The sequence below is a fragment of the Pseudomonas sp. JS3066 genome (assembly GCF_036328175.1).
In the GTDB taxonomy this organism is placed as follows: domain Bacteria; phylum Pseudomonadota; class Gammaproteobacteria; order Pseudomonadales; family Pseudomonadaceae; genus Metapseudomonas.
Genome location: NZ_CP143312.1, coordinates 5555274 through 5609695, shown reverse-complemented (window position 1 = coordinate 5609695; position 54422 = coordinate 5555274). Strand labels below are relative to the sequence as shown.

The 54422-nt window shown below is 63.8% G+C and carries 58 protein-coding genes (2 of these 58 cut by a window edge); 22 read left to right on the top strand and 36 right to left on the bottom strand.

Annotated elements, in window-relative coordinates; translation table 11 throughout:
* A protein-coding gene (locus SA496_RS26365) for a KinB sensor domain-containing domain (RefSeq protein ID WP_330114712.1) crosses the window boundary here: on the top strand, positions 1-92 show its 3' end. It extends 1684 nt beyond the left edge of the window; only the last 92 of its 1776 coding nucleotides appear in the window; its start codon lies off the left edge, out of view; the stop codon is at positions 90-92.
* Positions 93-255: 163 nt separating this feature from the next.
* On the opposite strand, the gene SA496_RS26360 is transcribed toward SA496_RS26365, so the two are convergent.
* Together SA496_RS26360 and SA496_RS26355 are read right to left on the bottom strand one after the other, a co-directional pair.
* On the bottom strand, positions 256-1035 hold the full coding sequence (locus SA496_RS26360; protein WP_120653757.1) for an N-acetylmuramoyl-L-alanine amidase: 780 nt from the start codon (positions 1033-1035) through the stop codon (positions 256-258).
* Positions 1032-1625 (bottom strand): MarC family protein, encoded by a 594-nt coding sequence (locus SA496_RS26355; protein ID WP_120653758.1) that lies wholly within the window; start codon positions 1623-1625, stop codon positions 1032-1034. The genes SA496_RS26360 and SA496_RS26355 overlap by 4 nt, the downstream gene beginning before the upstream one ends.
* A 262-nt stretch (positions 1626-1887) precedes the next feature.
* Here SA496_RS26355 and SA496_RS26350 point away from each other — a divergent pair, with 262 nt between their 5' ends.
* On the top strand, positions 1888-3306 hold the full coding sequence (locus SA496_RS26350) for a DASH family cryptochrome (protein WP_330114711.1): 1419 nt from the start codon (positions 1888-1890) through the stop codon (positions 3304-3306).
* 5 nt (positions 3307-3311) lie between these two features.
* Here the strand turns inward: SA496_RS26350 and SA496_RS26345 are convergent, their stop codons facing one another.
* The 5 genes from SA496_RS26345 to SA496_RS26325 form a co-directional block, all read right to left on the bottom strand.
* Positions 3312-5264 (bottom strand): diguanylate cyclase, encoded by a 1953-nt coding sequence (locus SA496_RS26345; protein ID WP_330114710.1) that lies wholly within the window; start codon positions 5262-5264, stop codon positions 3312-3314.
* A 20-nt stretch (positions 5265-5284) separates the two neighbouring features.
* Positions 5285-6139, bottom strand: a complete 855-nt coding sequence (locus tag SA496_RS26340; protein ID WP_120653761.1) for an endonuclease/exonuclease/phosphatase family protein — start codon at positions 6137-6139, stop codon at positions 5285-5287.
* A gap of 16 nt (positions 6140-6155) precedes the next feature.
* Positions 6156-6788: a thiol:disulfide interchange protein DsbA/DsbL gene (locus tag SA496_RS26335; protein WP_120653762.1), complete on the bottom strand. Its 633-nt coding sequence runs from the start codon at positions 6786-6788 to the stop codon at positions 6156-6158.
* Between the two features lie 142 nt (positions 6789-6930).
* Positions 6931-7536 carry a c-type cytochrome gene (locus tag SA496_RS26330; RefSeq protein WP_120653763.1) on the bottom strand — a complete coding sequence of 202 codons (606 nt, stop codon included), beginning with the start codon at positions 7534-7536 and terminating at the stop codon, positions 6931-6933.
* A 51-nt stretch (positions 7537-7587) separates the two neighbouring features.
* Positions 7588-7878, bottom strand: coding sequence for a c-type cytochrome (locus tag SA496_RS26325; RefSeq protein WP_077527577.1), 291 nt, complete (start codon positions 7876-7878; stop codon positions 7588-7590).
* A gap of 173 nt (positions 7879-8051) precedes the next feature.
* On the opposite strand from SA496_RS26325, the gene yihA reads away from it, so the two are divergent.
* A complete protein-coding gene (yihA, locus tag SA496_RS26320) occupies positions 8052-8693 on the top strand; it encodes a ribosome biogenesis GTP-binding protein YihA/YsxC (protein ID WP_120653764.1) in 642 nt (213 codons plus the stop codon).
* A gap of 277 nt (positions 8694-8970) precedes the next feature.
* On the opposite strand, the gene polA is transcribed toward yihA, so the two are convergent.
* Complete coding sequence (gene polA / locus SA496_RS26315) at positions 8971-11721, bottom strand: DNA polymerase I (RefSeq protein ID WP_153919376.1); 2751 nt, start codon at positions 11719-11721, stop codon at positions 8971-8973.
* 74 nt (positions 11722-11795) lie between these two features.
* Here polA and SA496_RS26310 point away from each other — a divergent pair, with 74 nt between their 5' ends.
* Both SA496_RS26310 and SA496_RS26305 read left to right on the top strand, forming a co-directional pair.
* Positions 11796-12077: a DUF2782 domain-containing protein gene (locus SA496_RS26310; protein WP_069081419.1), complete on the top strand. Its 282-nt coding sequence runs from the start codon at positions 11796-11798 to the stop codon at positions 12075-12077.
* Positions 12078-12106: 29 nt separating this feature from the next.
* A complete protein-coding gene (locus SA496_RS26305; protein WP_120653766.1) occupies positions 12107-13057 on the top strand; it encodes a homoserine kinase in 951 nt (316 codons plus the stop codon).
* Between the two features lie 59 nt (positions 13058-13116).
* Here the strand turns inward: SA496_RS26305 and SA496_RS26300 are convergent, their stop codons facing one another.
* From SA496_RS26300 to SA496_RS26290, 3 genes are all read right to left on the bottom strand, one after another.
* Positions 13117-13803, bottom strand: a complete 687-nt coding sequence (locus SA496_RS26300; protein WP_077527573.1) for a TSCPD domain-containing protein — start codon at positions 13801-13803, stop codon at positions 13117-13119.
* A 16-nt stretch (positions 13804-13819) separates the two neighbouring features.
* Positions 13820-15967: an adenosylcobalamin-dependent ribonucleoside-diphosphate reductase gene (locus SA496_RS26295; RefSeq protein WP_330114709.1), complete on the bottom strand. Its 2148-nt coding sequence runs from the start codon at positions 15965-15967 to the stop codon at positions 13820-13822.
* Between the two features lie 225 nt (positions 15968-16192).
* Positions 16193-17107: a zinc ABC transporter substrate-binding protein gene (locus tag SA496_RS26290; RefSeq protein WP_120653768.1), complete on the bottom strand. Its 915-nt coding sequence runs from the start codon at positions 17105-17107 to the stop codon at positions 16193-16195.
* A 64-nt stretch (positions 17108-17171) separates the two neighbouring features.
* Between SA496_RS26290 and SA496_RS26285 the strand changes: the two genes are divergently transcribed.
* Genes SA496_RS26285 through znuB form a run of 3 tightly spaced genes read left to right on the top strand, consistent with a single transcriptional unit; the run spans position 17172 to position 19247 of the window.
* Positions 17172-17672: a Fur family transcriptional regulator gene (locus SA496_RS26285; protein ID WP_120653769.1), complete on the top strand. Its 501-nt coding sequence runs from the start codon at positions 17172-17174 to the stop codon at positions 17670-17672.
* Positions 17669-18469 (top strand): zinc ABC transporter ATP-binding protein ZnuC, encoded by an 801-nt coding sequence (gene znuC, locus SA496_RS26280; RefSeq protein WP_120653770.1) that lies wholly within the window; start codon positions 17669-17671, stop codon positions 18467-18469. Before SA496_RS26285 ends, znuC begins: the two co-directional genes overlap by 4 nt.
* The gene (znuB, locus tag SA496_RS26275) at positions 18462-19247 is read left to right on the top strand and encodes a zinc ABC transporter permease subunit ZnuB (RefSeq protein WP_330114708.1); all 786 of its coding nucleotides are present in this window, start codon (positions 18462-18464) and stop codon (positions 19245-19247) included. The genes znuC and znuB overlap by 8 nt, the downstream gene beginning before the upstream one ends.
* Here the strand turns inward: znuB and SA496_RS26270 are convergent.
* Positions 19219-20847, bottom strand: coding sequence for a GMC family oxidoreductase (locus SA496_RS26270; protein WP_330114707.1), 1629 nt, complete (start codon positions 20845-20847; stop codon positions 19219-19221). The genes znuB and SA496_RS26270 overlap by 29 nt on opposite strands.
* Positions 20848-21048: 201 nt before the next feature.
* Here SA496_RS26270 and SA496_RS26265 point away from each other — a divergent pair, with 201 nt between their 5' ends.
* The 4 genes from SA496_RS26265 (at position 21049) to SA496_RS26250 (ending at position 24562) form a co-directional block, all read left to right on the top strand.
* Entirely contained in the window at positions 21049-21894 is an 846-nt protein-coding gene (locus SA496_RS26265; protein WP_153919366.1) for a PA5502 family lipoprotein, read from the top strand.
* A 164-nt stretch (positions 21895-22058) separates the two neighbouring features.
* Complete coding sequence (locus SA496_RS26260; protein WP_280359817.1) at positions 22059-23066, top strand: methionine ABC transporter ATP-binding protein; 1008 nt, start codon at positions 22059-22061, stop codon at positions 23064-23066.
* A complete protein-coding gene (locus tag SA496_RS26255) occupies positions 23066-23731 on the top strand; it encodes a methionine ABC transporter permease (RefSeq protein ID WP_120653775.1) in 666 nt (221 codons plus the stop codon). Before SA496_RS26260 ends, SA496_RS26255 begins: the two co-directional genes overlap by 1 nt.
* Positions 23732-23785: 54 nt before the next feature.
* Entirely contained in the window at positions 23786-24562 is a 777-nt protein-coding gene (locus SA496_RS26250; protein ID WP_330114706.1) for a MetQ/NlpA family ABC transporter substrate-binding protein, read from the top strand.
* 127 nt (positions 24563-24689) lie between these two features.
* On the opposite strand, the gene SA496_RS26245 is transcribed toward SA496_RS26250, so the two are convergent.
* From SA496_RS26245 to SA496_RS26225, 5 genes are read right to left on the bottom strand one after another with little or no spacing between them, the layout of a single operon-like run.
* Complete coding sequence (locus SA496_RS26245) at positions 24690-25325, bottom strand: SCO family protein (protein WP_280285100.1); 636 nt, start codon at positions 25323-25325, stop codon at positions 24690-24692.
* Entirely contained in the window at positions 25322-26227 is a 906-nt protein-coding gene (cyoE, locus tag SA496_RS26240; protein WP_120653778.1) for a heme o synthase, read from the bottom strand. Before cyoE ends, SA496_RS26245 begins: the two co-directional genes overlap by 4 nt.
* Before the next feature lie 12 nt (positions 26228-26239).
* Positions 26240-27325 (bottom strand): COX15/CtaA family protein, encoded by a 1086-nt coding sequence (locus tag SA496_RS26235; RefSeq protein ID WP_330114705.1) that lies wholly within the window; start codon positions 27323-27325, stop codon positions 26240-26242.
* 37 nt (positions 27326-27362) lie between these two features.
* Positions 27363-27944 carry a hypothetical protein gene (locus SA496_RS26230; protein ID WP_330114704.1) on the bottom strand — a complete coding sequence of 194 codons (582 nt, stop codon included), beginning with the start codon at positions 27942-27944 and terminating at the stop codon, positions 27363-27365.
* Positions 27919-28647: an SURF1 family protein gene (locus tag SA496_RS26225; protein WP_120653781.1), complete on the bottom strand. Its 729-nt coding sequence runs from the start codon at positions 28645-28647 to the stop codon at positions 27919-27921. Before SA496_RS26225 ends, SA496_RS26230 begins: the two co-directional genes overlap by 26 nt.
* A 69-nt stretch (positions 28648-28716) precedes the next feature.
* On the opposite strand from SA496_RS26225, the gene SA496_RS26220 reads away from it, so the two are divergent.
* Positions 28717-28920 carry a twin transmembrane helix small protein gene (locus SA496_RS26220; protein ID WP_120653782.1) on the top strand — a complete coding sequence of 68 codons (204 nt, stop codon included), beginning with the start codon at positions 28717-28719 and terminating at the stop codon, positions 28918-28920.
* A 41-nt stretch (positions 28921-28961) separates the two neighbouring features.
* Here SA496_RS26220 and SA496_RS26215 read toward each other — a convergent pair whose 3' ends face one another.
* From SA496_RS26215 to coxB, 4 genes are read right to left on the bottom strand one after another with little or no spacing between them, the layout of a single operon-like run.
* The gene (locus SA496_RS26215) at positions 28962-29849 is read right to left on the bottom strand and encodes a cytochrome c oxidase subunit 3 (RefSeq protein WP_120653783.1); all 888 of its coding nucleotides are present in this window, start codon (positions 29847-29849) and stop codon (positions 28962-28964) included.
* 25 nt (positions 29850-29874) lie between these two features.
* Entirely contained in the window at positions 29875-30426 is a 552-nt protein-coding gene (locus tag SA496_RS26210) for a cytochrome c oxidase assembly protein (RefSeq protein ID WP_330114703.1), read from the bottom strand.
* 1 nt (position 30427) lies between these two features.
* Positions 30428-32017 (bottom strand): cytochrome c oxidase subunit I, encoded by a 1590-nt coding sequence (gene ctaD / locus SA496_RS26205; RefSeq protein WP_120655313.1) that lies wholly within the window; start codon positions 32015-32017, stop codon positions 30428-30430.
* A 29-nt stretch (positions 32018-32046) separates the two neighbouring features.
* A complete protein-coding gene (coxB, locus tag SA496_RS26200; protein WP_178123487.1) occupies positions 32047-33174 on the bottom strand; it encodes a cytochrome c oxidase subunit II in 1128 nt (375 codons plus the stop codon).
* A 384-nt stretch (positions 33175-33558) separates the two neighbouring features.
* Here coxB and SA496_RS26195 point away from each other — a divergent pair, with 384 nt between their 5' ends.
* A complete protein-coding gene (locus SA496_RS26195) occupies positions 33559-34218 on the top strand; it encodes a hypothetical protein (RefSeq protein WP_120653786.1) in 660 nt (219 codons plus the stop codon).
* A 15-nt stretch (positions 34219-34233) separates the two neighbouring features.
* Here the strand turns inward: SA496_RS26195 and SA496_RS26190 are convergent, their stop codons facing one another.
* From SA496_RS26190 to prlC, 7 genes are all read right to left on the bottom strand, one after another.
* On the bottom strand, positions 34234-35751 hold the full coding sequence (locus SA496_RS26190; RefSeq protein WP_330114702.1) for a SulP family inorganic anion transporter: 1518 nt from the start codon (positions 35749-35751) through the stop codon (positions 34234-34236).
* Between the two features lie 111 nt (positions 35752-35862).
* Entirely contained in the window at positions 35863-36594 is a 732-nt protein-coding gene (locus SA496_RS26185) for a carbonic anhydrase (RefSeq protein WP_120653788.1), read from the bottom strand.
* Positions 36595-36918: 324 nt separating this feature from the next.
* A complete protein-coding gene (locus tag SA496_RS26180) occupies positions 36919-37626 on the bottom strand; it encodes a carbonic anhydrase (RefSeq protein ID WP_120655314.1) in 708 nt (235 codons plus the stop codon).
* A gap of 110 nt (positions 37627-37736) precedes the next feature.
* Positions 37737-38795 (bottom strand): PA0069 family radical SAM protein, encoded by a 1059-nt coding sequence (locus SA496_RS26175; protein WP_120653789.1) that lies wholly within the window; start codon positions 38793-38795, stop codon positions 37737-37739.
* A gap of 178 nt (positions 38796-38973) precedes the next feature.
* Positions 38974-39747 (bottom strand): DUF1835 domain-containing protein, encoded by a 774-nt coding sequence (locus tag SA496_RS26170; protein ID WP_120653790.1) that lies wholly within the window; start codon positions 39745-39747, stop codon positions 38974-38976.
* Between the two features lie 21 nt (positions 39748-39768).
* Positions 39769-40035, bottom strand: coding sequence for a YheV family putative zinc ribbon protein (locus tag SA496_RS26165; RefSeq protein ID WP_120653791.1), 267 nt, complete (start codon positions 40033-40035; stop codon positions 39769-39771).
* Entirely contained in the window at positions 40032-42080 is a 2049-nt protein-coding gene (gene prlC, locus SA496_RS26160; RefSeq protein WP_330114701.1) for an oligopeptidase A, read from the bottom strand. Before prlC ends, SA496_RS26165 begins: the two co-directional genes overlap by 4 nt.
* A gap of 112 nt (positions 42081-42192) precedes the next feature.
* Between prlC and SA496_RS26155 the strand changes: the two genes are divergently transcribed.
* Together SA496_RS26155 and SA496_RS26150 are read left to right on the top strand one after the other, a co-directional pair.
* Positions 42193-42738 (top strand): gamma carbonic anhydrase family protein, encoded by a 546-nt coding sequence (locus SA496_RS26155; protein WP_153919349.1) that lies wholly within the window; start codon positions 42193-42195, stop codon positions 42736-42738.
* A 4-nt stretch (positions 42739-42742) separates the two neighbouring features.
* Positions 42743-43387, top strand: a complete 645-nt coding sequence (locus tag SA496_RS26150) for an HAD family hydrolase (protein WP_120653793.1) — start codon at positions 42743-42745, stop codon at positions 43385-43387.
* Between the two features lie 133 nt (positions 43388-43520).
* On the opposite strand, the gene SA496_RS26145 is transcribed toward SA496_RS26150, so the two are convergent.
* Complete coding sequence (locus SA496_RS26145; protein ID WP_120653794.1) at positions 43521-43754, bottom strand: DUF1161 domain-containing protein; 234 nt, start codon at positions 43752-43754, stop codon at positions 43521-43523.
* 58 nt (positions 43755-43812) lie between these two features.
* Positions 43813-44889 (bottom strand): aminopeptidase, encoded by a 1077-nt coding sequence (locus SA496_RS26140; RefSeq protein WP_120653795.1) that lies wholly within the window; start codon positions 44887-44889, stop codon positions 43813-43815.
* A gap of 56 nt (positions 44890-44945) precedes the next feature.
* Between SA496_RS26140 and SA496_RS26135 the strand changes: the two genes are divergently transcribed.
* On the top strand, positions 44946-45362 hold the full coding sequence (locus SA496_RS26135; protein WP_120653796.1) for a PA0061/PA0062 family lipoprotein: 417 nt from the start codon (positions 44946-44948) through the stop codon (positions 45360-45362).
* A 53-nt stretch (positions 45363-45415) separates the two neighbouring features.
* Positions 45416-45841 carry a PA0061/PA0062 family lipoprotein gene (locus tag SA496_RS26130; protein WP_153919343.1) on the top strand — a complete coding sequence of 142 codons (426 nt, stop codon included), beginning with the start codon at positions 45416-45418 and terminating at the stop codon, positions 45839-45841.
* Positions 45842-45898: 57 nt separating this feature from the next.
* Here the strand turns inward: SA496_RS26130 and SA496_RS26125 are convergent, their stop codons facing one another.
* The 4 genes from SA496_RS26125 to SA496_RS26110 form a co-directional block, all read right to left on the bottom strand.
* The gene (locus SA496_RS26125) at positions 45899-46897 is read right to left on the bottom strand and encodes an LLM class flavin-dependent oxidoreductase (RefSeq protein ID WP_120653798.1); all 999 of its coding nucleotides are present in this window, start codon (positions 46895-46897) and stop codon (positions 45899-45901) included.
* Positions 46898-47066: 169 nt separating this feature from the next.
* Positions 47067-47291, bottom strand: coding sequence for a DUF1161 domain-containing protein (locus SA496_RS26120; protein WP_120653799.1), 225 nt, complete (start codon positions 47289-47291; stop codon positions 47067-47069).
* A 155-nt stretch (positions 47292-47446) separates the two neighbouring features.
* Positions 47447-47662, bottom strand: a complete 216-nt coding sequence (locus tag SA496_RS26115; protein ID WP_120653800.1) for a dodecin — start codon at positions 47660-47662, stop codon at positions 47447-47449.
* Between the two features lie 59 nt (positions 47663-47721).
* Positions 47722-48612: a LysR family transcriptional regulator gene (locus tag SA496_RS26110; protein WP_120653801.1), complete on the bottom strand. Its 891-nt coding sequence runs from the start codon at positions 48610-48612 to the stop codon at positions 47722-47724.
* Between the two features lie 107 nt (positions 48613-48719).
* Between SA496_RS26110 and trpB the strand changes: the two genes are divergently transcribed.
* Both trpB and trpA read left to right on the top strand, forming a co-directional pair.
* On the top strand, positions 48720-49928 hold the full coding sequence (gene trpB / locus SA496_RS26105) for a tryptophan synthase subunit beta (protein ID WP_153919341.1): 1209 nt from the start codon (positions 48720-48722) through the stop codon (positions 49926-49928).
* Complete coding sequence (gene trpA, locus SA496_RS26100) at positions 49925-50734, top strand: tryptophan synthase subunit alpha (protein ID WP_153919338.1); 810 nt, start codon at positions 49925-49927, stop codon at positions 50732-50734. The genes trpB and trpA overlap by 4 nt, the downstream gene beginning before the upstream one ends.
* A 120-nt stretch (positions 50735-50854) precedes the next feature.
* On the opposite strand, the gene SA496_RS26095 is transcribed toward trpA, so the two are convergent.
* Positions 50855-51223, bottom strand: a complete 369-nt coding sequence (locus SA496_RS26095; RefSeq protein WP_120653804.1) for a DOPA 4,5-dioxygenase family protein — start codon at positions 51221-51223, stop codon at positions 50855-50857.
* On the bottom strand, positions 51220-52173 hold the full coding sequence (locus SA496_RS26090; RefSeq protein WP_120653805.1) for a choline sulfate utilization transcriptional regulator: 954 nt from the start codon (positions 52171-52173) through the stop codon (positions 51220-51222). The genes SA496_RS26095 and SA496_RS26090 overlap by 4 nt, the downstream gene beginning before the upstream one ends.
* A 111-nt stretch (positions 52174-52284) precedes the next feature.
* Between SA496_RS26090 and betC the strand changes: the two genes are divergently transcribed.
* Positions 52285-53790, top strand: coding sequence for a choline-sulfatase (betC, locus tag SA496_RS26085; RefSeq protein ID WP_330114700.1), 1506 nt, complete (start codon positions 52285-52287; stop codon positions 53788-53790).
* 24 nt (positions 53791-53814) lie between these two features.
* Positions 53815-54422 carry the 5' portion of a choline ABC transporter substrate-binding protein gene (choX, locus tag SA496_RS26080; RefSeq protein ID WP_330114699.1) on the top strand. The gene runs 319 nt beyond the window's last position, so the window shows 608 of its 927 coding nt (coding positions 1-608); the start codon lies at positions 53815-53817; its stop codon lies off the right edge, out of view.

Genomic DNA, 54422 nt, shown 5'->3' with positions numbered 1-54422 from the left:
GCAAGGAGATCGTGCAACTGCACGGCGGGCGCATCGGCCTGTATTCACGCCCTGGGCATGGCGCGCAGTTCTATATGACGTTGCCGATGTAAGGGCGCGCTCGGAGCCTGCTTGCTTGTAGGGGCGAGTTCATTCGCCAAGCAGGCCGAAGGCATGCCCGCAAGGTTGAAAGGGTGCAGCTGCGCTGCCCTTGGCGAATGAATTCAACCCTACAGAAGAGAAGTCCGTGCACTGGGTAGATTCGCGGCTCGCCCCTTAACGCGGCATGCCGTTGAGCACCAGCAGCAGGGCGGCGGTCTCGGCATCGGGCTGGCCGTCGTAGAGGCGCTGGCGGTACTTCATCTGGAAGGCGGCGATGACGTTGCGGGTTTCCTTGTCCAGGACCCCGCTCTGCGGCGTGCTGTAGCCCTGGCGAATGAGCTGCTGTTGGAACCAGCCGACCGTGGGTAGAGCCGCAGCGAAACGCGCCTGTTCACGGGCCACCGCTCGCGCGTCCGGCCAGGGCAGCAGCCCGGCGTCGGCCAGGCGTTTCCAGGGGAACAGCGGGCCCGGGTCGACCTTGCGCTGGGGCGCGATATCGCTGTGGCCGATGATGCTGCCCAGTGGCAGGTTGTGGCGCTGGACGATGTCCTTGAGCAGCAGGATCAGGGCCTCGATCTGCTCCTCGCTGAACGGCTGGTAGACGCGCCCGGCTGGAGTATCGCGGTAGCCATTGTTGACCAGTTCGATGCCAAGGGTGCTGGCGTTCAACCAGGTACGCCCCTGCCACTCGCTGACGCCCGCATGCCAGGCGCGGCGATTCTCATCCACCAGGCGATAGACCTTGGCTGGATGGTCGCCAATCAGGTAATGGCTGCTGACGCCGTCACGGGTCAGCAGGCGCAGGGAGCTCTCCATGTCGGTGGAGGTGTAGTGCAACACCACGTACTGCACACGGCTGCTCTGGCTCACCGAACGGTGGCTATCGTCGATGCGCAGTCCGCCGGCGCAGCCACCGAGCAGAAGCAGGGCAAGGCTCAGGACAAGGGCTTTCATGGGGTCAGGTGAAGGATGCTTTGCAGGTTGTCGAGCAGCATGTCGACGCTGAGCATGATCAGCAACATGCCGGTCAGGCGCTCCACGGCCATCAGGCCACGGTCACCGAGGAAGCGTTGCAGGAAGGCAGCCTGCAGCAGGATCAGGGCCGTGCAGGCCCAGGCCAGCAGCACCGCGACATAGAGTTCCCAGAGCGCTCCCTGGTGGGTGTTGCGCAGGGTCATCAGTACCGCGAGGGCCGACGGACCAGCTACTGCCGGGGTGGCCAGCGGCACCAGCATCGGTTCGCCGCCGGGCAGGTCGCCGAGCACGCCTTCGGGTCGCGGGAAAATCAGACGCAGAGCGATGATGAACAGGATGATGCCGCCGGCGATGGCGATGGACTCGCGGGAGAGGCCGAGGCCGCTGAGGATCTTGTCGCCAAAGGTGAGGAACAGCATCAGCAGGGCCAGCGCGAACAACAGTTCGCGCAGGGCGACCCTCAGGCGGCGCTCGGGCGCCACGCCCTTGAGTGCGGCGATGAAAATGGCGATGTTGCCGAAGGGGTCGGTGACCAGAAAGATCAGGACGGCAATGCCTAGGATTTCCATGGGGTGTCCCCTCAAACCAATGGGCAGAAGTGTAATGGCCGGTTGCGCTGGCGTCTGCGCGCAGTCTCGGGCGCCGGGTGGCGAACCTGTTGCGAAATCTTCCCCGGACTCGTACTCCCGGAAGAAAAAGGGCGCGGATTATAGCCTGTTGCCACTGTGCTAATCGGACATGGGGCCTACAGACTGGGATGAACGGCGACGTGGAAACGGCCGCCACAGGTAATGTTGTAGGTAAGGGAAATCCCCGCCGAGGAAGACCGCCATGCGCCGCGCGCTGCTCTGGTTCAAGCAGGATCTCAGGCTCGATGACCACCCGGCGCTCCAGATCGCGCTCCAGGCTGACCGCTTGCTGCCCCTGTACGTCTTCGACCCCGCGCTGCTCGGTCCTTCTCCGTTGGGGCCGCGTCGTCTGGGTGTGCATCGGGCGCGCTTCCTCCTGGAAAGCCTGGCGGCCCTGGACTCCGGCCTGCGCCAGCACGGCTCACGGCTTCTGGTGGTACAGGGCCACGCGGAGCTGGTGATACCCACCCTGGTTGAGCACCTGGGCCTGGAGGAGGTACTGACCCTGGGTGAAATAGCGCCCTACGAGCTCGATGAGGTACGCCGTGTGCGTCATGCCTTGGGCGTGCCCCTCGTCGAGATGCCGGGTAACAACCTGTTGCGTGAAGAAGAACTGCCCCGCCCGCTGATCGAACTGCCTTCAGTCTTCAACCAGTTCCGCGACCTGATGGATGAGCGCCTCTACGTCTTCCAGCCGCGTCCTGCTCCTCCCACGCTGCCACCATTGCCCAGCGGCGCGCTGAGCCTGATGGTGCCCCTGCCAACGCTGTCCCGCCTGGGCCTGGGCGAGCCCCTGGGCACACCGGCCACCGCGTTCCCTTTCGCCGGCGGCGAGCCTGCCGCCCAGGCTCGGCTGCGCGACTATCTCTGGGAATCCCGGGGCTTGCACCAGTACCAGGAAACCCGCAACGGCATGATCGGCAGCGAGTACTCGTCCAAGCTGTCGCCCTGGCTGGCCAACGGCAGCCTGTCACCACGCCGGGTCGCCGCGGAGCTACATCGTCTGGAGGCACAGCATGGCCGCAGTGAGTCGACCCAGCAGCTGTGGATGGAGTTGCTCTGGCGCGAGTTCTTCCGCTGGACCCTGCTGCGCTTTGGTGGCGCCCTGTTCCGCTCGGATGGTCTGAAAGCCACCGCGCGGGCGCCGAACAATCTCGACGAGCGCTACCTGCGTTGGTGCAACGGCCGTACCGGTATGCCGCTGGTGGACGCCAACATGCGCGAGCTGATGATGACAGGCTGGATGTCCAGTCGTGGCCGCCAGGTGGTGGCAGCTTACCTGGTCAACGACTTGCAGCAGGATTGGCGCTATGGCGCGGCATGGTTCGAGGAGCACCTGCTGGACTACGACCCGGCAAGCAACTGGGGCAACTGGGCCTACCTCGCCGGGGTGGCCAGCGACCCGCGTCGCGCGCGGGCCTTCAATGCGCTGCGCCAGGCCCGGCAATACGACCCGGACGCCTCCTACGTCAGTCTCTGGCTACCGGAACTGCGCGGCCTGCCGATCGAGCAGCGCCACACTCCATTCATGCTCAGCGAGCTGCAGTTCGCCGGGCTGGATTACCCGCGCCTGGAGCACATTCCGGACAATTGGAAACCTTATATCTCCAGTGCCGCCTGACAGGTTCAGCCTGGTTGCGGGAGGCCTTGGGGGTCGGGCTCGCTGCGCCCAGCCGAAGGTTTCGGCAGGGCCAGCTCGATGCGGTTGCGCCCCTGGTGCTTGGCCCGGTAGAGCGCCTCGTCCGCTCGCTGAAACGCGATGTCGCTCGGCTCACCGGCAATCAGCGGTGTCAGGCCGCCCGAGAGGGTGATGGAAACCCGCTCCCCCTTGAAGTGGAACGGGCAGGCTTCGATGGCCAGTCGCAGGCATTCCATCAATTGCGCGCCGCCTTCCACCGGAGTCGCAGGCAACAGGACGGCGAACTCCTCACCGCCGAAACGTGCGATGAAGTCGGTCTTGCGCAGTCGCCGGTGGAGTTCGCCGGCAATAATCTTCAGTACCTTGTCGCCGGCCAGGTGGCCAAAGCCATCGTTGATGCGCTTGAAATGGTCGATGTCGATTACCGCCAGCAACAGGTCGCCACCGTAGCGCTGCTGCCGGGCCAGTTCGATTTCCAGTCGCTCGTTCCAGGCCGCACGGTTGGGTAGGCCAGTGAGCGGGTCCCGCAGGGCCTTCTGGCGCTGGACCTCGAGGTTGTTCTGGAAGGTCTTGGCTTCTTCTTCCATGGTCGCCACCCGCGTCATCAGCACCTGCAGTCGCTCACCGACTTCGTGCTCGCGGGCCGAGCGCTGCTGCTGATAGCGGTTCATGGTATCGAGCAGACCGTCCAGGCGCTGTTCCAGGCTCTCCTTGAGGTGGTTGAGGTCGGTAGCGTCCTGCACGCTGGCCTGCAAGCCGCTGACCTGTTCGCGCAGCTGGTCGTCCAGGGCGCGGGCACTGTCCAGCGACTCGGAATAACCCTCATGTGCCGCGCTCAGGTGCTCGAGGAACAGCACCAGGCGCTGGTTCAGCTGTTTGAGGTAACCGGCGAATTCGCGGTGTCCGCTGTCGGTCACTGCCAGCACCAGCACTGCGAAGTCATCCAGCACGGGCACCAGTTCGTACCAGTTCAGCCCCCCTTCCAGGCGTTGGCGCAGGGCCGCTGCCTGCGGCTGGTGGTGCTCGGGAAGGTCCAGCTCGTCCAATAGTGAGCGCAGGCTGTCCGCCACATGGGGGGCGATAGCGCTGTAGCCCGGCTCCGGCAGGCCGGGCAGAGCGTACTCGGGGTTGCCGTCGCCGGTCAGAATGGAAGCGGAAAGCGGCAAGCTGTCCAGAGCGTTGCTGCGCACGGGGGCGGCGTCGACGATTGCGTGCTCAGGTTCAACAAGGGCGTTGGCCGGCAGGGTGGCCACAGGGTCAATCGACTTCGCCGATTCCTGAGAGGCTGGAACAGGCTCGGGCGAGCTCAATTTCTGGGCGGCCTGCGCTGGCTCTGCGCGTCGATACGCTTCGGGTTTCGCGACTTCCGCCCCTGTTGCTGCCGCCGGAGTCGGATCAGCTGACGCCTCCTCTCGGTTGCTGCCGAAAAGCCGTTGCAGCAGACCAGGCTTGGCAACTGACGCGTCGTCACTGGACAGCACTTCAAGCGCCTGCCCCTGTAGCACACCGAGTTCGGCCAGCAGCGCCGGCAGCTCACGGGGTTGGCGCGCACGCTCATCGATGCGTCTGGCGAACTGCTTGATCCCCTTGCGCACTTCGCGCGGCAAATCGAGCGAGAGCAGGCGACTGGCGATCCCCGAGAGGGCGCTGACGTTCTGTTCCACGCGTTGCTGGCGACGCTGCTCGGAGTCCAGCACCGCCTTCTCAAGACGCGGGATCAGCGCCGAAAGACCGGCGTCCATCTGCTCACTGCGGATGATTTCCCGCAACTCCTGCATGCACTGGTCAACCGCCTTGTCTGAACCCTCGGCCGCCAAGGAGCTGCGCACCAGGCCACGACGCAGCAGGTCGAGGCGAGCGTCCCAGCGCTTCTCGAGCTTCTCCTGCTGTTCAAGGCTTTCCAGGTATTTGGCTTTCCAACGCTGGGCGTCGTCGCTCATGCAAGGGTTCCGCGCAAGGGTTAGCTGAGGGCAAGGGGCAGGTCGGCCTGCAGCTCAACCGGCAGGCGAATGTCCACCGCCACGGGCAGATGGTCGGATATGGGTTGGCTGAGCACCGCCACTCGCTCCAGGGTCAGGCTGGAGCTGAGCAGGATATGGTCGAGACAGCGTTGTGGCCGCCAGCTGGGGAAAGTCGCCTCGACCTGCGGCGCCAGCAAGCCGAGATCGCGCAGGGGCGAATGCTCCAGCAGGTCGTTGGCATGGGTGTTCATGTCGCCCATCAACACCAGGTGGCGAAAGCCACTTACCCGCTCGCGGATATAGGCCAGTTGGCGGGTACGGGTACGGGCGCCGAGCGACAGGTGCATCATCACCACGGCGAGTGCATTCTTGCCTGAACCGAAGCGCAGCAGGATCGCACCGCGGCCGGGCGGGCCGGGCAGGGGGTGGTCTTCCAGGAGACTGGGCTGCAGACGGCTGAGCAGGCCGTTGCTGTGCTGGGCGATGCGCCCGAGATTGCGGTTGAGCTGTTGATACCAGTACGGGAAGGCGCCGAGCTGGGCGAGGTGCTCGACCTGATTGATGTAGCCGGAGCGGATGCTGCCGCCGTCGACCTCCTGCAGCGCGACCAGATCGTAGTCGCCAAGCAGGTCGCCAATGCGCTGGAGGTTTCCAGCGCGGCCTGTGTGCGGCAACAGATGCTGCCAGCCGCGGGTCAGGTAATGGCGGTAACGCTCGGTGCTGATGCCGACCTGGATGTTGAAGCTGAGCAGGCGCAAGCGGCCGTCGGCAGGCAACCCGCCCCTGTCGCAGTGGGGGTTGACCCGTGCATCGCACGGGCCTGCCTCCCGCTCACCCACCCAGCGTCGAAGCATCGGGCGAATGCGCCGCTTACTTCGCGGCGCGCTCCTTCTCGATCAGGTGCTCGGCGACCTTGAGGGTCTGCTCCGGGCCACCCGAGGAGCTGATATCGAAGCGGTACTTGCCGTTGACCACCAGGGTCGGTACGCCGGTGATCTGGTAGGCCATGGCCAACTTCTTGGCTTTCTCCATCTGGCCCTTCACCGCAAAGGAGTTGTAGGCCTTGAGGAAGGCGTCCTTGTCCACGCCCTGACCAGCGAGGAATTCAGCCATTTCCTCGGGGGTCGCGAGTTTCTTGCCTTCCTTGTGGATGGCATCGAACACGGCTTTGTGGACCTGATGCTCGACTTTCATGCTTTCGAGGGTGATGAACAGCTGGCCGTGGACATTCCAAAGGCCGCCGAACATGGCAGGAATGCGGACGAAGTTGACGTCTTCCGGCAGTTTCTCGGCCCAGGGATTGAGGGTCGGTTCGAACTGGTAGCAGTGCGGGCAGCCATACCAGAACAGCTCCACCACTTCGATCTTGCCGGGAACCGACACCGGAACCGGGCTGCTCAGCTCGACATACTGCTTGCCGGCTTCGATGTCCTCAGCCTGGACGGCGCTCATGCCCAGCAGGCTTGCGCCGGCAAGAACGGCGGAAAGAATCAGGTTACGCATGCTTCACTCCTTGAGGGGTAATAGGGCCGCGAAGGCCATGTTTCGACCTGCGGCGACACAGCGGGTTCCGGCCATTGTAGCGGGCCGAAGAATGAAAAAGGGTGGCCTAAGCCACCCTCTTTCACATTCCAGACAACGGGTCTCAGTGCAGGCCCTGGATGTAGCTGGATACCGCTTCGATGTCCTTGTTGCTCAGCTTGGCGGCGATGCCACGCATGATCATGCTGTCGCCATCGTTGGTGCGGTTGCCTTCGCGGAAATCAGTCAGCTGCTTGGCCACGTACTGGGCATGCTGGCCACCCAGGTGCGGGAAGCCGGCTGCCGCGTTACCGGAACCATCGGGAGCGTGGCAACCCGTGCAAGCGGGCATGCCCTGTTCCAGTTTGCCGCCGCGGAAGAGCGCTTCGCCGCGTGCCACGACTTTCGGATCGGCTGCGCCGACGCTGCCCTTCTGACTAGAGAAGTAGGCGGCGATGTCAGCCAGATCCTGATCGCTGAGGTTGTTCAGCAGGCCGGTCATTTCCAGCACGGTACGGTTACCGGCCTTGATGTCCTTCATCTGCTTGAGCAGGTAGCGTTCGCCCTGACCAGCCAGTTTCGGGAAATTCGGGGCGGCGCTGTTGCCGTCCGGACCATGGCAGGCGCCACAAACTGCGGCCTTGGCCTGACCAGCCTTGGCGTCGCCAGCGGCGTGGGCCATGCCGGTGATGCCCAAGGTCAACAGCAGACTCACGATTACTTTGTTCATCAGCTAATCCAACTACGGCTAAAGGGTAAAGGTGTTATGCACCGGGCTACTTTATTGGCTCATCCACTGGATGACGGCCTTGTAGTCCTCGGCACTGCAATCCATGCACAGACCTTTCGGCGGCATGGCGTTCAAACCGTTGGTGACGCTCTGTACCAGAGTGTCCATGCCCTTGGCCAGGCGCGGTTCCCAGGCAGCCTTGTCGCCCTTCTTCGGCGCCATCGGCAGCTGACCAGTATGACAGGCGCCGCAGGCCCGGTTGAAAACCGCTTCAGGATCCTGGGCCGCTTGCGCGACGAAGGACAGCGCCGCAAGGCTAGCAGCGAGCAGTACTTTCTTCATGATCAACCTCATCGGGGGGCTTCGCCGCGCATTCTGTCGTGCGTCGGTCATGCCGTGGACACCAGACCCTGGGGGATAAAGCGCACACTAAATCTGCGGCATTATATACTGGCGATGCATAAACGGAAACGAAACCGCCCTATGCGACACCGCGTCGCACCCCTGGATTCCTAATGTCATCGAAGAACCCGATCCTCGGCCTGTGCCAACAGGCCCGTTTTCTCATCAGTGCTGCCAAGGTCGACCAGTGCCCATCGGACACCGGACTGGAGGTGGCTTTTGCCGGGCGTTCCAACGCCGGAAAGTCCAGCGCGCTGAACACCCTTACCCATGCCAGTCTGGCGCGCACCTCGAAAACTCCGGGGCGCACCCAGTTGCTGAATTTCTTCTCCCTGGACGAAGAACGTCGCCTGGTGGACCTGCCAGGCTACGGCTACGCCAAGGTGCCGATCCCGCTCAAGCAGCACTGGCAGCATCACCTGGAGGCCTATCTCAGCAGCCGCGAAAGCCTCGCCGGGCTGGTCCTGCTGATGGACATCCGCCACCCGCTGACCGACTTCGACCGCCTGATGCTGGACTGGTCGAGCGCGGGCAACATGCCCATGCACATCCTGCTGACCAAGGCCGACAAGCTGGCTTTCGGTGCCGCGAAAAATGCCCTGCTGAAGGTTCGCCAGGAAATCCGCAAGGGTTGGGGCGAGGGTGTCAGCATCCAGCTGTTCTCCGCGCCCAAGCGCCAGGGCATCGAGGAAGCCCATGCGGTGCTTGCGCACTGGCTGCAGCTGGATCTGCAGGATGACGAGACCGAAGCCTGAATTCCGGGCAAAAAAAACCCCGGACTTCGTATGGGGAGGGGGAAGTTCGGGGTCTAAGTCTGAACCGCTAGGGCGGGGTTCAGATATCTGCCAACACTAAACACAGCAAAAGGAGCATCGAAAGGCTTCACCAGCCATTCATGTGTGTGACTCCCCCGCCTTGCAGAAAGTTCAGACTGGATTTCAAAACAGTTTGCTATCAAAAGAAACTTTTTATTCGATCAGGGAATAAGAATCTGTTTCTCTGCTGATACAGATGCCCGCCCTGAAGGCGCACTCAGTGCGCCTCGTCCCAGTTGTCGCCCACGCCCACTTCCACTACCAGCGGCACATCCAGCTCGGCGGCACCGCTCATGAGCGAACGAATCTGCTCGCTTACCTGCGCGACCAGCTCCTCGCGCACTTCCAGGACCAGTTCGTCGTGAACCTGCAGGATGACGCGAGCGTCCAGACCACTTTCCTGCAGCCAATCGTCCACCGCGACCATCGCACGCTTCATGATGTCAGCTGCGGTGCCCTGCATCGGCGCGTTGATCGCAGTGCGCTCAGCGCCCTTGCGCATGGCCTGGTTCTTGGAGTGGATTTCCGGCAAGTAAAGGCGACGACCGAACAACGTCTCGACGAAGCCCTGCTGCGCGGCCTGCTCGCGGGTGCGCTCCATATAGGCCAGCACGCCGGGATAGCGGGCGAAGTAACGGTCAATGTAAGCCTGGGCCTCCTTGCGCTCGACGCCGATCTGTTTGGCCAGGCCGAAGGCGCTCATGCCGTAGATCAGGCCGAAGTTGATCGCCTTGGCACTGCGTCGCTGGTTGTTGCTGACTTCCTCCAGCGCTACGCCGAACACCTCCGATGCGGTGGCACGGTGCACGTCGCGATCATGGCGGAAGGCGTCCAGCAGGCCTTCGTCCTTGGCCAGGTGGGCCATGATGCGCAGTTCGATCTGCGAATAATCCGCCGCCAGCAGCTTGTAGCCCTTGGGCGCGACGAAGGCCTGACGGATGCGCCGCCCTTCGGCGGTACGAATCGGGATGTTCTGCAGGTTCGGGTCAGTGGATGACAGGCGACCGGTAGCCGCCACCGCCTGGTGGTAGGAAGTGTGGATGCGCCCAGTACGCGGGTTGATCTGCTGCGGCAGCTTGTCGGTGTAGGTGCTCTTGAGCTTGCTCAGCGAACGGTACTGCATGATCACCTTGGGCAGCTCGTAGTCCTGCTCGGCAAGGTCGGCGAGCACGTTCTCGGCAGTGGAAGGCTGACCGGTAGCCGTCTTGGCCAGAACCGGCAGGCCGAGTTTTTCATAGAGGATGGCGCCTAGCTGCTTGGGCGAACCGAGGTTGAACTCCTGTCCGGCAAGCTCATAGGCCTGACGCTCCAGTCCCACCATCTTCTCGCCCAGTTCCAGGCTCTGCTGGCCCAGCAGCTTGCCGTCGACATAGGCACCATTGCGCTCGATTCGCGCCAGCACCGGCACCAGCGGCATCTCGATTTCCTTCAGCACCTTGGCCAGGGACGGGATGGCCTCCAGCTTCTGCCAGAGGGTCTGGTGCAGTCGCAGGGTGACGTCGGCATCCTCGGCCGCATAGGGGCCGGCCTGTTCAAGAGCGATCTGGTCGAAGGTCAGCTGCTTGGCGCCCTTGCCGGCAATGTCCTCGAATCGGATGGTGCTCTGGCCCAGGTACTTGAGGGCGAGACTGTCCATGTCGTGGCGGGTGGCGGTGGAGTCCAGCACGTAAGACTCGAGCATGGTGTCGAAGGCGATCCCCTGCACGGCGATCGGGGTGGAGGCATTGGCCAGGACGTTCATGTCGTATTTGGCGTGTTGGCCGACCTTGGCTTTGTGCGGATCTTCCAGCAGCGGCTTGAGGGCCTTGAGCACGGAATCACGATCGAGCTGCGCCGGCACACCCATATAGCTGTGGGCAAGCGGAACGTAAGCCGCCTCACCGGCTTCGACGGCGAAGGACACGCCCACTACCTGCGCCTGCTGGGCGTCGAGGCTGGTGGTCTCGGTGTCGAAGGCGAACAGCGGGGCGGCCTCGAGTTTCTTCATCCAGGCATCGAGCCGAGGTTGTTCCAGCACAACCTCATAGCGCTTCTCGGCCTCGGCAACCGGTGCTTCTTCCAGCGCCAGTTGTTCTCCGCCGGACTTGGCCGCCTGGCGCTGCAGGTCATCGAGCCAGGTTTTGAATTCCAGGGTGCGATAGAGCTCGGCCAGGGCATCACGGTCTGGTTCGCCAGGATGCAGCGCATCGATTTCGACGTTCAGTTCGACGTCGCACTTGATAGTGGCGAGCTTGTAGGACAGGTAAGCCATGTCCTTATGCTCTTCGAGCTTGGCCGGCAGGCCCTTGGCACCACGGATCGGCAGTTCCGGGACCTTGTCCAGGCTGGCGTACAGCATATCGAGGCCGCCACCCACGCCGGTGAGCAGGCCGAGGGCAGTCTTCTCGCCGACACCGGGCACTCCCGGAATGTTGTCGACCTTGTCGCCCATCAGCGCCAGGTAATCGATGATGAGTTCAGGACCGACACCGAATTTCTCCTTCACGCCATCAATGTCCAGCGTGCTACCGGTCATGGTGTTGACCAGCGTAATGTGCCCGTCGACCAGCTGCGCCATGTCCTTGTCGCCCGTGGAGATCACCACCGGCCGACCACCGGCCGCGCTCTGTCGGGCCAGGGTGCCGATCACATCATCGGCTTCCACGCCTTCCACGCAGAGCAGCGGCAGGCCGAGGGCGCGCACGCTGGCGTGCAGAGGTTCTACCTGCACCCGCAGTTCGTCCGGCATCGAGGGGCGATTGGCCTTGTACTGGGCGAACATCTCATCGCGGAAGGTCCCGCCCTTGGCGTCGAAGACCACCGCAAAGGGGCTGTCCGGATACTGCCGACGCAGGCTCTTGAGCATGTTCAGCACGCCTTTTACCGCACCCGTTGGCAAGCCGGCGGAGGTTGTCAGCGGCGGCAGGGCATGGAAGGCGCGGTACAGGTAGGAGGATCCGTCCACCAGGACGAGGGGGGCTTGGCTCATGCGTGAATTCAACCTTTATTCACCGGACCCGAAGTAGAATGGACCGATCATTGACGAGAAGGAACAAGGTTACCATGCGCGCACTGAACCGCCTTTTACTGGCCAGCCTGCTGGCCATCGCTCCAGTCGCCACGTTCGCCGCCGACGAGCCATCCGCCGAGCCGGACGTCACCATCCGCCAGGAAGGCGACAAGACCATCCAGGAATACCGCGTCAACGGTTTCCTGTACGCCATCAAGGTGACCCCGAAGAACGGCAAGCCCTACTTCCTGGTCCGCGCCGATGGCGAAAGCAACTATGTCCGCTCGGACAACCCAGACATGCTCATCCCCGCGTGGGAAATCTTCAGCTGGTAGCGCACGCAACCCCGTAACAAGGTAGTCCAATGTCCGTATTCACTCCGCTCGAACGTCCGGAACTGGAAGCTTTCCTCGCCCCTTACGGGCTTGGCCGGCTGAAGGATTTCCAAGGCATCGCCGAAGGCTCCGAGAACAGCAACTTCTTCGTCAGTCTGGAGCGGGGTGAATTCGTACTGACCCTGGTGGAGCGCGGCCCCAGCCACGATTTACCGTTCTTCATCGAGCTGCTCGATGTGCTCCACGAAGCGGACCTGCCGGTTCCTTTCGCCCTGCGCACCGCGGATGGAAAAGCCCTGCGCGAACTCGCCGGCAAGCCAGCGCTGCTGCAGCCGCGCCTGCCGGGCAAGCATGTGCACCTACCCAATGCCCACCATTGCGCGGAAGTTGGCGCCCTGCTGGCGCGCCTGCACCTGGCAACGCGCGAGCGCGTGCTGGAACGCAAGAGCGATCGCGGCCTGGACTGGATGCTCAATGAAGGTCCGGCGCTGGCCCTGCAACTGGACGACACGGCCCTGCCGCTGATGCGTGATGCACTGCGGGAAATCGGTGAGGTGAAGGAGCGTTTCCTCGCCCTGCCGCGCGCCAACCTGCATGCCGACCTGTTCAAGGACAACGCGTTGTTCGATGGCACCCACCTGTCCGGGGTGATCGACTTCTACAACGCCTGCTCCGGGCCGATGCTCTACGACCTGGCCATCTGCCTGAACGATTGGTGCTCTGATGCCGATGGCCGCCTCGACAAGTCGCTTGCCCGCGCCTTGCTGGGCGCCTATGCCACATTGCGCCCCTTCACCGCCGCCGAGGCCGAACTCTGGCCAACGGCCCTGCGCATCGCTTGCGTACGCTTCTGGCTGTCGCGTCTGATCGCTGCCAATGCCTTCGCCGGGCAGGACGTGCTGATCCACGATCCCAATGTGTTTCAGATGCGACTGGCGCAGCGCCAGAAGGTCGAGCTTCCGCTGCCGTTTGCGCTCTGAAGTCAGGATGGATCCGCTTTTCGTAGGGGCGAATGAATTCGCCCCCACAAGGTTTCGGCTCACCCGCACTTGGAATGGCCGCAATTGAGGCAGGTTGCACAGCCGTCCATCTGCACCACTGCCTGGGTGTTGCACTTGCCGCAGAGCTGGGCGCCGGGCGGAAAACCCTCTCCGGGTTCGGCCTTGGATGTGCCCAGGCTGGCTTCGTAGGCGGCGCGCTTCTCGGCGAGATAGAGCTTGTGTTCCTCGTCCAGCTTCTGGCCTTCCATCAGGCCGATGGCCACCAGATGGCGCTCCAGCACAGCGCCGATCTCAGCCACCAGTGACGGCATATAGACGCCGCCGCGCTTGAGGTAACCGCCGCGCGGATCAAATACAGCTTTCAGCTCTTCCACCAGGAAGGTGCAGTCGCCCCCCTTGCGAAACACCGCCGACATGATGCGGGTGAGGGCGACGATCCACTGGAAGTGCTCCATGCCTTTGGAGTTGATGAAGATCTCGAAGGGTCGACGCTGCTCGAAAGCGGTGCCCGGGTTGAGCACGATGTCATTGATCGTCACGTAGAGCGCGTGCTCGAACAGCGGCGACTTGATCTTGTAGGTGGCGCCTACCAGGGTCTCCGGCCGCTGCAGCGTCTCGTCCATCTGCACCACGGCGGCCGCTTCCTCGGCAGCCTTGCGCGCCTTTTCCTGGTCCAGATCGACCAGGCTGAAACCCTTGATCTTCTTCTCGATCTTGATGGTCATGACGGCCTCCGAGCATTCAATACCTGCCGTAATAGCCTTCCTTCAAGGCGTCGAAGAGGTTCGCGGCGGTGTGCAGCTCACCGTCGTATTCCACCTCCTCGTTGCCGCGCAGCTCCACCAGCGTGCCGTCTTCCAGTTCGAAGCGGTAGACGGTCCTCTCCAGGTCCGAATCCTTCACCAGCACGCCCTGGAAGGCCGCCGGGTTGAAGCGGAATGTCGTGCAACCCTTGAGTCCCTGGCGCCAAGCCTGGAGGTAGATGTCCTTGAAGTCCTCGAAGGGGAAGTCAGTGGGCACGTTGGCCGTCTTTGAGATGGAGGAGTCGATCCATTTCTGCGCGGCCGCCTGCATGTCCACGTGCTCCGCAGGGCTGATGTCGTCAGCACTGACGAAATAGTCCGGCAAGCGTTGCGCCGGATGTTCGGTGTCCGGACGTGCCTGGGTGTTGACCAGCGCGCGGTACGCCAGCAGCTCGTAACTGCAGACGTCGACCTTCTCCTTGGTCTTGCGCCCGGGGCGGATCAGGTTGCGCGAATACTGGTGAGCGTAGCTCGGCTCGATGCCATTGGATGCGTTGTTCGCCAGGCTCAGGCTGATGGTCCCGGTGGGGGCGATGGAGCTGTGATGGGTGAAGCGAGCCCCTACTTCGGCCAGCTCGGCGACCAGCTCCGGCGCATGTTCGGCGATGCGCTGCATATAGCGGGAGTAGCGGGCATGGAGGATGCGGCCAGGTACCCGGTCGCCGACCTTGTAGCCATCGTCCACCATTTCCGGGCGCTTGCGCAGCATGGCGGCGGTAACCTCGTAGTCCTGCATCAGAATCGGGGCCGGGCCCTTCTCCCGCGCCAGTTCCAGTGCCACCTGCCAGCCGGCCAATGCCATTTCCCGCGCCACCTCTTCGGTGAATACACAGGCCTCTGTACTGCCGTAGCGCAACCCCAGCAGCGCAAGTGCTGAGCCGAGCCCCAGGAATCCCATGCCGTGGCGGCGCTTGCCGAGGATTTCCTCGCGCTGGCGCGGTAGCGGCAGGCCGTTGACTTCCACCACGTTGTCGAGCATCCGGGTGAACACCCGCACGACCGCGCGGAAGCGCTCCCAATCGAAATGCGCCTCGCCGGTGAAGGGCTCCTCAACGAAGGCCGTGAGGTTGATCGAGCCCAGCAGGCACGAGCCGTAGGGAGGAAGCGGCTGCTCGCCGCAGGGGTTGGTCGCGCGAATCGCCTCGCACCACCAGTTGTTGTTCAGCTCGTTGACCCGGTCGATGAGGATGAAGCCCGGCTCGGCGAAATCGTAGGTGGACACCATGATCATGTCCCACAGGTGCCGGGCCTGGACGCGACCGTAGACCTTGCAAGCCACCAGGCCATCCTCGCGGACGATGTAGCCGTCGTGCACCGGCCAGTCACGCCAGATCACCTGGGTAGGATCGCCAAAGTCCAGTTCATCCCGTTCCTTCGGGTGCACCGGATAGAGCAGCGGCCACTCGGTGTCATTCTCCACCGCATGCATGAAGGCATCGCTGACCAGCAGGCTGAGGTTGAACTGGCGCAGGCGGCCGTCCTCGCGCTTGACGCGGATGAATTCGCGCACATCGGGATGGCAGACATCGAAGGTGCCCATCTGCGCTCCCCGGCGGCCGCCAGCGGAGCTCACGGTGAAGCACATCTTGTCGTAGATATCCATGAAGGACAGGGGCCCGCTGGTTTGCGCGCCGGCGCCGGATACGTAGGCGCCTCGCGGGCGCAAGGTGCTGAATTCGTAGCCGATGCCGCAGCCGGCCTTGAGCGTCAGCCCGGCTTCATGGACCTTGCCGAGAATGTCGTCCATGGAGTCGAGGATGGTGCCGGAAACGGTGCAATTGATAGTGGACGTGGCGGGCTTGAAGTCCTGGGCACCGGCATTGGAGATGATCCGTCCGGCGGGGATGGCGCCATTGCGCAGGGCCCAGAGGAAGCGCTCGTACCAGTGCTCGCGCGCTGCAACATCGGCCTCCACCTCGGACAAGGCGCGAGCCACACGCTGCCAGGTGGCGTCCGGTGTGAGATCGATGGGGGTACCGTCCTTGTGCTTCAGACGGTACTTGCTATCCCAGATTTCTTCCGACGCCGCCTGCAAGGCGATGCCATGATTGCCCTGGACCTGTTTGGGCGTTCCCGTCCTGGCCATCCGCTGCCCTCCTGCAATGAAGAGTCCAGACTAGTCGACCACGAATGCCGGCCGCTGATTCACATCAACGCGGCCCGCGGCCCCTCTCTCACATTAGCAGGCGGCTCCAACCCATCGCAGGTTGGTGCGGGCCACGCTGGGCCGAGCGAGGCGAGGTCCAATGATCGGAGGCGGGCCGGACACGATCGGCCGCCCCCCTCTCTTAGAGGGAGAGGGGAGAACGACTCAAAGTGCTTCCAGGCAACCCGCCAGGCCATCGCCCAGATTCTGCAGCAAGGTCTCGTAGCCGTTGGCGGCCACCGGCGCACTCATGCCCAAGGCGTCCAGCTCAGCCAGGCGCACTTGCAGGCCGGCGGTCAGGGTATCGGCGAGACGTGGTCGCACTGGCGGTTCATTGAATACGCAGCTCGGACCAGCCTTCTGCAGCCGCTCGCGCATGGCGGCGACGTGTCGGGCGCCGGGCTGCACTTCACTGGCGACGCTGAACACACCCGCATGGCGCAGGCCGTAGGCGCTCTCGAAGTAGTCGAAAGCTTCATGGAAGACGAAGAACGGCTTTCCGGCGACCTTGGCCATGCGCGTCTTCATGCGGGCGTCGAGCTGGTCCAGACGGTCTTCGAAGGCCTTCAGGTTGGCCTGGTAACGAGCGGCGTTGGCCGGGTCGGCGCTGGCGAGGTCAGCGGCCATGCGTGCGGCGATCACCCTTGCGTTGGCCGGCAGCAGCCACAGGTGCGCGTCGATAGAGCCAGGGCGATGGTCATGATCGTGCTCGTGTTCATCGTGCTCGTCTTCGTGCTCATCGTGCAGCGCTTCGAAATGGCGCAGCGTCAGGCCCGGCTCACCCTGCAGCGCCACGCTGGGCTTGTCACGACCTTGCAGCACGCGGGGCAAGAAACCTTCCAGATCGGGGCCGATCCAGTAGAACAGGTCCGCCTCGCGTACCCGGCGCACGTCGGACGGGCGCAAGGCGTACTGGTGCGGCGAAGCGCCCGGAGGCAGCAGCACGTCAGGCTGGCCAGCGCCATCCTGTACGGCAGCGGCGATCAATTGCAGCGGCTTGATGCTGGTCAGCAGGCGCACATCGGCCTGCGCCGACAGGGCACAGGCACTGAGGAACAGGGGGACGAATAGACGGAACACGGCACAGACTCGGCGGTAAAAGAGTTATAGAATAACGTCTCTTTCACCAGACGTCGCCGCCGCCATGCTCAAGCCGATCAGCGCAAAAGCCCCCCTGGCCTGTCGCCCCCACGACCATTCCCATTGCGTGTCCAACGCCCTGGCCGAGGCCGACGCCATCTGCAGTCGCCATGGCCTGCGCCTGACTGCGCTGCGCAAGCGCGTACTGGAGCTGGTCTGGCAGAGCCACAAGCCGCTGGGCGCTTACGACATCCTTGGCGTGCTGACGGAAGAAGACGGTCGCCGCGCGGCGCCGCCCACCGTTTACCGCGCCCTGGATTTCCTCCTGGACAACGGCCTGGTACACCGCATTGCCTCGCTCAACGCGTTCGTCGGCTGCAACCATCCGGGCGAGTCCCACCAGGGTCAGTTCCTCATTTGCCGCAACTGCCAGACCGCCATCGAGCTGGAGCAGTCGAGCATCAGCCAGGCCATCGTCGACAGCGCCAAGTCCGTCGGCTTCGTCGTCGAAGGCCAGACCGTCGAAGTCGTCGGCCTCTGTGCCAGTTGCCAGGTGGCTGCATGAGCGACGTCCTGATCCGCCTCGACAAGATCGGTGTCGATTTCGCCGGCCTGCCGGTACTGCAGGATGTGCACCTCGCGGTAAAGGCCGGGGAAATCGTGACCCTGATCGGCCCCAACGGCGCCGGCAAGACCACCCTGGTGCGCACCGTGCTCGGCCTGCTCAAGCCGGACAAGGGCGAGGTCTGGCGCAAGCCGCGCCTGCATATCGGCTACATGCCGCAGAAGCTCCAGGTGGACGCGACCCTGCCGCTCACCGTGCTGCGCTTCCTGCGCCTGGTGCCGGGTGTCGACCGCAAGGCCGCCCTCGCAGCGCTGGATGAAGTGGGTGCCGCCCAGGTGATCGACAGCCCGCTGCAGAACATCTCCGGCGGCGAATTGCAGCGCGTACTGCTGGCCCGCGCCCTGCTGCGCGAGCCCGAGCTGCTGGTGCTGGACGAACCGGTGCAGGGCGTCGATGTCGCCGGCCAGGCCGAGCTTTACCGCCTGATCACCCGTCTGCGCGACCGACATGGCTGTGGCGTGCTGATGGTCTCCCACGACCTGCACCTGGTGATGAGCGCCACCGACCAGGTGGTCTGCCTGAACCGCCATGTCTGCTGCTCCGGCCATCCGGAACAGGTCAGCTTCGATCCGGCCTTCGTCGAGCTGTTCGGCCAGGATGCCAAGAGCCTCGCGGTCTATCACCACCACCACGACCATGCCCACGACCTGCATGGCGAAGTGGTGAAGCAACCTTTCCCCAGCGGCACCCGTTTCACTCCTGTCCACCAGCACGGCCCCGACTGCAACCATGGCTGATTTCCTCCTCAACGCGCTGCTCGCCGGCCTCGCCCTCGCCCTGGTGGCCGGCCCGCTCGGTTCCTTCGTGGTCTGGCGGCGCATGGCCTACTTCGGCGACACCCTGTCCCACGCCGCACTGCTCGGCGTGGCCCTCGGCCTGATGCTGGACGTCAACCCGACCCTGGCGGTGACCGTCGGCTGCGTGCTGCTCGCCGTGCTGCTGGTAACCCTGCAACAACGCCAGCCACTGGCCTCGGACACCCTGTTGGGCATCCTCGCCCACAGCACGCTGTCCCTGGGCCTGGTGGTGCTGAGTTTCATGAGCGAAGTACGCATCGACCTGGTGGGCTATCTCTTCGGCGACTTGCTGGCGGTAAGCCGTACGGACCTCGCCTGGATTCTCGGCGGCAGTGCGCTGGTGCTGCTGGTGCTGATCCCCATGTGGCGGCCGCTGCTCGCGATCACCGTGCACGAGGAATTGGCGCGGGTAGAAGGCCTGCCCGTTGCGGCCATCCGCCTCGCCCTGATGCTGCTGATCGCCATCGTCATCGCCGTCGCCATGAAGATCGTCGGCGTGCTGCTGATCACTTCGTTGCTGATCATTCCGGCCGCGGCCGCCCAGCGCCATGCCCGCAGTCCCGAGCAGATGGCCCTGGGCGCCAGCCTGCTGGGCCTGGTGGCGGTCTGTGCGGGCCTGGCGCTGTCCTGGTTCAAGGACACACCGGCTGGCCCGTCCATCGTTGTCTCCGCGGCCAGCCTGTTCCTCTTCAGCTTTGCCCTGCCGCGACGCGCCTGAGGTCGGCGAGCACCAGGGACGCGGCCTTCTCCGCGATCATCAGGGTCGGCGAGCAGGTGTTGCCGGAGACGATTTCCGGCATCACCGAGGCGTCGGCAATTCGCAATCCCGGCACGCCGTGCACCTTCAGCTCGGCGTCCACCACAGCCTCCGGGCCACGGCCCATGCGACAGGTGCCCACCGGGTGGAAGATGGTGGTGCCGATCTGCCCCGCCGCCTCATGCAGCTCCTCTTCGCTCTGTAGCGCCGGGCCCGGCAGGTATTCCTCCGGCCGATAGCGCGCCAGCGCGGGCGCGGCGGCGATACGCCGGGTGAGGCGTATGGCATCAGCGGCGACTCGCAAGTCCTCGGCATCACTCAGGTAGTTAGGCCGGATCAACGGCGGCGCCTTGTGATCGACCGAGCGGATATCCACCCGGCCGCGACTCTGCGGGCGCAGGTTGCACACCGAGGCAGTGAACGCCGGGAAGGGATGCAGCGGTTCGCCGAAACGCTCCAGTGACAGCGGCTGCACGTGATATTCGAGGTTCGCCCGGGTCTGCTCAGGACCGGAACGTACGAAGGCGCCCAGCTGACTCGGTGCCATGGCCAGCGGACCGCTGCGACTGGCGAGATACTGCAGCCCCATGCCCAGCTTGCCCCACCAATTGCCAGCCAACTGGTTGAGGGTCGGCACCCCGGACACCTTAAAGATCAGGCGCAGCTGAAGGTGGTCCTGCAAGTTGCCGCCCACACCTGGCAGTTCGTGGCGCACGCCAATACCGAGCCGCTCCAGCAAGGGCCTGGGACCTATCCCGGAGCGCTGCAGCAACATGGGCGTACTTACGGCACCGGCACAGAGGATCACTTCGCGGCGCGCACGGAACTCCTGCTGCAGGCCTTCCCAGCGCCCAACCACACCCACTGCACGCCCCCGCTCCAGCAGTAGTCGATCCACCTCCACGCCCGTACGTACGGTCAAGTTCGGCCGATGCATTACCGGGCGCAGGAATCCCTTGGAGGCATTCCAGCGCACACCGCTGCGCTGGTTCACCTGGAAGTAGCCGCAGCCCTGGTTGTCGCCGGTGTTGAAGTCCTCGACAGGCGCAATCCCGCACTCGCCGGCAGCCAGCCGGAAGGCGTCGAGGATTTCCCAGGACAGGCGCTGGCGCTCGACCCGCCACTCGCCGGCTTCGCTATGAAACTCACTGGCCCCGCCGAAATGGCTTTCGCTCCTGAGGAACAGGGGCAGCACGTCCTTCCAGCTCCATCCCGGATTGCCCAGCGCCTCCCAGCGATCGTAGTCGGCGGACTGGCCGCGCATGTAGATCATCCCGTTGATCGAGGAACTGCCGCCCAGCACCCGCCCGCGCGGGTAGCCCAGGCTGCGGCCATGCAGGCCGGGCTCGGCCTCGGTGCGATAGCACCAGTCGGTACGTGGGTTGCCGATGCAATAGAGGTAGCCAACCGGAATGTGGATCCAGGGATGGTTATCCCGGCCACCGGCCTCCAGCAGCAGTACGCGCACCTTGGGGTCCGCCGAGAGCCGGTTGGCCAGTAGGCAACCGGCAGGGCCGGCGCCGACGATGAGGTAGTCGAATTCCTCGTGGGCAGGGTACATGGCAATCCTCGCCGTTCTTGTCGTTATGACTGGCCATAGTGCAGCAGCTGCGCATCGAACAGGAGCCTGGATGACATATCCAGGACCGCTGGGATGCCTCCAGAAATGCCATCCTCGCGGCCGATTTGCCCCTACTTTTTGTCCTGAAGAGTGCCGCAGTGTAGAATCGCGCGTTTTTTGAGCAATCAGAGACCCGCCGGAATGAAGCAGTTCGCTACTCGTTGCCTGCCTGTTGTCGCCTTTTCCCTGCTGCTGGCCGCCTGCCAGACCGCCCAGCAAGTGGCCGAATTGCCAACGGACGAACTGGTGAGCAGCTTTCAACACCTCGACCGTGACCTTACCGAAGGCAAGCTCACCGAAGCAGAAGCCCGTCTCGAGGACCTCGAGCGTAGCGCCGCTGGCGATACCCGCCTGGAGCAGTATCAGCGCCAGCTCGCCGATGCCTGGCTGAAGCGTGGCCAGGCCGCCCTGCAACAGGGCGACCTGGACAACGCCGCCAAGGCCCTCAGCCATGCCCGCAGCCTGATGCCTCAGGCGCCGGCCCTGACCACTGGACTGGACGGAGCCATCGACAAGGCCCGTGAGGACGCCGAAGCTCGCGCAGAGCAGGCCCGCCGCGCCAGCGAAGCCGCAGCTGCCAAGGAAAACGCAGCGCGCCTGGAACAGGCCCGCCAGTTGCGCGAAGCCGCCGAGCGCCAAGCCGCCGCCATCCAGGCGAACGCCACACTGCCCAACGCCCCCGAGGGTGAAAAACCCGTCGCCCAGGCCGCCAAACCGCTGCGCGCCTTAACGCCGCTGGTGGAAATGCCCCAGCTCGACCGTGATGACAACGAGAACCTGCGTCGCCTGCTGGATGGTGTGGCCGCCGATATCGTCGCTCACGATTGCGCCGTGCAGATTCAGGTGCGCGAGGCCAAGGACTATCCATGGGTCGCCGCCCTGCTGTCGGCACGGGTGAAGAAACTCGACCCTGGTTTCAAGACGCAGTACAGCCAGGCCCTGAAGCCCGACCAGGTCCCGCGCCTGGTGCTCAGCCCCCGCCACTGAACGCCCCTGCCGGGCGGCGACTAGACTGCACGAAGTCCACCTGTCGCTTATTCCTCGTTGCTATAGCCTTAGGTCCAGAAAGATTTTCTGTGCCTATGTGCCAGCAGGTAAACTTGCCGGTTTTTAGCCGATCCGGCTAACGACGAACCCACAAGGTTTCCGCAGTGATCGAATTCCATAACGTCCACAAGGCGTACCGCGTTGAAGGCCGCGAAATCCCGGCCCTGCAGCCGACCGACCTCGCCATTCAGAGCGGCGAAGTATTCGGCCTGATCGGCCATTCGGGTGCCGGCAAGAGCACCCTGCTGCGCCTGATCAACCGCCTTGAAGAGCCCACCGGCGGTCGCATCGTCATCGACGGCGACGACATTACCGCCCTGGACAGCGAAGGCCTGCGCCGCTTCCGCCAGCGCGTCGGAATGATCTTCCAGCACTTCAACCTGCTGTCGTCCAAGACCGTCGCCGAGAACGTCGCCTTGCCCCTGAAGCTGGCAGGCGAGCTGTCGCGCACCGAGATCGATCGACGCGTCGCCGAACTGCTGGCCCGCGTGGGCCTCAGTGACCACGCCCGCAAGTACCCGGCGCAACTCTCTGGCGGCCAGAAGCAGCGCGTGGGCATTGCCCGTGCCCTGGCTACGCAGCCGAAAATCCTGCTCTGCGACGAGGCCACCAGTGCCCTCGACCCGCAGACCACGGCCTCGGTGCTGCAACTGCTTGCCGAGATCAACCGCGAACTGAAGCTCACCATCGTCCTCATCACCCACGAGATGGATGTGATCCGCCGGGTGTGCGACCGCGTGGCAGTAATGGACGGCGGCGTGATCGTCGAGCAGGGCACGGTAGCCGATGTGTTCCTGCATCCCCAGCACACCACCACCCAGCGCTTCGTGCTGGAAGATGAGCAGGTCGACGAAGGCGAGCAGCGTGACGACTTCACCCACGTCAGCGGCCGCATCCTGCGCCTGACCTTCCGTGGCGAAGCTACCTACGCCCCGCTGCTGGGCACCGTCGCGCGCCAGACCGGCGTCGACTACAGCATCCTTGCCGGCCGCATCGACCGTATCAAGGACACCCCCTACGGCCAACTGACCCTGGCCCTGACCGGCGGCGACATCGACGCCGCGCTTGGCTGCTTCCGCGCGGCGGACGTGCACCTGGAGATCCTGCGCTGATGGAAGCCTTGCTCGCCAATATCGACTGGTACGAAATCTGGCTCGCCACCCTCGACACCTTCCTGATGCTGGGTGGCTCGCTGCTGTTCACCGTGCTGCTGGGCCTGCCGCTGGGCGTGCTGCTGTTCCTTACCGGCCCGCGCCAGCTGTTCGAGCAGAAGACCATCTACGGTCTGCTGTCGCTTCTGGTGAACGTGCTGCGCTCACTGCCCTTCATCATCCTGCTGATCGTGATGATCCCGTTCACCGTGTTCATCACTGGCACCTCCCTGGGTGTCGCCGGTGCCATTCCACCGCTGGTGGTGGGTGCCACGCCGTTCTTCGCACGCCTGGTGGAAACTGCCTTGCGCGAGGTGGACCGCGGCATTCTCGAAGCCACCCAGGCCATGGGCGCCACCACGCGCCAGATCATCTGGAACGCCCTGCTGCCGGAAGCGCGGCCGGGCATCTTCGCCGCCATCACGGTCACCGCCATCACGCTGGTGTCCTACACCGCCATGGCGGGTGTGGTGGGCGCGGGTGGCCTCGGCGACCTGGCCATCCGCTTCGGCTACCAGCGCTTCCAGACCGACGTGATGGTGGTCACCGTGGTCCTGCTGCTGGTGCTCGTACAGATCCTGCAAACCGTCGGCGACAAGCTGGTGGTGCATTTTTCCCGTAAATGACCTGGTGCCGGCGCCATCCGCGCCGGCCCGATGACTTCCCAAAAGGAGCCGTTCATGAAGAAATTGCTGGTGGCCTTCGCCGCACTGACCGCCCTCTCCGCCCACGCCGACACGCTGAAAGTCGCCGCTACCCCGGTGCCTCATGCGGAAATCCTCGAGTTCATCAAGCCGCAGCTGGCGAAGGAAGGCGTGGACCTGCAGGTGAAGGTCTTCACCGACTACGTGCAGCCCAACGTGCAGGTTGCCGAAGGCCGCCTCGACGCCAACTTCTTCCAGCACCAGCCCTACCTGGATGAGTTCAACAAGGCCCGTCAGACCAAGGTGAAGCTGGTATCCGTGGTTGGCGTGCACGTCGAGCCCTTCGGCGCTTATTCCAGCAAGGTGAAGTCCCTGGCCGAACTGCCGGAAGGCGCCCAGGTGGTCATCCCCAACGACGCCACCAACGGCGGCCGCGCCCTGCTGCTGCTGGACAAGGCCGGCGTGATCAAGTTGAAGGACAACACCAGCATCACCGCCACCCCGAAGGACATCGTCGAGAATCCGAAGGGCATCAAGGTGCGTGAACTGGAAGCCGCCACCCTGCCGCGCGTGCTGAACCAGGTGGACCTGGCGCTGATCAACACCAACTACGCGCTGGAAGCCAAGCTGAACCCCACCAAGGACGCCTTGGTGATCGAAGGCAGCGACTCGCCCTACGTGAACATTCTGGTTGCCCGCGAGGACAACAAGGCCAGCGCCGACATGCAGAAACTGGCCAAGGCCCTGAACAGCCCCGAGGTGAAGAAGTTCATCGAGGAGAAGTACAAGGGCGCCGTAGTGCCGGCGTTCTGATCACTTCGCGCTGAATGAAAAAGCCCGCTCGATTGAGCGGGCTTTTTTGTGGGTGCCGAGGTATCGGTGGGCAGCGCCACCTGTAGGGGCGAATTCATTCGCCAAGGGGTGCGAAGCGGCCCTGAGCTCAGCCCTTCGGCGTCACCAGCCCCGGCAGTTGTTCCTTGAGCTTCTGATTGTTCAGCGGCGAACGGATGAAACCGCGCTGGGTGCCGTCAGGGCCCAGGACCACCAGGTTGCCGCTGTGGTCCACGGTGTAGTTTTCCTTGCTGGTGTCAGCCGGGATGAAGGGGATGCTTACCGCATTGGAGAGTTTCTGCAGGGTCGGCAGGTCGGCGGTCAGGCCAATGAAGGCCGGGTCAAAGTAGCCCAGGTACTGCTTTAGCTGTTGCGGCGTGTCGCGGTTTGGATCGACGCTGACGAGGATGATCTGCAGGTTGTTGCGCGCCGCCTCCGGCAGCAGGCCCTTGAGTTCGCGCATCTGCGCCAGCGTGGTGGGGCAGATGTCCGGGCAGAAGGTGTAGCCGAAGAACACCAGGCTCCACTTGTCCTTGAACTGGTCGACGCGCATCTTTTCACCGTCCTGGTTGGTCATTTCCAGCGCCGGCAGGGTGCGGCTCTGCGGCAGCAGGACGATGCCGGCATCGAGCAACTTGGTCGGGTCGGCCTGAGCCTGGCTGGTCAGGACCTTGTGCACGGTGAGGCCGAGCACCACGGCAACCAGGGCGACGAGGACGAAGACGGTTTTCTGGATTCGGGTCATAGGTTCAGCATCAGGTAGTGGTCCACCAGCAGGGCGATGAACAGCAGGAAGAGGTAGGCGATAGAGTACTTGAAGGTCTTGATCGCGGCGTGCGGTCGGCTGTCACGGTACAGCACCCAGGCCCATTGCAGGAAGCGCGCACCCAGGGCCACCGCGCAAACCAGATAGAGCACGCCGCTCATGTGGATGGCATAGGGCAGCAGGCTCACCGCGAACATCACCAGCGTATAGAGCAGGATGTGCACCTTGGTGTAGTGCTCACCGTGGGTCACCGGCAGCATCGGGATATCGGCCTTGGCGTATTCCTCTTTGCGATGAATGGCGAGCGCCCAGAAGTGCGGTGGGGTCCAGGCGAAGATGATCAGTACCAACAGTAGCGGCTCTGCGGTGAGATGGCCGGTCACGGCGACCCAGCCGAGCAGTGGTGGTGCAGCGCCGGCCAGGCCGCCGATGACGATGTTCTGCGGCGTGGCGCGCTTGAGAAATCCGGTATAGAGCACCGCGTAACCCACCAGTGAAGCCAGGGTCAGCCAGGCGGTCAGCTCGTTGGTGAAGGCCAGCAGCAGAGCCTGGCCGAGCACCGCCAGGACGAAGGCGAATCCCAATGCCGCAGTCGGCGAGACGCGACCGTTGACCACGGGCCGCTTCAGCGTGCGCGCCATGATCGAGTCGATGCGTCGGTCCACCACATGGTTGACCGCCGCCGCCGCACCGGCACACAGGCCGATGCCGAGGTTGCCGAACAGCAGCACTGTCCAGGGCACACCGGCGCGGGTGGCGAGGAACATGCCGACCAGGGAAGTGATGAGCATCAGCACCACCACCTTGGGTTTGGTCAGTTCCAGGTAGTCGCGCCAGCTGGCACGGGCCTGGCTGTGTCCTTGGCTGAGCAGAGTGGCCATGGCGTGTTCTCCTTATTTACTGTGCGAAGTGATCGCCGTAGGAGCGAGCTCTGCTCGCGAATCCCCGGCAATCCCGCGATCGCGAGCAGAGCTCGCTCCTACAAGAAGTGCTGAAGCGCGCACCCGGTAGTTGACCGAAACCAGCACCAGCAGCAGCAACGCACCGCCGCCGTTGTGGGCGACCGCCACCGGGAGCGGCAGATGGAACAGCACGTTGCTGATGCCCAGCCCCACCTGCAGGCAGAGTGCCGCCAGCAGCAGTCCGGCCAGTCGCGACAGTCCGTTGCGATGAAGTTGCCAGGCAACGCCCAGCAGCACGAGGGTCACGACCAGCGCACCAAGGCGGTGAGTCATGTGGATGGCGGTGCGGGCGTCACTGTCGAGCTGGCCGCCCAGGTAGTTGGGGCCGATGTGCTGGGTCAGGTGGAAGCCGTTGGCGAAGTCCATCGCCGGCCACCACTGCCCATGGCAGGTGGGCAGGTCGACGCAGGCAACCGCCGCATAGTTGGAACTGACCCAGCCGCCCAAAGCGATCTGCCCGATCACCAGTGCCAGCCCCAATGCCGCCCAGCGTCGCAGCCGAGCAGGCAGCGCCAGGGCAGGGAAGGCATTGGACAGGCGCAAGGAAAGCAGCAGCAGCAGGGACAGCGTGGTGAATCCTCCCAACAGGTGCGCAGTGACCACCTGCGGCCAGAGTTGCAGAGTCACCGTCCACATGCCGAACGCGGCCTGGGCGACGACCACAACCACCAGCAGCAGCGGTAGCTTCAGCGGCTGACCGTCACGGCCGCGCAAGCTCACGGCATGGATAGCCAGGCCAAGGATCACCAGGCCGAGGGTTCCGGCGAAGTAGCGGTGGACCATCTCGTTCCAGCCTTTATCCGCTTCCACGGGTGCGTGGGGGAAGTTGGCTTCGGCGTGGGCCAGCTGGGCCTCGGACTGCGGCACGCTGATGAAGCCATAGCAGCCCGGCCAGTCCGGGCAGCCGAGGCCGGCGTGAGTCAGGCGGGTATAGGCGCCCAATAGCACCACCACTACCGCCAGCAGGGTGGCGAACAAGGCGAAGTGAAATCCGGGCCGGTTCTTGTACTTGTCCACAGCAGCCGCTCCTCACCTTTCCGGAGAAAGGGGTCGTTCAACCGATATTGGAAAGCTTCAGCAGGTGACGCAGGTCGTTGAGGATCTTCTTGCCTTTGGTGGTGCCGTCGTAACGCAGGACGAGATTGCCGTGGGGGTCGACGATCCACAACTGGGCACCACCGAGGTTCTCGGTGGCCTTGCTGTAGGTGGCCGGTTCCAGGCCATAGCGCTTGAGGCGTGGATATTCCTGTTTGAGTTTTTCGGCGTAGTCGGCCGGCATCCCGGTAACGGCCACGGCATGACTGGCACGAGAGGCATCACGCCCCAGACCGATGTGGATCTGCCGCGCGACGAACACCATTTGCTGGCAATCCTGCTCGCAACCTACCGGGGCGGTGACCAGCAGTTGCCAGGTTTGCTCTGGCATCGCGTCCCGCACACCCAGGTCGGCGATGGTCTGGCCATTGCCGATGAGTGTGCCGTGATAACTGCGCCCCTCAGGCACCCAGAAGCTGAACTTGTACATGGCCGTGGCCAGCAGCATCGGACCGATCACCACCATCAGGATCAGCAGCAGCTGGATGCGACCACGGCGCCGTGGCGGTGCGTTCTCAGGCATGGCGAGTACTGGGTTCATTGTTGTTTTCCCGTCCTTTGCGCAATCCGAAGTAAATGAACAGGCCGAGCAGAGCGGTCGCCAGGGCGAACCATTGCACGGCGTAGCCGAGGTGTTTTTCCGGTCCCATGGCGACCACGGGCCAGTCGGTGCGGTACGCCGCCGGGCCTTCCTCCAGGCGCAGCTCAAGAGGCACGCCATTGCGGCCCAGGCTCTGCCAGAGGGCGACGGCATCCACTTGGCTGACCAGTTGCGGCCAGCCGCTCGCTTCAAGGTGTTTGAGTTCGAACGCTACGCCCGGCGGCACGTAGGCCCAGGCTGTCAGTTGCTGAACGCCATCAGGGGTGCTGAAGATGGGCGCGACGCGGCGATCAGGCCAGGGCAGCCAGCCACGGTTGACCAGCAGCCAACGGCCGCTCGAGTCGTCCTGGAAGGGTTGCAGCAGCTCAACCCCAGCCTTGCCATCCCGGATGCGGCTGTCCAGCAGCAGGCTGTGCGCAGCATCGAAATGCCCGTGTAGGCGCACCCGCAGGTAGGCGGGGTTGGCACTGGTGAGGAAGTCATCTAAGGCGAGCGGGGCGGAGATACGGCGGGCCTCGGCGGCAGCCAGCAGCTGGCGTTTTTCCTCTGCACGGGACAGCTGCCAGAAGCCCAGGCCGATCAGCACCGGCAACAGCGCGAGTACCACCAGGGTAGGTACCAAGCCGGGCCGGAATGCACTCATGGGCGTCGTCCGTGACGCTGAATAGGGCTGGCTATACTGCACAACATCCCCCTTCCCCCGGAGTCACGCATGCTCAAGGCTGCGATCGTCCTCATGTTGCTTGCCACAGTGGTCAGCCTGTTCAGCGGCCTTTTCTTCCTGGTCAAGGACGAAGGCCGCAGCTCCCGCGTGGTCAATGCGCTAACGGTTCGTGTAGTTCTGACCGCCCTGACCCTGGCACTCATTGCCTGGGGTTTCTACAGCGGCCAGTTCGTTTCCCATGTCACCTGGTAAGCCAGAGGTCCCCACCTCTGGCCACCGCCGTCACAACATCTTCAAAGTACGTAGACGAAGGTAAACAGTCCGATCCACACCACGTCCACGAAGTGCCAGTACCAGGCCGCCGCTTCGAAGCCGAAGTGGTGCTCGGCGTCGAAGTGGCCACGCAGGATGCGCACCAGCATCACCGTCAGGATCAACGCGCCCATGGTCACGTGGGCACCGTGGAAGCCGGTGAGCATGAAGAAGGTCGCGCCGTAGATACCCGAGCCGAGAGTCAGCCCCAGTTCCTTGTAGGCGTGGATGTACTCCTCGGCCTGGAAGCCCAGGAAGGTCAGCCCCAGCAGGATGGTCACCGCCAGCCACAGCTTGAGCGGACCGCGCTTGTTCTTGCGCAGCGCGTGGTGGGCAAAGGTCACGGTGAAGCTGGAGGTCACCAGCAGGAGGGTGTTGATCAGCGGCAGGTGCCACGGGTCGATCACCGCCTTGGGTGGAGGGAACAGCTTGGAATCCGGGTTGTTCAGCAGCGGCCAGGTGTACTCGAAGTTTGGCCACAGCATGTTGGCGACGCCCTTGGCACCCTCACCGCCGAGCCAGGGACCGGCGAAGTGGCGGATATAGAAGAGGGCACCGAAGAACGCGGCGAAGAACATCACCTCGGAGAAGATGAACCAGCTCATGCCCCAGCGGAAGGAGCGATCCATCTGCGGGCTATACAAGCCGCCGCGACTTTCGCGGATCACATTGCCGAACCAACCAAACAGCATGTAGGCCAGGATAAGGCCGCCGACGAAGAAGACGATCGGCCCGTTGGAGTCCGGTCGCGCCGCCTTGAGGTCGTTGAACCAGGTGCCCAGGCCGTAGACCGTTGTCAGCAGGCCGATAGTGGCAATGATCGGCCATTTGCTCTGGGCCGGGACGTAATACTGCTCGTGACTAGCCATCGTTGTTGTTCTCCTTATCGGCCCGTCAGCCGTCATTCCTGGCGACTGGTGGCTTGCGGGCAGTGATATCGAACAGCGTGTAAGCAAGGGTCAGGTGGTGCACATCGGCCGGCAGGTCGCGGTCGACGATGAAACGCACCGGCATCTCGATGCGCTGGCCGGGCTGCAGGACCTGCTGGGTGAAGCAGAAGCATTCGGTCTTGTGGAAGAACGCCGCGGCCTTGGACGGCGCTACGCTGGGAATCGCCTGGGCCGTCATCGGTTTATCGGTGGGGTTGTAGGCAATGAACAGCATCTCGTTGCTCGCCCCCGGATGCACCACCAGGTCGTCCGCCCTGGGGCGGAACTCCCAGCTCATCCCGGCCGCGTTTGTCGCAAGGAACTGCACTCGCACCTGGCGCTGCTGGTCTTCGGTCTGGGCGCCTTCGTAGGCCGACCCGGTGGTCTTGCCGTTGATGCCGAAGGCCTGGCACATCACGTCATAGATCGGCACCAGGGCGAAACCGAAGCCGAACATCGCCACCACCAGCACCAAAAGGCGCTGGATCAGGCGGCGAGTGCTCAATTCCCCGTTCATTTCACTTCACTTCCGGCGGCGTGGTGAAGGTGTGGTAAGGCGCCGGCGAGGGCACGGTCCACTCCAGTCCCTCGGCCCCGTCCCAGGGCTTGGCCGGGGCCTTCTTGCCGCCCCGGATGCACTTGATGACGATGAACAGGAAGAGGAACTGGGTCGCGCCGAAGCTGAAGGCACCGATGGACGAGATCATGTTGAAGTCGGCGAACTGCAGGTTGTAGTCCGGAATCCGCCGCGGCATGCCTGCCAGCCCTACGAAGTGCATCGGGAAGAACGCCATGTTCATGCCGACGAAGCTCAGCCAGAAGTGCAGCTTGCCGAGGGTCTCGTCGTACATATGGCCAGTCCATTTCGGCAGCCAGTAGTAGGCCGAGGCGAAGATGCCGAAGATGGCGCCAGGCACCAGAACGTAGTGGAAGTGGGCCACCACGAAGTAGGTGTCGTGGTACTGGAAGTCCGCCGGGGCAATGGCCAGCATCAACCCGGAGAAGCCACCGATGGTGAACAGGATGACGAATGCCACGGCGAACAGCATGGGCGTCTCGAAGGTCAGCGAGCCTTCCCACATGGTGCTCACCCAGTTGAACACCTTCACCCCGGTGGGCACGGCGATCAGCATGGTGGCGAACATGAAGAACAGCTCACCGGTCAGCGGGATACCCACGGTGAACATGTGGTGCGCCCAGACGATGAACGAGAGAAAGGCAATCGACGCCGTGGCGTAGACCATCGAGGTGTAGCCGAACAGCGGCTTGCGGCTGAAGGCCGGAATGATCGCGCTGACCGCACCGAAGGCGGGCAGGATCATGATGTACACCTCAGGATGGCCGAAGAACCAGAACACATGCTGGAACAGCACCGGGTCACCGCCGCCGGCAGCACTGAAGAAGCTGGTGCCGAAGTGAATGTCCATCAGCATCATCGTCACGCATCCGGCCAGTACCGGCATCACCGCGATCAGCAGGAAGGCGGTGATCAGCCAGGTCCAGACGAACAGCGGCATCTTCATCAGGGTCATGCCCGGAGCGCGCAGGTTGAGGATGGTGGCGATCACGTTGATCGCCCCCATGATCGAGCTGATGCCCATCAGGTGGATGGCGAAGATAAAGAAGGTGACGCTCTCTGGCGCATAGGTGGTCGATAGCGGCGCGTAGAACGTCCAGCCGAAGTTCGGTCCACCGCCAGCACTGAACAAGGTGCTGACCAGCAGGCCGAAGGCGGCCGGCAGCAACCAGAAGCTGAAGTTGTTCATCCGTGGCAGGGCCATGTCCGGCGCGCCGATCATCAGCGGGATCATCCAGTTGGCCAGGCCGACGAAGGCCGGCATCACGGCGCCAAACACCATGATCAGGCCGTGCATGGTGGTCATCTGGTTGAAGAACTCCGGCTGCACGATCTGCAGGCCGGGCTGGAACAGCTCGGCGCGAATCACCATCGCCATCGAGCCGCCCAGCAGGAACGCGGCGAAGCTGAACCACAGGTACATCGTGCCGATATCCTTGTGGTTGGTGGTCAGCACCCAGCGCATCAGGCCCTTGGCCGGACCGTGGTGGTGATCATGCCCGGCATGATCGTGGTCGATCACTGCACTCATGTCAGTCTCCATATAGGCCGGTGTCTTCTTCATTGGCTTTCCGCCTGTTTCAGAGCCAGCACTTCCTTGGGCGTCACCATGTCGCCCTTGTTGTTGCCCCAGGCGTTGCGCTCGTAAGTGATGACGGCGGCGATATCGACTTCGGAGAGCTGCTTGCCGAAGGCGGCCATGGAGGTACCCGGCTTGCCGTGGAAGACGATGTTCAGGTGGTCTTCCTTCGGCCCGGTGGCGATCTTCGAGCCCTTCAGCGCCGGGAACATGGGCGGCATGCCCTGACCTTCAGGCTGGTGACAGGCGGCACAGGTCGTGTGGTAGACCTTGTCGCCTCGCGCAACCAGTTCGTCCAGGGTCCATTCCTTGTCGGTCAGCTCCTTGAGCTTGGCGGTCTCTTCCTTGCGCGCGGCCAGCCACTTGGCGAAGTCCTCCTGGGACTTGGCCTCGACCACGATGGGCATGAAGCCGTGGTCCTTGCCGCACAACTCCGTGCACTGGCCACGGTAGATGCCCGGCTTCTCGATGCGGGTCCAGGATTCGTTGACGAAGCCGGGGATCGCATCTTTCTTCACCGCCAGCGCCGGCACCCACCAGGAGTGGATCACGTCGGCGGCGGTGATCAGGAAGCGCACCTTGGTGCCAACCGGCACCACCAGGGGCTGGTCGACTTCCAGCAGGTAATGCTCGTCCTTCGGCGCCTTGTTATTGATCTGCTCGGCGGGCGTGGCCAGGTTGCTGAAGAACTCCACGTCCTGGCCCAGGTACTTGTAGTGCCACTTCCACTGGTAACCCGTGACCTGCACATCCAGTCCCGACTCGGAGGTGTCGTAGATGTCGATCAGGGTCTTGGTCGCCGGCACCGCCATCAGCACGAGGATGACGAAGGGCACGACGGTCCAGAGGATTTCCACCGTTGTGCTCTCGTGGAAATGCGCCGGCTGCTGGCCGGTGGAACGGCGGTGGATGATCATCGACCAGAACATGGCACCGAAGACCAATACGCCGATAACGACGCAGATCCAGAAGATGGTCATGTGCAGATCGAAAACGGTGCGGCTGACCTCGGTAGCACCGGGCGCCATGTTGACTGTCCAGGCAGCCTCCGCCTGGCTGAGAACAGACAGCAGCAGGAGTCCCATCCAGACTCGTGGATGTCGCATCATTGCGGGTTCCCCTTCTCGTTCTTGTTATCCCGCCGGCTGGGCCAACGGCTTGGGGACGGCTGTCCGGACTACCGCACTCGGACCGCCGACCTCGGCACGCAGGTGCACAGTCGGGTTCCATCAGGTAATGCCTTTCGAGTCGGAGTATAGACAGGGACTTCGGCTGCGCAACGCGCCGCAGAAAATGGCTGAAGGCGCGTAAGCCTTGTCCTAAACGCCACGGCTGGCGCGGGCCACCAGTGGATGGCAAAGTGCTTTTATAGCGCGCCCGAATAACTGTGAAGCGATTATGACAATCCGGTCTTAGCAGTTCCTCAGGGCGAGCTAAGGTCTCTGCTTCACCTCGCAATCCATCGAACCGCCATGTCCTTTTCAGGAGCAGTCATGAACACCGCCGCACTGCGCGAAGTCATCCAGCGCGCCCTTGAGAACGAAGCTGCCTCAACGCAACTCAGCCAGATCCTCGAAACCCAGATTGCCAGCCTTCACCCCGCCATTCGCCTGCCGGCAGAAGACGCCCAAGGCGTGCTCACCCGCTTCATCGCTGCCTATGTGGAGCAGGTTCCGGACGTGCTGGACGCCGCCGCCACTGTCGCCCGCGAAGCCGGCATCGAGTCCCGCATCAAGCCGGTACTCAAGGTCGCCGAACAGTTCTTCCTGCAACCACCCGCCCTGATGGCCGGCCACGATGGCCTGGAAGGCCTGCTCGACGAGGCCTACCTGGCCCATCGCCTGGTGGAGGAAGTCAACGACCGCTACATCGTCCACTTCGGCCAGCCACTGATCCCGCTGGACACCACGGTGGCCAACCTGATCGCCCACCAATTGATCGGCGAACCCTTTGCCAACCAGTTGGACGAAGCCGTACATCACGCCGTGGACGGCCTGCTGGATGAGGACGTGTTCAGCCAACCCTCGGCCCAGGCCTATCGCCAGCAGCTGCACGACCCCAAGGTGGAAGAAGCGTGGAAACGCTGGCCGTGCATGTCCGAGCAACTGGGCGTCGGCCTGGAACTCAACCCAGGCCAGCGCGCGACAGGTTGAGCCGCAACTAGAGCATTACCCCACCCGGGCCAGACGACCTTCGAGCCGTCTGTTGAGCGCGCGCTGTTCGATCAGCAGGGCACCTCCCTGCTGACGCGCAGCGCGTCCCCAATCTTCCAGCAACTCCATGCACGCGTGATCGATGTAGCTCAGATGCTCCATCGGAACGTGCAGCCGCGTCGTCGGACTGACACTCTCCAGCACATGGGACAGACGTGGCACCTTGAGAAAAGTGGCCGCCCCCACCAGGCGCAGCTCGGCATGGCCGGGCTCGCCCTGGACCAGGCTGATCTTAAGGCGCGAGGCCTTCCACGCCAGCTTCGTCAACGTCAGGGCAAAGCCCAGCAGCACGCCGCTGAGAAGATCGACCGCGACGATGCCGATCGCTGTGGCGCCATGGATGAACATCGGCATGCGGCCATAGTGGCCGAGATTTCGCACCGCCTTCAGGTCTACCAGCTTGAAACCGGTGTGCACCAGCACCGCCGCAAGTGCCGCCACCGGGATGCTTTGCAGCACTATTGGCAGCAATGCGACAAAGGCCAGCAACCAGACGCCATGCAGCACCGTGGACAGACGAGTGCGGGCGCCGGCCTGGACGTTGGCTGAGCTGCGCACGATCACACCTGTCATGGGCAGGGCACCCAACGCACCACATATCATGTTGCCGATGCCCTGGGCCGACAGCTCGCGATCGAGGTTGGAGCGTGGGCCGTTGTGCATGCGATCAACCGCGGCAGCGGACAACAGGGTTTCGGCACTGGCGATGAAGGCCAACACGAGTGCAGCCAGCAGCAACGATGGTTCGGCCAGGCGCATCAGGTCGACTGGCTGCACCCAGTCGATGGCGTCCGACAGCGTCGCGGGCACCTCCACACGACGCACTTCCAGTCCCAGCCACAAGCTGGTCAGGGTCGCGAAGGCCACGCCCACCAATGCACCGGGCAGGAAGCGCAGTCCCTGCGGACGCAGCTTCTCCCAAAGCAGGATAGAAACAATGGTGCCGAGACCGAGCAAAGCAGCGGCCAACCCGTCTCCGCTCCCCAGGCCGGGCAGGGCTTCACCCAAGGTCGCGGGGAAGGCCAGCAGATTTTCCAGCCCCGACGCCATGGGTTTGGCATCGAACATCACGTGAAGCTGAGACAACACGATTAGCACGCCGATACCGGCGAGCATGCCGTAGACCACCGCTGGCGCAGTGACACGAAACCAGCAGCCCAGCCGCAGGCGTCCGGCCACCAACTGGAACAGTCCGGCCAGCAGCAGGATTGGCCCAAGCATCGCAATGCCATGGCTGCGCACCAGCTCGAAGACCAGTACGGCCAGCCCGGCTGCCGGGCCACTGACCTGGAGCGGCGAGCCCGCCAGCCAACCCACCAGCAAACCACCGACGATGCCAGTGACCAGCCCCTTGGCCGGAGGCATGCCGGAAGCGATGGCGATACCCATGCACAGGGGCAGGGCGACCAGAAAGACCACGAAGGACGCGAGGGCATCCCGTGGCAGAGAGGTTTTTAGTGACGCAAGGTTCATCGCGCGTTTCTCCTGCAGTTTCGGCGCATGAGTGAACTCGACACCGGGCGGAATGCGCGGCATCGGGCAGGCAGAAGGAAGGGTGTGATCGGCTCTCTGGCGGAGCCTGTTTCACCAGGTCTGGTAGCGAGCCTTGGGCGTCGCCATGGGGGGAGTGCTGTCGTCCAGCGGCCGGAACCGACCGAGCACGGCGTCATAGGCGCGAATAGCGCAATGCTCGATGTCGTAGACCCAGCCATGGATGAACAGCTGACCGCTGGCTACGCGTGCCGCTACCGAGGGATGGGTGCGCAGATGATCGAGTTGGGCCACCACGTTTTCTTCGGTCAGTACCGGCAATTGCTCATGGACCTGGCAATTGCAGCTCTCAGCCAGCATCGTGCGAGCCACCTCGGCGTGACGCAGCCACGCCTTGACCGTGGGCATACGCTCCAGTGCCTGCGGGTTCAGTACCGCTTTCATCGCCCCGCAGTCGGAATGGCCGCAGACGATGATGTGCTGTACGCCCAGGGCCATAACCGCATACTCGATGGCCGTGGAAACGCCGCCATTCATTTGGCCATAGGGCGGCACGACGTTACCGACATTGCGGGTGACGAAGAGGTCGCCGGGCGAACTCTGGGTGATCAGCTCAGGAACAATGCGCGAGTCGGCGCAGGTGATGAACATTGCCCTCGGGTTCTGCTGGTGGGCGAGCTTCCGAAACAGCGCTTGCTGTTGGGGAAAGACATCGCTGCGAAAGCGCATGAAGCCGTCGACCAGTGCACCGAGCGCAGCTTCGGCGCCCTCGGCTTCACTGGATGCGCGGGCGCCTGGCGTGATCGTGCTTGTCGTATGGGTCATGGTTCCTCCTTAGGGTTCAGCTTGTTGCTCCGCACGGGCCACAGGCCCGGATGACCTGCCGAATAACGGCAGAATGCCATGTGACCAGCCGGTCACAGCGCATTCGACCCTAGCGGAAAAAACTTAATCGAAACTGAACGAGAGGCTCTGGAACGGGCATTCCAGACGAACGGGTAGTGGCCGGTTGCCACAGTTTTCGTGACAGTGACTGCTCACCCCCGGCGCGATCCGGCAGGAGCGGATTCATTCACCAGAAGGCTGGGGACGGGCCGGAAAAAAACAAAGGCGCCGCAAAAAAGGGCTGCATCAGCAGCCCCTTTTTCATCACTCCGCCAGGTAGCGCGGCCGCGGCGTGGCCATCGGCAGCGGACCGTCGCCGATGGGGCGGAAGCGGCCCTGCTCGGCGTCGTATGCCTTGATCACCGACGTCTCGATGTCATAGACCCAACCGTGGATGAACAACTGGCCGCTGGCCAGGCGCGCCGCCACCGAGGGGTGGGTGCGCAGGTGGTCGAGTTGGGCCACCACGTTCTCTTCGGTGAGCACTTCCAGGGTCTCGTGGTTGGCGCAGCCGCAGTTTTCCTGCACCACGATCTTCGCCACCTCGGCATGGCGCAGCCAGGCTTTTACGGTAGGCATGCGTTCCAGGGTCTGCGGGTCCAGCACCGCCTTCATGGCGCCGCAGTCGGAGTGGCCGCAGATGATGATGTGATGAACGCCAAGAGCCATCACCGCGAACTCGATCGCGGTGGAGACACCGCCGTTCATCTGCCCATATGGCGGAACCACGTTGCCGACGTTACGGGTGACGAAGAGGTCGCCCGGGGAACTCTGGGTAATCAGTTCGGGGACGATGCGCGAGTCGGCGCAGGTGATGAACATGGCGCGCGGTTTCTGTTCATGCGCGAGCTTCTTGAACAGTTCTTCCTGTTGCGGGAAGACTTCATCGCGGAACCGCTGGAAGCCCTCGACTATGTTCCGCAGGGCCTCTTCGGCACTTTCACTGCCCAGCTTGTCGTGCTCGTTGCTCATGCTGCCAACCTCGGTCATCGTAGGAATTGTCTTTTATGCCGCTCATTATCTACTGATTGCCGGCATTTGAATTCCTACAGGACTGTTGTTACCACCCGCCGAGTCACAACTCAAAGTAACGACATTTGTCCACCGGGCGGACAGAAGCGCGAACAATCCAGTTCATAGTCGCGCCGGCGATTGAGTCCAAGCTTGCGAATGGCCACGGCGAAACGCTGGGCCAGCAGTTCCGCGAACGGGCCCTCGCCCTTGAAGCGGTGACCGAAACGGCTGTCGTAGATTTCTCCGCCGCGGCACTGGCGGATGATGCTCATCACATGAGCCGCACGCTGCGGGTAGTGCGCTTCCAGCCACTCCTCGAAAAGTGGACCCACCTCCCTGGGTAGGCGCAGCAGCATGTAGTTCGCTTGCCTCGCTCCGGCGTCGCGCGCCGCTTCCAGCAGGCTCTCCAGCTCCATGTCGTTGATCATCGGGATCATCGGCGAGCAAAGCACACCCACCGGAATGCGGTTCTCGCCGAGCACACGGATCGCCCTCAGGCGTGCCGACGGAGCTGCAGCGCGGGGCTCCAGGGTGCGTTTCAGTTCGTCATCGAGGGTGGTCAGGCTGATCATCACCGCCACCAGGTTCTGTTCCGCCAATTCGGTTAGCAGGTCGAGGTCGCGCAGCACCAGCGAACCCTTGGTGACGATGGTCACCGGGTGGCGATAGCGCAGCAGCACTTCGAGGGTCTGGCGGGTGAGGCGATGTTCCCGCTCGATGGGCTGATAAGGGTCGGTGTTGGAGCCGAGGTTGATCGGGGCGCACTGGTAACCGGGTTTGGAGAGCTGTTGTTCGAGCAGGGCAATGGCGTTGGTCTTGGCGATCAGCCGGGTCTCGAAATCCAGCCCCGGCGACATGTCCCAATAAGCATGGCTGGGTCGGGCATAGCAGTAGATGCAGCCGTGCTCACAGCCGCGATAGGGATTCACCGAACGGTCGAACGGCAGGTCCGGCGACTGGTTGCGGGTGATGATGCTCTTCGCGGTTTCCAGCCTTACCTCGGTGGCGCGGCTGGGCGGTACTTCCTGGAACCAGCCGTCATCCATTACCACCGAGGTGGTCGGAGCGAAGCGATTGAAAGGGTTGCTGGCGGTACCACGGCCACGGGAAGGAAGGGGCGCTGGCATGGAAAGAACTCCGCAAACTGTATATTCATACAGTATATGCAGCTTTTTCCCACAACTAGCCAGAATTCTGCCGGATGGCGAATCAAACGGAGTACTTGTGCAGGTTGGGCCGAGTTACGCGTGACCCAGCGTGCGAGGCCGATACCTGGGCGTTGGCTTCGCTGCGCTCAGCGCCAACCTACCCGAGGCGGACGCTGAGTCCGCCGTAGCCGTGCTGGCCGGCAGTCCCGCCCAGTTCGATGCGGCCCCGGGCGGCCAGCTCGCGGGCGCGCCAGAAGGAGAAGAAGTCGGTGGCGAAAAAGCCGTCATTGCCAGCCATGACTTCGGCCATCACCCGTGGCAACGGTTGCCATTCTGGGGTACAAGCGGCAAGCAGGATGGCATCCACCGCACGGTGGTCATCGCCGTGGAATTCGCCATCACGCCAGCGGCGAATATCGGCGTTGGCCGCCATGGCGGCGCGCCATTGCGCGGCGAGCTGCGCCTTGCGCCCGGCCTCGACCCTTTTCGGCAGGTGATAGGCACCCAGGGCGGCAGGTTCGATCATGCCTACAGCGCGACGCATGCGAACGCTGCTGTCGCCAGTGCCACAAGACACTTCCCAAAGCGGCAACTCGCTTTGCACCAGGGCAGCCGCCACGCGCGCCAGCAGGAGTTGCTCCGAGCAGCTGTCACCATGCCAGACGGTGACTGCCTGATCCTGCCGGGCAAGACCGGCGAGCCAGCTTGCATCGGCGCTGAGGTCCGGACCGAAGTCCGGCCGTGGCGTTACCGCGCTGGGCCAGACGTCCAGCCAGAACCCGGCGCGAGCGGAGCAAGGTGGCTGCTCGACATCGACCAGCGGCCCCACCGCCAGGTCGTCACGCAGGACGCGCACGCCCTTCGCGGCGTCCTCACCCAGCACTTGGGTAACGCCCACCGCCGCCACATCGCCACAAACCAGATGCCACATGCGCCCTCCTTGGCCTTCACATCAGTCGCCGGGTTTCTTCAGCTTCGGATTGGGGAAGAACTGCACCCCCTGCACCTTGGGATCAGCCACCTTGGGCTTGGGCTGATTGACCCGGGTACCGAGCTCCTTGGGCACCGACTGGCCCTGGGCGTTGAGGGTGTCGGCGTAGCCGCAGGCCACGCAATGGCGGTGAGGCACGCCGTCCTCGTCCCACATCTGGATCTTGTCCATTTCGCTGCACGCCGGGCACACGGCACCGGCGATGAAGCGCTTCGGGGTCGTGGTCATGCCGCGTCCTCCGACAGACCGCTGTGGCGCAGCAGGGCGTCGATGGACGGCTCGCGACCGCGGAAGTCGACGAACAGCACCATCGGCTCCTGGGAGCCACCTCGGGCCAGGATGGCATCGCGGAAGGCGCGGCCGGTGGCCGGGTTGAGAACACCTTCTTCCTCGAAGCGCGAGAAGGCATCGGCAGACAGCACTTCCGCCCACTTGTAGCTGTAGTAACCAGCCGCGTATCCGCCGGCGAAGATGTGCGCGAAGCTGTTGGCGAAGCGGTTAAACAGTGGCGGTCGCATCACGGCCACCTCGTCGCGGATCGCTTCCAGCACGTCGAGCACGCTGCGGCCGTCGCCGTGGGTGGCGTGCAGCTCGAAGTCGAACAGGGAGAACTCCAGCTGGCGCACCATCATCAGGCCGGACTGGAAGTTCTTCGCTGCCAGCATCTTGTCCAGCAGGTCCTGAGGGAGCGGTTCGCCGGACTGATAGTGGCCGGAGATCAGCGCCAGGCCTTCCGGTTCCCAGCACCAGTTCTCCATGAACTGGCTCGGCAGCTCCACCGCGTCCCAGGCCACACCGTTGATGCCGGACGCGCCGGCATGCTCGACGCGGGTCAGCAAGTGATGCAGGCCGTGACCGAACTCGTGGAACAGGGTGGTGACTTCGTCGTGGGTCAGCAGGGCAGGTTTGTCGCCGACCGCCGGGGTGAAATTGCAGACCAGATTGGCCACCGGTGCGATCAGCTCGCCGCGGGTGTTGCGGCGCTTGTCGCGGGCGCCATCCATCCAGGCACCGCCGCGCTTGTTGGCGCGGGCGTAGAGGTCGAAGAAGAAACGGCCGACGTGCTGGCCGTTCTCACTGATCTCGAACAGGCGCACATCCGGGTGCCAGGTGTCGAAGCCGGACAGTTCCTTGATCTCGATGCCATAGAGCCTCTGTACGATGGCGAACAGACCCGACAGCACCTTGTCGATGGGGAAGTAGGCGCGCAGGGTTTCCTGGGAAATGCTGTAGCGCTGCTCTCGCAGTTTTTCGCTGAAGTAGCCCACGTCCCAGCTCTGCAGGTCGGCCACACCGCGCTCGGCGGCGAAGGCCTTGAGCTCTTCCAGATCCTGGGCGGCAAAAGGTTTGCTGCGCTTGGCCAGGTCACGGAGGAAGCCCAGCACCTGCGGGGTGGATTCGGCCATCTTGGTGGCCAGGCTCAAGTCGCTGAAGTGGGCGAAGCCGAGCAGGTGGGCCAGCTCCTGGCGCAGGTCGAGGATCTCGGCCATCACCGGGCCATTGTCGTTCTGTCCGGCATTCGGTCCCTGGTCGGAGGCTCGGGTGCTGTAGGCGGTGTACACCTCTTCGCGCAGGGCACGATCATCGGCGTAGGTCATCACCGCGTAGTAGCTGGGGAATTCCAGGGTGATCAGCCAGCCTTCCAGGCCCTTGGCCTCGGCGGCCTGCTTCATCTGCGCCTTGGCCGAATCGGTGAGACCGGCCAGGGCCGCTTCGTCGTGAACCTCTTTGGTCCAGGCCTGAGTGGCATCCAGCAGTTGGTTGGAGAAGCGGCTGCCCAGTTCGGACAGCTTCATCTGGATTTCGCCATAGCGCTGTTGCTTGTCCGCCGGCAGGTCGATACCGGACAGGCGGAAGTCGCGCAGGGCATGGTCGAGGATGGTCTTCTGCGCCACGTCGTAGCCGGCAGATTCAGGGCTGGCGGCCAGGGCCTCATAGGCCTGGAACAGTTCACGGTTCTGGCCGATCTCGGTCCAGTACTCGGACAGTTTGGGCAGGCAGGCCTCATAAGCGTTGCGCAATTCGGCGTTGTTGCACACGGCATTCAGGTGGCTCACCGGGCTCCAGGCACGGCCCAGGCGCTCGCCCAGCTCGTCCAGCGCCAGCACCAGGCCTTTCCAGGTGGGCGTGCCGTCCTGGCGCGCCAGCAGGTCGGCGATGGCGGCACGGTTGTCGGCAAGGATCTGGCCGACGGCCGGCTCGACATGTTCCGGACGAATGGTGGAGTAGGGCGGCAGGTCGAAGTCTTGCAGGAGGGGATTGCTCAGGGTCACGGCATTCACCTGTATTCAGGAAGGGGCGCGGGCTGGATGAGTAGACGAGACATAGCCCGGATGGGAGCCATCTTAATTACAATCGCCGGCTGACGCAGCCTCAGGAAAAGCTATGAACCCGATCAGAACCTACCAGGGCACTACCCCGCAGCTTGGCGAGCGGGTCTTCATCGACGCTTCCGCCGTGGTCATCGGCGACGTGCAGCTCGGTGACGACAGTTCAGTCTGGCCCATGGTGACCATTCGTGGCGACATGCACCGTATCCGCATCGGCGCGCGCACCAGCGTGCAGGATGGCAGCGTGCTGCACATCACCCACGCCGGCCCCTTCAATCCGGATGGCTATCCGCTGGAAATCGGCGAAGACGTAACCATCGGCCACAAGGCACTGCTGCACGGTTGCAAGGTCGGCAGCCGGGTACTGATCGGCATGGGCAGCATCGTCATGGACGGCGCGGTGATCGAGGATGACGTGGTGCTTGGCGCCGGCAGCCTGGTGCCGCCCGGCAAACGCCTGGAAAGCGGCTACCTCTACGTTGGCAGCCCGGTGAAGCAGGCCCGCCCACTCACCGACAAGGAGAAAGCCTTCTTCACCTACAGTGCGGCGAACTACGTGAAGCTGAAGGACCTGCACATCGCCGAAGGCTACGGGGTCTGACGCGATGCACTATCAGAACATCCTCTTCGATCTCGACGGCACCCTCACCGATCCGCGCGAAGGCATCACCCGCTCGGTGCAATACGCGCTGGCCAAGCTCGATATCCATGAACCGGACCTGGTGAACCTGGAGCACTTCATCGGCCCGCCGCTGCTGCAGTGCTTCATGCAGACCTACAGCCTGACCGAGGAGCGCGCCTGGGATGCAGTCAATCACTACCGCGACCGTTTCAAGGTCACCGGGCTCTATGAGAACCGCGTATTCGACGGCATCGATGCGCTGCTCGGACGCCTGCGCGAACAGGGCCGCACCCTGTTCATCGCCACCAGCAAGCCAACCGTGTTCGCCCGCGAGATCGCCCGGCATTTCGGCTTCGACCGGCACTTCAGGCACATCTATGGCAGCGAACTGGATGGCACCCGCACCAACAAGGTGGAACTGATCGCGCACCTGTTGGAGGCAGAAGGCCTGGATCGTGCCGACACGCTGATGATCGGCGACCGCAAGCACGACCTGATCGGCGCCAGCCGCAATGGCCTGCATGGCGCGGGGGTGGGCTATGGCTTCGGCAGCCGCGAGGAGTTGATGGGAGAGGCTCCGGCTTACTACTTCGCAAGCCTGGACGAGTTGAGCCGGGCGTTTGGCTGAGGGTGGGGCTCATCCTGTGGGAGTGATATCAATCGCGATGCAGGTCGAAGACCTGCCCAGCCGGATTTCCACGTAGGGCCGCTGCGCGGCCTTTCGCGAATGAGTTCGCTGCTACAAGGCAAACCGCAACAGATCAATCCCCGTTGCGCTGATAGATGATCTTCTTGGTGCCGTTCTCGCAGGTCCCAACCACCATGTTCTGGTCCTTCACTTCGGCGTTGGGGACGATTTCCAGGGTGTAGGTCGTCACCCCGGCGGCCTGGATCTTCACTTCGATTTCCTGCTTCAGCTCCTCGCAGGGCTTGGGCGCTGCCAGGGCGGTACCCACCAGCATGCCCAGCATCAGGACTACAGCAATTCTCTTCATCGCCTACTCCATTTCCTTGATGTCCTGGCCATTGGACTGAGGGCCATCCAGGCAAGTTCTAGCGGTTTGCCATCAGCCTTTCCAGTGCTTGAGTGCGCGCATCTTGGGGCAGGTCGCCCAGTTCACGAGCACGTTGGTAAAACGCCGGCCAATTTCCTCCCGTCTCGCGGAACAGGGCCGCAAAGGCCGGTACCCACTGGTCATAGAGACCAAATGGCAACAGTTTGGCGTTGTTCATAGGGCCTTCCATCCACGCGTCGTAACGGTTGTAGCCGTCCCAGTCGCGGTCGCGCATGGCGCGGTAGTCACGACGCATGCGCTCGAATTCCTCGGCCTTGGCCATGCGCATGCGTTCGGCGGACAGAGCGCTGGCGTAGAGCTGCGCCAGTCGCTCGCGGGTATCCAGCACCAGGCGAGTGAGGGCGTCGCGGCGGTCGGAGGCGTCATCTGCCTCAACCGAAAGGCCGCGACTGGCACGCCACTGGTTCAGTCCTTCGCGCTCGACGAAGCTGGCGAAGGACTCGTTGAAGGCCGTGTCCCCCGGTACATAGAGCCGCTGGTGGGCCAATTCGTGGAAGATCAGCGCGGCCAGGCGGTCGTCACCCCAGCGCAACATGGTGTTGAGCAGCGGGTCGTCGAACCAGCCAAGAGTGGAGTACGCCTCTACACCTCCCACCCAGGTATCCAACCCTTGCTGCTTGAGCAGCGCCGCGGCGCCACGGGCGCGCCCCAACTGGTAGTAGCCGCGATAGGCGACACAGCCGGCGACAGGGAAGCAGTGGGTCTCGGGCTGGAGGGAGAACTCCGGCGTGGCGAACAGGTTCCAGACCACATAGGGCCGCTGGATATCGGCGTAGACGCGGTAGCTGCCGTTGTCCGGCAGCCCCAGCGAACTACTGGCAAAGGTCCGCGCTTCCTGGGTCAGGGCCAGGCGCTGGCGCAGCGCCTGCGACTGCGAGGTATCGTCGATCAGCGCCTGCACCGGTTGCCGGGCATACAGCAGCGCCATCTGTCCGCGGGCCAATTGGCTGTAGTAGTCGAGACTGGAACAACCGCTCAGCAGCAATATGCCCAACAGGGGAACCGAGGGGCGGCGGATGCGGTCAAGCAGTTCGATAAGAAGGGTGGTCGGCATGCCGCGACACTAGCGCATCAGAGCCACCCACCACTACTGGCCTGTTGGAGCCTTCCATGCGCCCTCTGCTGCTTTCCCTGCCGCTACTCAGTCTTGGCGGCTGCGCCATGCTCATGCCCAGCCACGACCCGAACCAAGCCTGGATTTCCCTGCAGAAGCAGGAAGGACAGCACATCCAGGCCAGCCGGGTGGACAACCAGACCCTGACTGACCCGCGCTTCTTCCAGGTCACCCCGGGCCGGCACGAACTGGAGGTCCGCCTGGAGTTCGAGGTGGGTGGCAAGGACATCGGCCAGGGCAGTTCCGGCTACCGACGCACCTGTCTGCTCAAGCTGGCCTACAGCGATTTCGCCGCGGGCGAACGTTACCAGCTCGAAGCCGGTGGAATCGGCTTCCGCCCTTGGGCGCGGCTGTATGACGAGCAGAGTCGAGAGGTTGCCAAGGCCCGGGAAAGTCGCTGCGGCGATGTCTGAAAACTCCGACATGGGGGTATGCTGAACGCACTCACCCCACAAGGAGCCTCGCCATGCGCACGCTGTTGGCCCTGACGCTGCTGGCCAGCCTCACCGCCTGCGCCAGCAAGCTGCCCGAGCCCGATCCGCGATTTGCCTGGATCGACATCGTTCCCGACCCCAGCGACACCCTCATGGCCAACCGCCTCGACGACAAGCGCTGGAACGACGGCCGCTATTACGAGGTAATGCCCGGCAGGCATGAGCTGGAGCTGCGCTATCAGTTCGAGGTGGGCGGCGCCGGTGGCGGATTCGGCATGAATGCCGAACCCTCTCGTATCACCTGCTACATGGAGCTGCACTACGACAACTTCGAAGCGGGCAAACGCTACCGCGTGGAAGCCCGTAACGCCGCCAACCAGCCGATGGCCTGGCTCTATGACGAAAACCGCAACGTGCTCGCGCGCCACGAGATATTCCCGCGTTGCGGCCCCTTCTAGGCAGAAAGGCGATCCACCCAGCCGAAGTCGCGTCATCAGCGGCCTCGCCCATCTGCATCAATCCCGCAGGCTAGCCAGGATGTCGAACGCCCGCAGTCGATGCTCGTGCTGGTAGAGGTCGCAGGTGAAGATCAGCTCATCGGCATCGGTCTGATCCAGCAGCACCTGCATTCGCGCACGGATTTTCTCCGGTCCGCCTACCATGGCCAGCGCCAGGAAGCTGCCGACTGCTTCCTTCTCGTGGGGTAGCCAGCGACCGGCCATGGTCTCCACCGGCGGACGCAGAACCAGGCTTTCGCCACGCATCAGGGCAAGAACCCGCTGGTAGACGGTGGTCGCGAGGAACTCCGCCTCTTCGTCGGTAGGTGCCGCCACCAGCGGCACGCCCAGCATCACATAGGGTTTGTCGAGCACGGCCGAGGGGCGGAAATGATTGCGATAGACGCGAATCGCTTCATGCATGTAGCGCGGCGCAAAATGCGAAGCGAAGGCATAGGGCAGTCCTTTCTGGCCCGCGAGCTGGGCGCTGAACAGGCTGGACCCGAGCAGCCAGATGGGCACATTGGTATCCACCCCCGGCATGGCAATCACCTTCTGGTCCGGCTGGCGCGGGCCGAATAGGGCCTCCAGTTCCTCGACATCCTGTGGGAAATCGTCGGCGTCGCCGAGACGGTCGCGGCGCAATGCTCGCGCGGTAAGATGGTCAGCCCCCGGAGCGCGTCCAAGGCCTAGTTCGATGCGGCCCGGATAAAGGCTGGCGAGGGTGCCGAACTGCTCGGCGACTACCAACGGCGCGTGATTGGGCAACATGATGCCGCCGGAGCCCAGGCGAATGTGCGAGGTGCCGCCGGCGAGATAGGCGAGCAGCACGGCGGTGGCCGAACTGGCGATGCCATCCATGTTGTGGTGCTCGGCCACCCAGAAGCGCGAGAAACCAAGACGCTCGACATGGCGCGCCAGCTCCAGGGAATTGTGCAAGGCCTGGGTGGCACCACCGTGATCACGGACAGGTGCCAGGTCGAGAACGGAAAGGGGCAGGTTGGTAAGGGCAGACATGGGCAAGACCTTGGCAGGGGACAGGCGTGAAGCCTAATCCGAGTGAATCAGTAGGTCTTACTCTAGGGATTGGCGTCCAACGCCGCTAGAAGGCACTTTTCGGTAACCAGGGCACCAGAAGGTAAGGATTGGGCCGGCATGCGCTGCCGGCCCGGGCAATGCGGGGCAATCAATTGCGCTGGTAGACGATCTCCTTGCTGCCACCTTCGCAGGTACCCACCACCTGCTTGCCTGCGGCGGCGCCCTTGTCGACGATTTCCAGGCTATAGGAGGCAACGCCCTTGGCCTTCAGCTTGGCGTCGATCTCGGCCTTGAGCTCCTCGCAGGGTTTCACCGCGGCGAAAGCCGAACCGGCCAGGGCGAACAGGCCAAGGCCCAACAGCAGTTTCTTCATGGGTAACGCTCCCTCGTGATGGATGATGGGCTCGCATGAGCCGTCCGCTCCCGCCAGGTTCCAAAGGCCAGGGGCGGACGCTCAGAGCCTAACCGAAATTCCCCACGGGAGGATGTGCGTCCCCTCGCGGCCCCATCCGGGAGCGGGTGCGGGGCTCAGCTGTCGCTGATGCGGAAGCCGATCTTCAGGGTCACCTGGAAGTGCGCGACCTTGCCATTCTCGATATGCCCACGGGTATCCACGACCTCGAACCAGTCCATGTTGCGAATGGTCCTCGAAGCTTCACCAATGGCGTTGGTGATCGCATCGTCGATGCTGGTGCGGGAGGAGCCGACTATCTCGATCTTCTTGTAGGTACGGTGATCAGACATGGTGTATCTCCTGTGCCGGGCACGAGTGGGTTCCCCAGCAAGGCTAGCCAAGAATGCCGCTATCGGCCCGCCAGCTCTTCACGCAGCCACAGGGCCAGTCGCTCCGCACGACGATCCAGTTGCCGTGCCGGCACCCAAAGAGCCAGGCGTGCCGGCGTTTCGACGAAGCCCCAAGGCGCCACCAGCCGGCCCGAGGCGAGTTCATCGGCGACCAGTTGCTGCGGGGCGATAGCCACCCCGAGCCCGGCCACTGCCGCCTCCAGCAGGTAATAGAGGTGTTCGAAGCCCTGGCCATGACGCAGGCGCCCCGCTTCCAGCCCCTGGGCGGCCGCCCATTGTGGCCAGGCCTGGGGCCGCGAGACCGTGTGCAGCAGGGCCTCATTCAGCAGCACCGCCGGCGCAGCCCCGACAAGCGCCTGGTGGCCCGCATAGCGCGGGCTCAGCACAGGACCGATGGATTCTGCCGCCAGTTCGAACACCCGCATGTCCGCTGGCCAGGGGGGCTCGGCGAAGCAGAGCGTGGCGTCGACCCCCGGACGGCGCGGGTCCAGCTCGCCCTCGCTGGCCGAGAGCTGCAGGCGCAGTTCAGGGAGCTCACGGTTGAGCCGATCCAGCCTTGGAATGAACCAGCGAGCCAGCAGGCTGCCCGGGCAGCCGAGAACGAAGGGCGCATCTTCGGCGCGTCGGGCGAGATCGACACAGACGCTGCGCAGGCGTTCGAAGGCCTCACCTGTGGCATCCCGCAGGCGCTGGCCGGAATCCGTGAGTTTTACGCCTCGCCCTTCCTTGCTGAACAGCGCAACGCCGAGTTCCTCCTCAAGCATCCGCACCTGGCGGCTCACCGCACCGTGGGTTACATGCAGCTCTTCGGCTGCGCGACTGATGCTCTGAAGGCGGGCAGCCGCTTCGAAGGCACGCAGAGCATTCAACGGAGGGAGGTCTCGGCTCATGATGATCCGTGAGTTTTACTAACAGGTTAAAGCAATCTAATCGCTTTTCCGCCGGCCAGCCAGCGGTAGAATGGCCGGCATCGGATACCACTCCCAGGAGTTCCACCATGACCTCATTGCGCAACGGCCCGGACGCCAAGGGCCTGTTCGGCGCCTTCGGCGGCCAGTATGTCGCCGAGACCCTGATGCCGCTGATCCACGACCTTGCCCGCGAGTACGAAAAGGCCAAGGTTGATCCGGAATTCCAGAAAGAGCTGGCCTACTTCCAGCGCGACTACGTCGGCCGCCCGAGCCCGTTGTACTTCGCCGAGCGTCTGACCGAGCACTTCGGCGGCGCGAAGATCTACCTCAAGCGCGAGGAGCTCAACCACACCGGCGCGCACAAGATCAACAACTGCATCGGCCAGATACTCCTGGCCCGGCGCATGGGCAAGAAGCGCATCATCGCTGAGACCGGCGCCGGCATGCACGGCGTGGCCACCGCCACCGTGGCCGCCCGCTTCGGCCTGCAATGCGTGATCTACATGGGCACCACCGACATCGATCGCCAGCAGGCCAACGTGTTCCGCATGAAGCTGCTCGGCGCCGAAGTAATCCCGGTCACCGCCGGCACCGGCACCCTGAAGGACGCGATGAACGAAGCCCTGCGTGACTGGGTGACCAACGTCGACAGCACCTTCTACCTGATCGGCACCGTTGCCGGCCCGCACCCTTACCCGGCCATGGTCCGCGACTTCCAGGCCGTGATCGGCAAGGAAACCCGCGAGCAGCTGGCCGAACAGGAAGGCCGCCTGCCCGACTCGCTGGTCGCCTGCATCGGCGGTGGTTCCAACGCCATGGGCCTGTTCCATCCCTTCCTCGATGACAAGAGTGTCGCGATCATCGGCGTCGAAGCCGCCGGCCACGGCATCGAGACCGGCAAGCATGCCGCCAGCCTGAACGGCGGCGTTCCAGGCGTGCTGCACGGCAACCGTACCTTCCTGCTGCAGGACGAGGACGGCCAGATCATCGACGCCCACTCGATCTCCGCCGGCCTGGACTACCCCGGCATCGGGCCGGAACACGCATGGCTGCATGACATCGGCCGCGTCGAGTACACCTCGATCACCGACCATGAAGCCCTGGAAGCCTTCCACCAATGCTGCCGCCTGGAAGGCATCATCCCGGCCCTGGAGAGTTCCCACGCCCTGGCTGAAGTGTTCAAGCGCGCGCCGAAACTGCCGAAGGACCACCTGATGGTGGTGAACCTGTCCGGCCGTGGCGACAAGGACATGCAGACCGTTATGCACCACATGCAACAGGAGCAGAAAGCATGAGCCGCCTGCAGACCCGCTTTGCCGAACTGAAGGAACAGAACCGCGCCGCCCTGGTGACCTTCGTCACCGCCGGCGACCCGAACTACGACGCATCCCTGGCGATCCTCAAGGGCCTGCCGGAGGCTGGCGCCGACGTCATCGAACTGGGCATGCCCTTCACCGACCCGATGGCCGACGGCCCGTCCATCCAGTTGGCCAACATCCGGGCCCTGGGTGCCAAGCAGAACCTCGCCAAGACCCTGCAGATGGTTCGCGAATTCCGCACCGGCGACCAGACCACTCCGCTGGTGCTGATGGGCTACTTCAACCCCATCCACTACTACGGCGTGGACCGTTTCATCGCCGACGCCAAGGAAGCCGGCGTGGACGGCCTGATCGTGGTCGACCTGCCGCCGGAACATAACGAAGACCTCTGCCACCCGGCCCAGGCCGCAGGCGTGGACTTCATCCGCCTGACCACCCCAACCACCGATGACAAGCGCCTGCCCGTCGTGCTCGAGGGCAGCTCCGGCTTCGTCTACTACGTGTCGGTGGCCGGCGTGACCGGCGCCGGCTCCGCGACCCTGGAACACGTACAGGAGGCGGTCACCCGCCTGCGTCGCCACACCGACCTGCCGGTAGCCATCGGCTTCGGTATCCGCACCGCCGAACACGCCGCGAGTATCGCCAGGCTGGCCGATGGCGTAGTGGTGGGCTCGGCCCTGGTGGACCAGATCGCCAATGCCGAATCTCCCGAGCAGGCCGTGAACGGCGTCCTGGGCCTGTGCAAGACCCTCGCCGAAGGTGTACGCGCCGCTCGCGCCTGATTCACACCCGCAGCACAAGAAAGCCGCTGTCCCTCTGGGGAACAGCGGCTTTTTCGTGCAGTGGGGGCGAGAGCTGCTTTGCGGCCCTTTTCGAATGAGTTCGAACCCACAGGCAAGGCGTCAAAGCTCGTACTCGATCGCCCCATCCTCGAGGTCCGACAAATCCAGCGGCCGCATCGCGCCCATCCACATTGGGTAGTCGCGGTGATCGCGCAGATCGCTGCCGGTAATGGGATGCACCAGCACGGTTAGTCCGTCCCGGTGCAGCGCCAGCCAGGGGATCACCTCACCGAACAGCTCCGGCTTGAACGCCAGCTGGCAGCTCCAGTCCGGATGCGGTCCGACAGGCTTTTCATGCACGCGCCCCATCTTCAGCGGGAAGCGCCGCGCAGCTTCTTCGCAGAGCGCGCGAGCCTGGTCGAGGGTGCTGGCGTCGAAGTAGACGTGCGCGTGGAAACCCTTGATCCGGGGAGTAGGTGTCTGGGTCATATGGCGATTCCCTCCCGATGTTTGATGAGCTGGGCCTGGCGCGCCTCGTCGCCCAGCTCCTGCTGCAGCCAGTCGACGAAGCACTTCATCAGCTTCGCACGCCGTTTGCGTTCCGGCTGCACCAGGTAATAACCCAGGTCCGAGCGGACGCTGGTGTCCAGCACGGGTACCAACAGGCCCTGAGAGAGCAGGTCATCCACCAGGTAGCGCCAGCCGATGGCCACACCCTGGCCGGCGATGGCAGCCTGGATCAACAAGGTGTAGTTGTCGAAGCGCAGCATTCCCGACCCCGGCGGCTGGGCGATGCCAAGCTCACGGAACAACGCGTTCCAGTCGAACCAGCGGGTGCGCACTTCAGGCTTGAGGTGCAGTAACGGCAATTCCGCGAGGGCCGACACCGGCAATGGCTGGTCGCGTCCGGCCAGCAAGCGCGGGCTGGCGATGGGAAAGACCTCTTCGCGAAACAGCAGCAGCGCCTCGCCGTGCTTGAAGCGACCGTCACCAAAGGCAATGGCAATGTCCACTTCCGAGCGCAGCATGTTCATGGTGCGGTCGCTGGTGACGATGCTGACATCGATCTCCGGGTTGGCCTCGTGGAAACGGTGCAAGCGCGGCATCAGCCAATAGGCGGCGAAGGCAAAGTCAGTGGCCACCTGCAGCACTTCATGCTGCGGCCGGGAGCCGATGGCTTCCAACCCGGCGCTGATGGCCTGCAAACCCTCCTGCACATGGAGGAACAGCAGCCGACCGGCGTCGGTGAGTTCGATGCCGCGGTAAACGCGGTCGAACAGGCGCGTTGCCAATTGTTTTTCCAGGCGCTGGATCTGCTGGCTCACCGCCGGCTGGGTGGTACCCAGCTCGACCGCAGCCGCGGTGAAGCTGAGGTGGCGAGCGGCGGATTCGAACACCCGCAACAGGTCCAGGGACAGCTCAGCCTGTAGTTCTGCCATAACGTTTGCTTATCCGAGTCATGCTTCGCTGTGCGCTTTACCGGGATGACTGCTGACGCAATCATCGTTCCACGCACTTTCGCATAATTCGACGGTATGGATAAGCGAACGATGAAACGTCCCAACATCCTCTTCATCATGGCCGACCAGATGGCTGCGCCGATGCTGCCTTTCTACGCTGCCTCCCCCATCAAGGTGCCGCACTTGTCGCGGCTCGCTGCCGAGGGTGTGGTGTTCGATTCGGCCTACTGCAACAGCCCGCTCTGCGCGCCCTCGCGCTTCACCCTGGTAAGCGGTCAGCTGCCGTCGAAGATCGGCGCCTACGACAACGCCGCCGACTTCCCAGCGGATGTACCGACCTACGCCCATTACCTGCGCCGCCTGGGTTACCGCACGGCGCTCTCCGGCAAGATGCACTTCTGCGGCCCGGACCAGTTGCACGGCTATGAGGAACGCCTGACCAGCGACATCTACCCGGCGGATTACGGTTGGGCAGTGAACTGGGACGAGCCCGACGTTCGCCCGAGCTGGTACCACAACATGTCCTCCGTGCTGCAGGCCGGGCCCTGCGTGCGCACCAACCAGCTGGATTTCGACGAGGAAGTGGTGTTCAAGGCGCGCCAATATCTGTACGACCATGCGCGCGAAGACACCGGACAGCCCTTCTGCCTGACCGTGTCCCTGACCCACCCCCACGATCCCTACACCATCCCGGTGGAGTATTGGGAACGCTACGAGGAGGCGGACATCCCGCAGCCCCGCGTGCACTTCACCGACGCCGAGCAGGACCCGCATAGCCAGCGCCTGCTCAAGGTCATCGACCTCTGGGACAAACCGCTGCCTGAGCAGAAGATTCGCGATGCGCGGCGTGCCTACTTCGGTGCCTGCAGCTACGTCGACGACCAGATCGGCGCCCTGCTGAAGACCCTGGCCGACTGCCGACTGGAGGAAGACACCATCGTCGTGTTCTCCGGCGACCACGGCGACATGCTTGGCGAGCGTGGCCTCTGGTACAAGATGCACTGGTTCGAAATGGCCGCCCGTGTGCCGCTGCTGGTCCACGCCCCCGGCCGCTTCCAGGCGCACAGGGTCAGCCAGTCAGTGTCCACGGTCGACCTGCTGCCCACTCTGGTCGAGTTGGCCGGAGGTGCGTTGGAGCGCGACCTGCCGCTCGACGGCCGCTCGCTGCTACCACACCTGCAAGGCCTGGGTGGCCACGACGAGGTACTGGGCGAGTACATGGCCGAAGGCACCACCAGCCCGCTGATGATGATCCGTCGCGGCCCTTACAAATTCATCTACTCCGACAAGGACCCAATCCTGCTCTTCGATCTGGCGAACGATCCGCAGGAGCTGGAAAACCTGGCGACTTCGACGGACCACCAGACCCTGCTTGCGGCGTTCCTCGACGAGGCGAAGACTCGCTGGGACATCCCGGCCATCGCCGAAGCCACCCTGGCCAGCCAGCGCCGCCGCCGCTTCGTGGCCGACGCGCTGACCCACGGCAAGCTCGCTAGCTGGGACCACCAGCCTTTCGTCGACGCCAGCCAGCAGTACATGCGCAATCACATCGACCTGGACAACCTGGAGCGCCGCGCGCGCTTTCCCCAACCCTGACTCACTCTTGCGAGGAACCAAGGCATGAAGACGATCAATGCGGTACTTGCCGGCAGCGCGCTGCTGACCGGTTTGGCGTTCAACGTCCAGGCTGAGGACGCCAGCTGCGCGACGGTGAAGCTGGGCGATCCGGGCTGGAGCGATATCGCCGTGACCAACGGGGTGGCGCGTTTTCTTCTCGATGGACTGGGCTACCGCACGGAAACCCCGACCCTCGCCGTGCCGATCATCTTCGCTGGCCTGCACAAGGGCCAGATCGATGCCTTCCTTGGCAACTGGATGCCGGCGCAGCAGAGCAACTACGACAAGTTCGTCGCCGCCGGCAGCGTCGACAAGGTGGCGCAGAACCTCTCAGGCACCGAATACACCCTGGCGGTGCCGCGCTATGTCTATGACGCCGGCGTGAAAACGTTCGCCGACCTGGACAAGTTCGCCGACAAGTTCGACCACAAGCTCTATGGCATCGCTTCCGGCTCACCGGCCAACGTCTCGATCCAGCAGATGATCAAATCCGACGAGTTCGGCCTGGGTGACTGGAAGTTGGTGGAATCCAGCGAGCAGGCGATGCTGGTGCAGGTGGGGCGCGCGGTGAAGCGCCAGCAGTTCGTGGTCTTCCTCGGCTGGACTCCGCA

What these genes read in the sequence shown, in the direction of transcription:
- SA496_RS26360 (WP_120653757.1), bottom strand. Translation starts at nt 1,035, where the DNA reads ATGAAAGCCCTTGTCCTGAGCCTTGCCCTGCTTCTGCTCGGTGGCTGC.
- SA496_RS26355 (WP_120653758.1), bottom strand. Translation starts at nt 1,625, where the DNA reads ATGGAAATCCTAGGCATTGCCGTCCTGATCTTTCTGGTCACCGACCCC.
- SA496_RS26350 (WP_330114711.1), top strand. Translation starts at nt 1,888, where the DNA reads ATGCGCCGCGCGCTGCTCTGGTTCAAGCAGGATCTCAGGCTCGATGAC.
- SA496_RS26345 (WP_330114710.1), bottom strand. Translation starts at nt 5,264, where the DNA reads ATGAGCGACGACGCCCAGCGTTGGAAAGCCAAATACCTGGAAAGCCTT.
- SA496_RS26340 (WP_120653761.1), bottom strand. Translation starts at nt 6,139, where the DNA reads ATGCTTCGACGCTGGGTGGGTGAGCGGGAGGCAGGCCCGTGCGATGCA.
- SA496_RS26335 (WP_120653762.1), bottom strand. Translation starts at nt 6,788, where the DNA reads ATGCGTAACCTGATTCTTTCCGCCGTTCTTGCCGGCGCAAGCCTGCTG.
- SA496_RS26330 (WP_120653763.1), bottom strand. Translation starts at nt 7,536, where the DNA reads ATGAACAAAGTAATCGTGAGTCTGCTGTTGACCTTGGGCATCACCGGC.
- SA496_RS26325 (WP_077527577.1), bottom strand. Translation starts at nt 7,878, where the DNA reads ATGAAGAAAGTACTGCTCGCTGCTAGCCTTGCGGCGCTGTCCTTCGTC.
- yihA (WP_120653764.1), top strand. Translation starts at nt 8,052, where the DNA reads ATGTCATCGAAGAACCCGATCCTCGGCCTGTGCCAACAGGCCCGTTTT.
- polA (WP_153919376.1), bottom strand. Translation starts at nt 11,721, where the DNA reads ATGAGCCAAGCCCCCCTCGTCCTGGTGGACGGATCCTCCTACCTGTAC.
- SA496_RS26310 (WP_069081419.1), top strand. Translation starts at nt 11,796, where the DNA reads ATGCGCGCACTGAACCGCCTTTTACTGGCCAGCCTGCTGGCCATCGCT.
- SA496_RS26305 (WP_120653766.1), top strand. Translation starts at nt 12,107, where the DNA reads ATGTCCGTATTCACTCCGCTCGAACGTCCGGAACTGGAAGCTTTCCTC.
- SA496_RS26300 (WP_077527573.1), bottom strand. Translation starts at nt 13,803, where the DNA reads ATGACCATCAAGATCGAGAAGAAGATCAAGGGTTTCAGCCTGGTCGAT.
- SA496_RS26295 (WP_330114709.1), bottom strand. Translation starts at nt 15,967, where the DNA reads ATGGCCAGGACGGGAACGCCCAAACAGGTCCAGGGCAATCATGGCATC.
- SA496_RS26285 (WP_120653769.1), top strand. Translation starts at nt 17,172, where the DNA reads ATGCTCAAGCCGATCAGCGCAAAAGCCCCCCTGGCCTGTCGCCCCCAC.
- znuC (WP_120653770.1), top strand. Translation starts at nt 17,669, where the DNA reads ATGAGCGACGTCCTGATCCGCCTCGACAAGATCGGTGTCGATTTCGCC.
- znuB (WP_330114708.1), top strand. Translation starts at nt 18,462, where the DNA reads ATGGCTGATTTCCTCCTCAACGCGCTGCTCGCCGGCCTCGCCCTCGCC.
- SA496_RS26270 (WP_330114707.1), bottom strand. Translation starts at nt 20,847, where the DNA reads ATGTACCCTGCCCACGAGGAATTCGACTACCTCATCGTCGGCGCCGGC.
- SA496_RS26265 (WP_153919366.1), top strand. Translation starts at nt 21,049, where the DNA reads ATGAAGCAGTTCGCTACTCGTTGCCTGCCTGTTGTCGCCTTTTCCCTG.
- SA496_RS26255 (WP_120653775.1), top strand. Translation starts at nt 23,066, where the DNA reads ATGGAAGCCTTGCTCGCCAATATCGACTGGTACGAAATCTGGCTCGCC.
- SA496_RS26250 (WP_330114706.1), top strand. Translation starts at nt 23,786, where the DNA reads ATGAAGAAATTGCTGGTGGCCTTCGCCGCACTGACCGCCCTCTCCGCC.
- SA496_RS26245 (WP_280285100.1), bottom strand. Translation starts at nt 25,325, where the DNA reads ATGACCCGAATCCAGAAAACCGTCTTCGTCCTCGTCGCCCTGGTTGCC.
- cyoE (WP_120653778.1), bottom strand. Translation starts at nt 26,227, where the DNA reads ATGGCCACTCTGCTCAGCCAAGGACACAGCCAGGCCCGTGCCAGCTGG.
- SA496_RS26230 (WP_330114704.1), bottom strand. Translation starts at nt 27,944, where the DNA reads ATGAACCCAGTACTCGCCATGCCTGAGAACGCACCGCCACGGCGCCGT.
- SA496_RS26225 (WP_120653781.1), bottom strand. Translation starts at nt 28,647, where the DNA reads ATGAGTGCATTCCGGCCCGGCTTGGTACCTACCCTGGTGGTACTCGCG.
- SA496_RS26220 (WP_120653782.1), top strand. Translation starts at nt 28,717, where the DNA reads ATGCTCAAGGCTGCGATCGTCCTCATGTTGCTTGCCACAGTGGTCAGC.
- SA496_RS26215 (WP_120653783.1), bottom strand. Translation starts at nt 29,849, where the DNA reads ATGGCTAGTCACGAGCAGTATTACGTCCCGGCCCAGAGCAAATGGCCG.
- SA496_RS26210 (WP_330114703.1), bottom strand. Translation starts at nt 30,426, where the DNA reads ATGAACGGGGAATTGAGCACTCGCCGCCTGATCCAGCGCCTTTTGGTG.
- ctaD (WP_120655313.1), bottom strand. Translation starts at nt 32,017, where the DNA reads ATGAGTGCAGTGATCGACCACGATCATGCCGGGCATGATCACCACCAC.
- coxB (WP_178123487.1), bottom strand. Translation starts at nt 33,174, where the DNA reads ATGATGCGACATCCACGAGTCTGGATGGGACTCCTGCTGCTGTCTGTT.
- SA496_RS26195 (WP_120653786.1), top strand. Translation starts at nt 33,559, where the DNA reads ATGAACACCGCCGCACTGCGCGAAGTCATCCAGCGCGCCCTTGAGAAC.
- SA496_RS26190 (WP_330114702.1), bottom strand. Translation starts at nt 35,751, where the DNA reads ATGAACCTTGCGTCACTAAAAACCTCTCTGCCACGGGATGCCCTCGCG.
- SA496_RS26185 (WP_120653788.1), bottom strand. Translation starts at nt 36,594, where the DNA reads ATGACCCATACGACAAGCACGATCACGCCAGGCGCCCGCGCATCCAGT.
- SA496_RS26180 (WP_120655314.1), bottom strand. Translation starts at nt 37,626, where the DNA reads ATGAGCAACGAGCACGACAAGCTGGGCAGTGAAAGTGCCGAAGAGGCC.
- SA496_RS26175 (WP_120653789.1), bottom strand. Translation starts at nt 38,795, where the DNA reads ATGCCAGCGCCCCTTCCTTCCCGTGGCCGTGGTACCGCCAGCAACCCT.
- SA496_RS26170 (WP_120653790.1), bottom strand. Translation starts at nt 39,747, where the DNA reads ATGTGGCATCTGGTTTGTGGCGATGTGGCGGCGGTGGGCGTTACCCAA.
- SA496_RS26165 (WP_120653791.1), bottom strand. Translation starts at nt 40,035, where the DNA reads ATGACCACGACCCCGAAGCGCTTCATCGCCGGTGCCGTGTGCCCGGCG.
- SA496_RS26155 (WP_153919349.1), top strand. Translation starts at nt 42,193, where the DNA reads ATGAACCCGATCAGAACCTACCAGGGCACTACCCCGCAGCTTGGCGAG.
- SA496_RS26150 (WP_120653793.1), top strand. Translation starts at nt 42,743, where the DNA reads ATGCACTATCAGAACATCCTCTTCGATCTCGACGGCACCCTCACCGAT.
- SA496_RS26145 (WP_120653794.1), bottom strand. Translation starts at nt 43,754, where the DNA reads ATGAAGAGAATTGCTGTAGTCCTGATGCTGGGCATGCTGGTGGGTACC.
- SA496_RS26140 (WP_120653795.1), bottom strand. Translation starts at nt 44,889, where the DNA reads ATGCCGACCACCCTTCTTATCGAACTGCTTGACCGCATCCGCCGCCCC.
- SA496_RS26135 (WP_120653796.1), top strand. Translation starts at nt 44,946, where the DNA reads ATGCGCCCTCTGCTGCTTTCCCTGCCGCTACTCAGTCTTGGCGGCTGC.
- SA496_RS26130 (WP_153919343.1), top strand. Translation starts at nt 45,416, where the DNA reads ATGCGCACGCTGTTGGCCCTGACGCTGCTGGCCAGCCTCACCGCCTGC.
- SA496_RS26125 (WP_120653798.1), bottom strand. Translation starts at nt 46,897, where the DNA reads ATGTCTGCCCTTACCAACCTGCCCCTTTCCGTTCTCGACCTGGCACCT.
- SA496_RS26120 (WP_120653799.1), bottom strand. Translation starts at nt 47,291, where the DNA reads ATGAAGAAACTGCTGTTGGGCCTTGGCCTGTTCGCCCTGGCCGGTTCG.
- SA496_RS26115 (WP_120653800.1), bottom strand. Translation starts at nt 47,662, where the DNA reads ATGTCTGATCACCGTACCTACAAGAAGATCGAGATAGTCGGCTCCTCC.
- SA496_RS26110 (WP_120653801.1), bottom strand. Translation starts at nt 48,612, where the DNA reads ATGAGCCGAGACCTCCCTCCGTTGAATGCTCTGCGTGCCTTCGAAGCG.
- trpB (WP_153919341.1), top strand. Translation starts at nt 48,720, where the DNA reads ATGACCTCATTGCGCAACGGCCCGGACGCCAAGGGCCTGTTCGGCGCC.
- trpA (WP_153919338.1), top strand. Translation starts at nt 49,925, where the DNA reads ATGAGCCGCCTGCAGACCCGCTTTGCCGAACTGAAGGAACAGAACCGC.
- SA496_RS26095 (WP_120653804.1), bottom strand. Translation starts at nt 51,223, where the DNA reads ATGACCCAGACACCTACTCCCCGGATCAAGGGTTTCCACGCGCACGTC.
- SA496_RS26090 (WP_120653805.1), bottom strand. Translation starts at nt 52,173, where the DNA reads ATGGCAGAACTACAGGCTGAGCTGTCCCTGGACCTGTTGCGGGTGTTC.
- betC (WP_330114700.1), top strand. Translation starts at nt 52,285, where the DNA reads ATGAAACGTCCCAACATCCTCTTCATCATGGCCGACCAGATGGCTGCG.